The organism is Kluyvera sp. 142486 (genome assembly GCF_046569695.1).
Lineage (GTDB): Bacteria > Pseudomonadota > Gammaproteobacteria > Enterobacterales > Enterobacteriaceae > Kluyvera.
In genome coordinates, this window is the sequence record NZ_JBKHUI010000010.1 from 114,893 (window position 1) to 171,331 (window position 56,439).

Here is a 56,439-nt window from a genome sequence, read left to right on the forward strand (position 1 = left end):
AAAAGGTGTCGTCGGAGCCGATTGGTCAACGCTACAAGGCCACCGAGGCGCTGTTTATCTACGTCGCGGTTGACCCACAAGGCAAACCGCGCGCTATTCCAGCGGCATAAAACAACAAGCCCGGCGATTGCCGGGCTTGTTGTTTTATGCCGGATAAGCAAAGCGCCATCCGGCAGTATGTGGCAGATTGCCGGATGGCGGCGTAAACGCCTTATCCAGCCGACCTTAAAGAAAACCCAGCACCTTCAAAACAAAGTAGCCAATCACGATGATGATAATCGGCAAAATATAGAGTGGGAAAAACTGCACCAGAATCGTGTGACGCGGCACTTCGACTCGTGCTTCCAGCGCTTCACGGCTCAGCCCTTCCGCCCCTTTCGCCTTCTCCAGAATCAGCTGATCGTTCACCCCTTCACGCAGAAACTTTGCCTGGCGCGACATTCGCGCTCCGGAGTCCTGCAGCGCCAGCGCGACAAAAATCAGCGCATAGATAACCCAGAACATAATGTTCAGCCCGTTGTGAAAATCCGGCTGCGGCGAGTTGTACCAGAAGATATTTAAGAATGGCGTATTGAAACGCATCATTTCGACCATCACATGCACGAAATCCATCATGACGGCATCGATTCCCGGCTGTTTCGCGCTGTGCTCGTACATAAATTTGAGTACGGAAATCAGCGTTGAGATCACCGCGGGTATAAAGATAACCCACCCGGCAATCCGCTTCAGAATGGCAATGCGTCCAGCTTGTTGATACGTCATGGGTTCCCCTTGTTAAGACGCCTGTTCTCGGGCTAAGTGCTTATTTAGTCTACCCGCAGAAGGTGACTTTCGCCCGACTTTACGCGCGATATGATATACCATTGCTGAACTCGTTACCCTAAAGGAGAGGAAGTTATGTCCACCGAGCGTCAAATACGTGCCGCGATTTTCGATATGGATGGCTTGTTGATTGATTCAGAACCGTTGTGGGAACAGAGCGAACACGAAATTCTCGGCGCGCTAGGCGTGGATTTCACCCGCCGTCATGAGCTTCCTGACACCCGCGGTCTGCGCATCGATCTGGTGGTGGAGCTCTGGTTTGGGCAACAACCGTGGACGGGGCCAGACTGCGCCACCGTCGTAGAACGTATTATTTCGCGCGTGATTTCCCTGGTGGAAGAAAATCGTCCGCTGCTGCCGGGCGTCCGCGAAGCCGTCGCGCTGTGCAAAGCGCAGGGGCTGAAAGTGGGCCTCGCGTCGGCCTCCCCGCTGTATATGCTGGAAAAAGTACTGACCATGTTCGACCTGCGCCATCAGTTTGACGCGCTGGCCTCCGCTGACAAACTCGATTACAGCAAACCGCACCCGCTGGTTTACCTCAACTGCGCGGCCGAGCTCGGCGTTAGCCCACTGCAGTGCGTGGCGCTGGAAGACTCCGTCAACGGCATGATTGCCAGCAAAGCGGCGCGTATGCGCTCTATCGTCGTGCCCGCTGCTGAAAGCCAGCTCGACCCGCGTTTCAGCCTGGCGGACGTCAAGCTACCGACGCTGGAATTTCTGACCCGCGAAAATCTGCTCGGATAATCATTTGCGGGCATTCATCATGCCCGCAAATGATACCTTCATCATAAAAAATGAAACGCTGTTTTATTTTTATTTGAATATTCGATTCCACCCTTCTATGCTTTAGCTCTGTAGGTCATCTCATAACGATAAAAACCGCATACAGGGGTCGACATGATTCTTCACGCTTTTAATCTGCAAGGTAAAGTGGCGCTCGTGACCGGGTGCGATAAAGGTTTGGGCCAGGGCATGGCGCTGGGACTGGCGGAAGCCGGATGCGATATTGTCAGCGTTAGTCGCCGGGTACCGCAGGAGACTGCGGAAAAAGTCGCGGCGCTGGGCCGACGCCTTTTCAGTATTCAGGCGGATCTCAGCCAACCTGAAAGCATCGCCGATATTGTGCCTGCCGCCATAGCTGCTGCCGGACGTATCGATATTCTGGTCAACAATGCCGGAACCATTCGCCGGGAAGATGCCCTCTCCTTTAGCGAAAAAGATTGGGATGAGGTGATGAACCTCAATATCAAGTCTGTGTTCTTTCTCTCGCAGGCCGTCGCGAAGCAGTTTCTGAAACAGGGCGATGGCGGAAAAATTATTAATATTGCCTCAATGCTCTCTTTCCAGGGCGGCATTCGTGTGCCATCCTACACCGCCTCAAAAAGCGGCGTGCTCGGCATTACTCGCCTGTTGGCTAACGAATGGGCGCAGCACCAGATTAATGTCAACGCCATTGCGCCTGGGTATATGGCGACCAACAATACCCAGCAGTTGCGCGAAGATGCCGAACGCAGCAAAGAAATCCTCGATCGCATCCCTGCAGGACGCTGGGGTTCGCCGGACGATCTGAAAGGCCCAGTGGTCTTCCTTGCCTCATCCGCCTCTGATTACATCAATGGCTACACCATTGCCGTCGACGGTGGCTGGTTGGCGCGTTAATTTTTTGACAAAGAGTTACACTGTAACCTCTTCCGCCTACTGTATAAAAACCCTATACTGTATGAATTTACAGAATAACGGGTTTTATCATGACGGCGGAAGGTCATCTGCTCTTTTCCATCGCCTGCGCGGTGTTTGCTAAAAATGCCGAGCTCACACCAGTTCTCGCTCAGGGGGACTGGTGGCATATTGTGCCGTCGGCGATATTGACCTGTCTGCTCCCGGATATCGATCACCCGCGCTCGCTGCTTGGCCAGCGGCTTAGCTGGCTCTCCAAACCCATCGCACGACTCTGCGGCCATCGCGGCTTCACCCACAGCCTACTCGCCGTCTTTGGTGCGCTGACGCTGTTCTATCTGAAAGTGCCCGACAGTTGGATTGTTCCGGCCGATGCGGTTCAAGGCATGGTGCTGGGTTATCTCAGCCATATTCTTGCCGATATGCTTACCCCTGCCGGTGTGCCGCTGCTCTGGCCATGCCGCTGGCGTTTTCGTTTGCCAATTCTCGCTCCGCGCAAAGGCAACCAGCTGGAGCGCGTGCTGTGCATGGCACTGTTCGCCTACGCCGTCTTTATGCCCCAGTCGCTGCCGGACAACGGTGCGGTGCGCTGGTCATCGTCAATGATCAATATGCTGCAGACGGACTTCAATCGCTTTATTGGTCGCCACGTTGAACAATAATCCAGCGGAAATCACACTTTTGGCATAATCCATTCCATTTGGATATAAGCGGAATAATACACTTCTGTTAACCTTCTCACATCCAGACAAATCTTTACGGATTTGATCTAAAAAAACACGCGTCGCGGCGAGCTCTCTTGCCGCTGAACGCCGTGGATAATACTTCAGGAGAACGGGGATGAATTTTCCATTAATCGCGAACGTTATCGTGTTCGCAGTACTGCTAATTGCGCTGGCACAGACGCGCCATAAGCAGTGGAGTCTGGCTAAAAAAGTACTGGTCGGCCTGGTCATTGGTGTGGTCTTCGGCCTCGCCTTACAGCTGATCTACGGTTCCGATAACCCGGTGCTGAAAGATTCCATCCAGTGGTTCAACATTGTCGGTAACGGCTATGTACAGCTGCTGCAAATGATTGTTATGCCGCTGGTCTTCGCCTCGATTCTGAGCGCCGTTGCCCGTCTGCATAACGCCTCTCAGCTCGGTAAAATCAGCTTCCTGACCATCGGTACGCTGCTGTTCACCACGCTGATCGCGGCGCTGGTCGGCGTGCTGGTCACCAACCTGTTCGGTCTGACCGCTGAAGGCCTGGTGCAGGGTTCTGCGGAAACCGCGCGTCTGAACGCCATTCAGAGCAACTACGTCGGTAAGCTCGCAGACCTGACCGTACCGCAGCTGCTGCTCTCCTTCGTGCCGAAAAACCCGTTTGCCGATCTGACGGGCGCTAACCCGACCTCCATCATCAGCATCGTTATCTTCTCCGCCTTCCTCGGCGTGGCCGCGCTGAAGCTGCTGAAAGATGACGAGCCAAAAGGCAAACGCGTACTGACCGCTATCGATACCCTGCAGGGCTGGGTGATGAAGCTGGTGCGCCTGGTCATGCAGCTGACGCCATACGGCGTGCTGGCGCTGATGACTAAAGTGGTTGCCGGTTCTAACCTGCAGGACATCATCAAGCTGGGCAGCTTTGTTATCGCCTCTTACCTCGGTCTGCTGATTATGTTCGTGGTCCACGGCCTTCTGCTGGGCGCCAACGGCGTTAGCCCGCTGAAGTACTTCCGCAAAGTGTGGCCAGTGCTGACCTTCGCCTTCACCAGCCGTTCCAGCGCCGCGTCCATTCCACTGAACGTGGAAGCGCAGACCCGTCGTCTGGGCGTACCGGAGTCTATTGCCAGCTTCTCTGCTTCCTTTGGTGCCACCATTGGTCAGAACGGTTGTGCAGGCCTCTACCCGGCAATGCTGGCGGTGATGGTTGCGCCAACCGTAGGCATTAACCCGCTGGATCCGGTCTGGATCGCTACGCTCGTCGGCATCGTTACCGTCAGCTCCGCCGGTGTCGCAGGCGTGGGCGGTGGTGCCACCTTCGCTGCGCTTATCGTGCTGCCAGCGATGGGTCTGCCGGTGACGCTGGTTGCGTTGCTGATTTCCGTTGAGCCGCTGATCGATATGGGCCGTACCGCGTTGAACGTAAGCGGCTCCATGACTGCCGGTACTCTGACCAGCCAGTGGCTGCGCCAGACAGATAAAGACGTGCTGAATAGCGAAGAAGACGCCGAGTTAGCTCACCGCTAACAGGTAGGCCGGATAAGGCAACGCCGCCATCCGGCAATCTGCAACGTTCAGCCTGATGGCGCTTCGCTTATCAGGCCTACAATGTTCCGTCGTCACATCGTTTCATCGGGCAACAAAAAAACCGCTGGTTTTCACCAGCGTTTTTTTTATATCTGTATCGCGCCGTTACGCGTCGATATCCCCTTCCTGCCGCATCTGCACTGCCCAACGCTGGGCCGACTCCGGAATAGAGAACGCCTGCGAGCGACAAAACGCGCTGCCCATCAGCACAAACGCCACGTACTTGCCGCGCAAAAGCCAGACGTCGCGAAAGCCTTCGACTTTAACGGCGTGGTCGGGCGGTGCGGGTTCGGTACGAGGTACATAGCTGATAATCTGCCGTTTTTGTTGGCGAAGCGGTTTCATAAGCAGTTAAATTCACAATCATTAATGGCAAAAGCAGTAAAGTCTTATGATAGCAGGAATCGCCCGAGCGCGTCATACACAAAAAAGCCCGGCAGGAATGCTGCCGGGCAAGGGTTGAGGGGGTAACACAAGACACGTCTTACACGTCGCGGTAGGTTCCGAGACGATAACCTCGTTCAGCAATCGCGTACTTTAGCGATTCAGAGGTCAGCACATCCAACTCATCCAGACGCGGGTAGCAATACGCGCTGCCCATAATCGTCCGGTCAACAAATGCCGGATGGCACATCACTTCCAGAGACTGCTCCTGGCGTGCCATAGAGGCGTCCAGTACCTGCAGAAACAGCGCTTCAGTCACGGCATCGCCGTAGAACTCGCTGCTGAATGCCGCAGTGCTTCGAATCCCTTCCGGGATCGCAAACGGATACGGAATGGTGCGATCAATACGCAGCGCAATGCCTTTCGATTTCGCAAATTCGGCCACCAGCGGGAAAATTTGCGGGATCATATGCACATGGTGGTGGCTGTCAAAATGCGTCGGCTCGGCATCGAACAGGTCGATAAAGCGACGATACTGGCACTCCAGCTCATGGGCAATTTCATCCATCGGCAGCGAGCCCTCTTCCGCCATCTGCCAGATCCACTTGCCGAGTTTGCCCTCGCGGGTCAGCCCCGGCATGGATGACAGCGGTTCGCCCAGGGTCAGCACAAAGTGCATCCCCACGGCGAGCTCCGGCGTACGGCGGCTGATGCGCGCCGCGTGGTCGATAGCCGCGCCGTTCACCAGCGCGGTTGTCGACGTGACGAGGCCATGCTTACAGGCATCAAGGATGCCGTAGTTCTGACCTTTGCTCAGACCGAAATCGTCGGCATTGACGATTAACAGACGTTCCATCATGCCTCCTGTCACTGTTTCAGTTTCTCCACGGTGGCAGCAAAGTTCGGCAGCCACTCTTCATGGGCCAGAATCAATTCGCGTGCCAGCACCTCTGCATCTTTATCAGAGTGGATGAGCGGGCTTAAGTTCAGCGCCAGCAGCACGTCGTTAAACTCACCGCTCAGCGCCGCCTGGCTTGCCGCCACTTCGAAACCTTTGATGGTGTGGATAAGACCCAGCACTTTCTCATCAAAATGGGTCACGCGCGGGTGCGGTTTTGCACCATCACGGCCCAGAATGGAGGTCACTTCGATAGACCAGTCTGCCGGGATGTTATCAATGTGGCCGTGGTGTGGAATATTGACGTAGTGTTCGGTCTGCTTATCGTTGTAGATAGCGTTGATCACCTCGCACGCTGCATCGGAGTAATATGCCCCGCCGCGCAGTTCCAGCTCTTTTGGCTTCACGTTCAGATCCGGTTTTTTGTACAGTTCGAAGAGCTGTTTCTCAACTTTCTGTACTACCTGGGCGCGCGCGCCGCCTTTGTAGTATTCGCCCATTTCGATAGCCAGCATCTCTTTTTGCTTGAAATAGTACAGCAGGTAAGAGCATGGCAGCAGGTTCAGAGAGCGCAGCAGCCCTTCGCTGAACGGCATATCGAAGATGTTTTTCACGGTATTCGCCGACAGCGTACCGGAAGCGACGCCGTCCAGCAGTTCAGCAAAGCGAGACTCGCCGTTGACCAGCACGTCGCGCACAAACACCATATGGTTCAGGCCGAACAGGTCGATGGAGAGGTCGTCTTTCTCGGTCAGACGCAGCACGTCGGTGAAGAACATCTTCATGCCAATTGGAATGTTGCACACGCCGATAAAGCGTTTGAAGTCAGTGTGGCGATAAACCGCTTCTGTCACCATCCCGGCCGGGTTGGTGAAGTTGATAACCCACGCGTCCGGGCAGACTTCCTGAACATCTTTAATGATGTCAAAAATCACCGGAATGGTGCGCAGACCTTTAAACAGGCCGCCCGCGCCGTTGGTTTCCTGACCCAGGTAACCGTGGCTCAGCGGAATACGTTCGTCTTTTTCACGGGCTTTCAGCTGGCCTACGCGCAGTTGGGTGGTGACAAAATTGGCGTCTTTCAGCGCTTCACGACGGTTCAGCGTCTTATAGACCTTCATCGGCACGCCGGCTTTTTCCACCATGCGCTCGCACAGTGCGTGGATAATATCCAGCTTCTCCTGGCCGCCTTCAACGTCAACCAGCCACAGTTCCGTTACCGGCAGCTCATGATAGCGTTTAAGAAAACCTTCCAGTAATTCCGGCGTATAGCTGCTACCACCACCAATAGTAACGACTTTCAATTTCTGGCTCATACTTTTCTCCCTCGAGATCCACAAGCTAAACGTGGCTTACCCGCCGCATAATATGCGGTGAGCTAAATACTTTGTTTCAGAACTACGAAATTATTTCGTAGCGCGTTATTTGATAACTGTCAGTTTCTTCCGATAATTACTTGGCGTGAATGAGGTCAGCTTCTTGAATGTTTTAATAAACAGACTTGGACTGCTGTAACCTGACTCATACGCAATATCGGTTACCGAGTAGTTAGTTATTTCCAGTTGTTTCTTGGCAAAGTTAATGCGAATGTCATTAATAATCTGCATCGGCGTTTTGCCATAATAGCGTTGGGTGGCTCGGGTTAAGTATTCCTGGGTTTTCCCGGATAACGCGACCATATTTTCCAACGCACCTTCACCAAATTTTAATTTATCGTGCATGGCTTCTACGGTGGTTTTTAACCACGGCGGCGTCACATCCTGCGCCTGCTCTTCCCGGTGATGGCGTAAGCGATTAATCACGTAGAAAGAAACCAGTTCAATAAATTCGTCGAATTCCGTTTCGCGAAAGTGTAGTGAGGCAATAACCGACTCGATGTAACTCAGAAACGTGCTTTTGATCGAATAGACTTGCGAAGCAACCAGCGCAAACGGAATCAGCGACTGATAGTGCGTATCGAAGAAATCTTTGCTGATCCCCACGTTGAGAATGCGCGTGGCACCGAACTCATAGAAGCTCTGGTGATGCGACCCCATCGGGATGAAAACAAAGTCTCCTCGCTCCAGCATGACCCGCTTACCGTTTATCACCTGATAATAGCGGCCGGTCAGTACGATAGTGAACTCGTAGTAGTCGTGCTGGTGTAACCCACTGATACTTTCCGTTTTGTTGTAGATGAAGACATGAAAATTTTTACCGTTAAAGAGCTGTTGTTCTCGGGCGGTGTTGATTTCCATGGTGATCATCTTTGGTTGCCTCATAGGGAAAAGCCTATTGTACCTTCTCGTGAAGTTCGATCAATTCAGCAACCAGCTCGCGAGCTAACATTGACGTCATAAGATGATCTTGCGCATGGACCAGCACCAGGCTGACCTTCATTTTGCCTTCGCCTTCGTCGCTCTCAATCAGCTGAGTCTGTACGCGGTGCGCTTCGCTCAGCGCAATACGGGACTGGTCCATCGTGGCTTTCGCGGTTTCAAAGTCGCCCTGCTTAGCCAGTTTCAGCGCGGCATATGCCAGGCTGCGTGCCTGCCCTGAGTTGATAATCAGGCCCATCACCACTTCTTCGAGATCGTTTTCCTGCACGTCCTCAGCAACAACATTATCCAGATCAAACATAACTATTCCCTTTTGTGAGGGCGGTATGGAGACTCGCTCCATACCGCATTGGCATTAGAATTTCAGAGAGGCAGCGATGTCTTCTTCGCTTTCTTCTTCTTCAATGGTGGCCTGCGCCTTGTTCGAAATCATTACGAATGGCAGGTAGACCAGCGTCGAGACACCAAGGTTGAACAGCGCAACAATCAGGGCGGCAACGCTACCGTTACTGTTGAAGAATGCGCCCAGGCCGGTAGGCATGGTCCACGGTGCCAGGTTAGTCACCGGCGGGATGATGCCCATCGAGTAGGCCGCCAGGGTGATAGCTGCCAGAATCGGCTGTACCAGTACGAACGGGATGAACATCACCGGGTTCATGATGATCGGCAGACCAAACAGAATCGGTTCGTTAATCTGGAAGATACCGGATGGCAGAGCCAGTTTCGCCACCTGACGATGGTCAGCGCGACGGGATGCAATGAAGATAGCGATAATCAGACCCAACGTCGCACCGGAACCACCCAGCAGGATGTAGGAGTCGAGCATTGGTTTCGCCCAGAAGTGGAACTGCTGGCCAGCGGCAATCGCGGCGTCAACGGAACCATACTGGTTGTACAGCGCGATATTTTCCAGCGCCCATGGGGTCATGATGCCGTTATCCAGCGCGGTCAGTGCAAGTGAACCGTGTACACCGAAGAACCACAGCAGGCTGTTGAATACCACATATGCCCAACCTACCACGCCACCCATCGCCGCCAGCGGCTTGGAGATGGAGTCCATGATAATCTGGTGGAAGTTGCTGCCGTACGAGGTCAGGATCCAGGAGATGATCCCGAAGATGGACAGAATCAGGAAGCCCGGGATTAACGCCGAGAAGGAGCGCGCAACTGAAGACGGTACGCTCGATGGCAGGGTAATCACCCAGTTACGACGGATAACGAAGGTAAACAGCTCCGCCACAACCAGACCGATGATCATGCCGGAAATAATGTTTTGACCGCCCAGCCAGTTTGCACCGACGGCGTAGGCATCGCCGACGCTGTAAGGGGTGACGGTCATAAATGCCGCAACCGCCAGCAGGCCTGCTGCCATTGGGTCAACTTTACGTTCTTCTGCTAATGCAGAGCCGATAAAGAAAGGCGCCATCAGCGACATAATGCCTAAGGTACCGTTATAAACGTTACCGCCGATGGCTTTAAAGCTGTCTAAGGTCGCAATGGTTGATGGATCCAGGCGGACCCCCATTGAATAAAAGAATGACCCCTCACCAAAGCTCAGGAAAACGTTATTAATTAAGACGAACATGGCCCCCGCAAGGGTCAGCGGCATTAATTTAATAAAACCGTTTTTAATAGCATTAATGTGAGGCTGCTTTCCTATTTTAACAGCAAAAGGAAGGAGTACCTTTTCAAGCGAATCGATCACTTTACTCATAGAAAAATACCCTTAAAAGGCCGCAATCAATATTGCGGCGATTAATTATGAAATAACTCTTTGACGGGGAAAGTAAATCTAAAATTACTGCGCAGCTGACTTCTTAATTGCAGCAACAGCTGCTTTTAACACACCTAAACCATCGACTTTGCCGTAGAGGGTTGAATCAATAACTTCAACCGGTTTGTTTGGCAGAATCTTTTTAATATCGTTCAGCATATAGCCGATTTGTGGGCCAAGTAATACGACATCAGCCTCTGGACCTTTTTCCGCAGCGAATGCTTCGGAGAATGCTTCAATAATAACCGGCACTTCGTATTTCTCAGCCTGAGCTCGCATTTTGGAGACCAGTAATGAAGTGGACATGCCTGCAGAACAAAATAGATAGATATGTTTCTTTTCCATTCACGCTTCCTCAACTTGTGAAATCTGTCATCACCGGGCGATGTTCCATGTGCCCACTACCCTCGTATGTAACAGATGAGTTTCTTCTGTTTATGGGATGAGTATACGGCAACAATTTGTGTACGGATAATTCTCAAGACCCAAAAATTGTCTCTCATTGACCTCTCGTTTTGACTACCCTCACACTTTGCTCAAAATAATTCGCGACAAGAAATAAGCATCATTTCTCATAAAAAAGCCCGACACACGGGTCGGGCTTTCGTACGAATCCTATCAATGCACGAGGATCACTTCTTGGCGGCAGGGTCCGTGTCGTACTCGGCACAGGTCTGGTAGCCAGAGTTGATGACGTGGCCGGTGTCATCCAGCGCCACAAAGTAGGTTTCTGTTTTACCATCTCTTTGACCCAGAATGTAGGTCTGACAGGTTCCACGAGCATGAATCATCTTAATTTCAGTGGATGGCTTACCGGCAATCTGCATCACCTGAGAGCGGCTCATCCCTTTTTTCACATCTTTGACCACCGGTTGCGTGAATTGATCGGCGGTACGGTCGTAGGCGGTACAACCTGCCAGCATGGTCATTACCGCTGCTGCACCCAGAAACCCTGCTATATTCTTGTTCATCTTCCCTCTCCTTTTTTGTTGGTGTCCATTAAGCCTGGAATAAATATTGCTATTTATCAAATTACAAGACGCATTGATTACCGTAACCCATGGTAAATCGGACTATTATCCATCAGTCAAAACGGTGATCCTTGTCGTTTCACCGTCAAAGAGGTAGTTTTAACACCTTGTTCTGATGGGCCAACGACACGCGATTTTCAGGCTGGCACACACATTCCGGAGGGGTAAATGGCATTACAACAAGACATTATTCAGGCACTCGGCGCAAAACCACAGATTGACGCGCAACAAGAGATCCGCCGCAGCGTAGACTTTCTCAAGGCGTATCTGAAAACCTATCCATTTATCAAATCGTTAGTTCTTGGCATCAGCGGCGGTCAGGACTCTACCCTTACCGGCAAACTGTGCCAGCAGGCGATTAACGAACTGCGCGCCGAAACCGGCGACAGCGCACTGCAGTTTATCGCCGTGCGTCTGCCTTACGGCGTGCAGGCCGACGAGCAGGACTGCCAGGACGCGATTACCTTTATCCAACCCGATCGCGTGCTGACCGTGAATATTAAAGGTGCCGTGCTGGCCAGCGAGCAGGCGCTGCGCGAAGCCGGTATTGAACTGAGCGACTTTGTTCGCGGCAATGAAAAAGCCCGTGAACGTATGAAGGCCCAGTACAGCATCGCCGGTATGACGCACGGCGTCGTCGTGGGTACCGACCATGCGGCCGAAGCCATCACCGGTTTCTTCACCAAGTACGGCGATGGCGGCACCGATATCAACCCGATTTTCCGTCTTAACAAACGCCAGGGGAAACTGCTACTGGCCGAGCTTGGCTGCCCGGAGCACCTTTATAAGAAAGCGCCAACCGCCGACCTTGAAGACGACCGACCTTCTCTGCCAGATGAAGCCGCGCTCGGCGTCAGCTACGACAATATTGATGACTATCTGGAAGGCAAAACGCTGCCGGCGGAAATCGCCAAAACGATCGAAGGCTGGTATCTGAAGACCGAGCACAAGCGCCGCACGCCGATTACCGTGTTCGACGATTTCTGGAAGAAATAACTTCTTGATTTACCGGCAATAAAAAACCGCCGGAGCTGCCCATAGCCTGATGGCGTTTATGGGCAACTCCGGCGGTCTTAAGACAGTGCGCTGAATGTATTATTCAGCAGGCGCAGGCGGCATTTTACCTTCATGCGTTTTGTGTTCTGTCAGACGCTTCTCAAAATTGGCATTAAATTGCTTTTTCTGATCCGGCGTTAAGATGTTGTAAATCTTGTTCTGGGTTTCCAGACGAGACAGCATCATCTCTTTATGCTGTGCTTCCATCTTGTTGATTTGCGCTTCAGCTTTCGCTTTGTCGAAGCTGTCGCTGGCAATCAGGTTGTGCATCTCGCGCATCTCTTCCTGCGGCGGACGCTTCATATGCTGGCGACTCTCTTTCATGATGTCGCGAACCTGCTGTTTCTGCGCATCGGTCAGGTTCAGCCCCTGGAACATCATGTCATGACGTGGGCCCATTTTACCTTTGTGATGATGCATCATCGTACCGTTCGGCTGCGCCGCGTCGGTGGTGGTCGTTGAGGTGGTGTCCGCAGCGTGAGCCAGGTTAGCCGCGCCCAGAGCCAGCGTAGAGGCAACAAACAGAGCAGTTAATTTTTTCATCATCGAATCCTTACTTTTCAGTTATTCTGACGGCGCATCGCCGTGTTGACGAGATTAACTTTACGGGGTTTATCGTCAATTAATCAGAGCGTGCGTAAAACAATGAAAGTGTAAAAAACGATTTCGTGCCAATTATGAGGAAATTAAGGAAGAAATGTGGAGAGTTGCAACAAAAATAGTCAACACCATGATTAAGAAGAGAATTTGAAGAAGTATAAAACAACCTTGATTAATAATAAACCGCAAACTTAAGAATAATCCGCAATAATTCCCCGCACAAATAATCAAAGCCGCAGCGAACCCGCCTGCGGCCTTTATTTAATTATTCTGCAGGTGGACAACGCTCCAGCATCAATCCCGCTCGCAGCCCCAGCGCCACGTCGGGATTAGGAAAAAGCACATATTCGCAGGCCGAGTCCACAACGTAACGGGTATCACCGTCTTCCGCCAATAACGTGCCCCTGGCGAAAGGGGTAAAGTTCAGCGTCTGCGCCGACATATAAAGCCGAAAATCGGCGCTGCGGCGGGTGATCTGCTGAACTACCCGGTAATAAAGCGGCACCGTGTCGGCGCCGCCGCCCAACTCCCCCGCCAGCAAATGCCTGAGCTGCCGCGTCACCAGCGCAAACTGGCCTAAATCATTTTGCCCAAACGGTTTAGCCTTCCCCAGCTCAAGGGTGCAGGCCAATGCGCCAAAATATTCGCAGCTAAAGTGAGTAAAGGTACCGCCGGGCGACTGGTGAAACACCAACGCCTGCAGACCTGCGGAGCCCAACCAGCGTAGAAACGGCGGGTCCCACGGTGATTCTCGCGCGGGTAGCACGCCAAAGCGCATGTGGTGCGAGCCGCGAATGGCGGTATGCAGATCTAAATGCCAGCGTACATCCGCCGGGCAGCGCTGGTAAAACGCCGTCACCGTCTGCTCAAGGCTGGCGGCGCGGATAGTCTCGTCGCTGACGGGAAAATGCCGCCAGCGCGCACCGAACATGCGGTTCATATCGCTATGCAGATAGCGTTTGTTATCGCGCAGGGCTGGCGGGTTACCCAGCACCACCAGCAGATGCCAGCGCAGCTTAAGCTCGCCGTTTACAAGCGCCTTCAGCAAATAATCGACAAGCTCCACAGGAGCGGTTTCATTGCCATGAATGCCTGCAGACAGCACCAGCGCCTGCGAACAGGGTTCGTGCGGCGTCAGTTGCAGGACGCCGGCTTCGCGCCATTCCCAGTGGAAGTACGCTGTGTCTCCCTCAGGCTGCTCCGGCAACCTCCCCGCCAGCGTCAAGGCCAGAAACTGTTTCATACCGCCTCCTTAGCGCTGGAACGGATAGATCGAGCCCAGACGCAGTATCTGGGTTAAGCGGTCAAGCGCCTCTCGCCCTTCTTGCAATAGCTGCGGGTCGGCAAGATCGGCCTGAGTTAGCCGGTCCCGGTAGTAGCAATCGACCCAATCATTCAGCGTGGCGAACAGCGTGTCGTTCATCATTACCGCCGGATTCACCGCACGCCTTTCAGCGTCGGTCAGCACGACGCGCAGACGCAGGCAGGCTGGGCCGCCGCCATTCGCCATGCTCTCACGCAGGTCGAACACTCGCAGTTCGTCTATCGGGTTATCCTGCGCCAGCAGATCGTTAAGGTATCGCCACACCCGCGGGTGCTCCTGTGCTTCACCCGGCAGTACCAGCATCATGCTGCCGTCAGGTTTGCTTAGCAGTTGGCTGTTGAACAGATAAGTCGACACCGCATCGTCCACCGTTACCCTGGAGGACGGAACTTCTATCGGCATAAACCCCGGCACTTTCTGCGCCAGTTCGCCCATCAGCGCGGACTGGTTCACAAAAGCTTCAGCATGACAGAACAGCACCTGGCGATTGCTTACCGCGATAACGTCATTATGGAACACGCCACGGTCGATGACCTGCGGATTTTGCTGCGCGAAGATCGCCTGATGGGGGTTGAGCTGGTTCAGACGGGCCACCGCTTCGCTTGCTGCCCGCGTTTGCCGAGCCGGATAGCGTTGTGGCTGGGAACCCTGCGCACCGTCACGGCCATAAACAAACAGCTGCGCACCCGGCTGGCCGTAGTCGCGCCCCAGACGGTTGTGGTTTGCCGCCCCCTCATCACCAAACGCCGCCACCGACGGCAGCGCGCGGTGCACGGCGAAATGGTCAGGGTTGGCAAAAATCCCCTCCAGAATGGCCTGAGTGGTCGGCGCTTCACTGGCGCGGTGCAGCAGGCTGCTTAGGTTTGCTACCGTCAGGTGCACCTTGCCGTCCAGTGCATCCGCCGATGGGCAGACCGTCGCGGCATTCGCTACCCACATTGCTGAGGCCGAACTGGCGGCACTCAGCAGGTCAGGTGCCTGCGCGGCCGCTTTGGCGATAACCTGCTCATCGCGCCCATTAAAGCCAAGCTGGCGCAGCAGCGATACGTTCGGTCGCTCCTGCGGTGGGATCACCCCTTGCGGGAATCCCACGTCCGCCAGCGCTTTCATTTTTAATAGCCCCTGCTTCGCCGCGCGCTGCGGGTTAGAGACCTGATATTGATGCTTCGTCGAGGCTTCGTTGCCAAACGACAGCCCGGCATAATGATGAGTTAACCCCGGCAGGCCGTCAAAGTTCACTTCCCAGGCGTTCATGATGGCACCTCGTGCTGAAAATCAAGCCCAGGGTTGAGGGTTGCGGGCAGCGTCAGCAGCGGTGATTCAAGGCTAGCCATTGGCCACGCACAGTAATCTGCGGCGTACCATGCGCCGGGACGATGGTTGCCGGAAGCACCGGTGCCGCCAAACGGCGCTGTGCTCGCTGCGCCAGTCAGCGGTTTGTTCCAGTTGACGATCCCGGCGCGCGCCTCCAGCAGCAGGCGCTCAAATTTTTCGCGCACCGGCGAGATAAGCCCGCAGGAGAGGCCATAGCGGGTGGCATTTGCCAGCCGAATCGCCTCGTCAAAATCATCGTAGCGCCACACCCCAAGCAGCGGCCCAAACACCTCTTCATCGGCAATATCGTGCGCTTCGCTGAGTTCAACAATACCCGGCGTCAGCAGCGATGTTTCCGGCTTGAGTAATCGTGGTGCCAGCAGCGTTTTGCCGCCCTTTTCTACCTGCATCTGCCAGGCCTGATAAACCCGCTCCGCGGCCAGCGGCGAGATAAGCCCGCCGATAAACGGCTGCGGGTCGGCGTTCCACGCCCCCGGAATGATGCGTTCCGTCACCTCAACCAACCGCTGAAGAAACGCATCGCCCGACGCGCCACGTTTGACCAGCAGGCGACGCGCGCAGGTGCAGCGCTGCCCGGCAGTGACAAACGCCGACTGAATGGTCAGGTGCACCGCGGCATCCAGATCGTCAAGCTCGTCGACAATCAGCGGGTTGTTGCCGCCCATTTCCAGGGCGAGCATTTTTTGTGGCTGCCCGGCAAGCTGACGATGCAGATGGAACCCCGTTGCCGAACTGCCGGTAAATAGCACACCATCAAGTCCTGGCTGGCCGCTAAGTGCTTCACCAGTTTCCCGGCCTCCCTGTAACAGATTCAGCACGCCCGCCGGTAAGCCAGCCTGCTCCCACAGCTTAACCACCGCCTCGCCGCACGCAGGCGTCAGTTCGCTCGGCTTAAACACCAGCGTATTGCCCGCCAGCAGCGCCGGCACGATATGGCCGTTTGGCAGATGCCCCGGGAAGTTATAGGGGCCAAACACCGCCAGCACGCCGTGTGGGCGATGGCGTAAGGTGGCCGCACCGTCGGCCATCTCGGTATGACTCTCTCCGGTTCGGCTGTGGTAGGCCTTAATAGAGATGGCAATTTTGTTGATCATCGCCGTCACTTCCGTAGTCGCTTCCCAGCGCGGCTTTCCGGTTTCGCGGGCGATGGTGTCAGTTAGCGCGGTCTTATAAGCCTCCAACAGCGCGGCAAAGCCTTCGACGATTGCCTGACGCTCGCTAAACGGCCGACGCGCCCAGGCGGGAAACGCCGCACGCGCGGCGGCAACCGCCTGCTCTACCTGAGCAGAATCAGCATCGTTGCCCTGCCATACCGCTTCTGCCGTCACCGGGTTTGCGCTGCGACGCGCCTCGCCGTTACCGGACAGCCAGCGACCATTTATCCATAGGCTCATTATTTTTTCTCCTCAGGGCATAAGCGCACCAGGCGAACGGCGTCGCCCGGGTGACAGTTCAGGGCATCGGACTGCTCGGCGTTCAGAGTCAGTACATCTGCCTGCGGGTCGGCATGAACCAGCATGGCGCGGTAGTGCTGATACTGTTCGTTGGCGACCACGCACAGCGGTAAATCGGCCCCGGCAGGTTCACCTGCCGCCACCGTCACCAGACGGCTTTTACGTACTGCCCGCACGCGGTCGATATCGCACTCCAGCGTCGGGCCGCCGTCAAAAATGTCAACATAATCGCGGTAGCGAAAGCCCTCTTTTTCCAGCACGGCGCGCGCAGGCGCCGTTTGCGGATGCACCTGCCCAATCACCGCCCGCGCCTCTTCGCTGAGAAAATCGGTGTAGATCGGGTGTTTTGGCATCAGCTCGGCGATAAACGCCTTCTGGCCGGTGCCGCAGAGATAATCCGCTCGAGCAAACTCCATGGAGAAAAAACGCTTGCCGAGGCTTTCCCAGAAGGGTGAATAGCCGAGATCGTCAATCACCCCGCGCATCTCTGCCACTACCTTGTGGTTAAAGCAGTCGCGGAACGCCGCCATAAACAGAAAACGTGAGGATGACAGCAGGTGTCCGTTGCTCTCTTTACGCCATTCCGGGTCGAGAAACAGCGAGCACAGTTCGCTGCTGCCGGTGTGATCGTTAGTCAGAAACAGCGTTGGCAGCGCGTTGTAGACGTTCAGCTCTTTTGACGCATGCACCAGCGTCCCTACCCGATAGTTATACCAGGGGTCATTGATGCCGACGGCCACTTCGATGGCGCATACACCCACCACATCGCCGCTGCGGGTATCTTCCATCACAAACACATAGCCCTGGTCGCCGCGCGGCAGCGTGCCCTGCCAGGTCGCCTGTGAGCGAGCAATACGCGCCGCCAGCGTGTGTTCATCCTGCGGCAGTGAGGTCAGCCCGCCGCCGGTTTTTCCAGCCAGTTTTAGCAGGCCGGGCAGATCGCCGGAGGCGATGGGACGGATAATCATCATGATGATTCTCCCGCGACAAAACGTTCACAGGCCGCGGCAAAACGGTTGAGACCGAGCGTCACATCCTCTTCTTTGACGATGAGCGCCGGGGCAAAACGCACCACGTTCGCCCCGGCAATCAGCACCATCAGCCCTTCTTCCGCAGCCAGCAGGCTTATCTGCTTGGCTTTCCCGGCATATTCGTCACGCAGCGCGCAGCCAATTAACAGGCCGATGCCGCGAATCTCTTTAAATAACCCAAACTGGGTGTTGATGGCCTGCAGCCGTTCTTTAAACCACTGCTCGCGCTGTTTGACGCCGCTCAGCACCGCTGGCGTGTTAATGATGGAAAGCACTTCACCTGCCACTGCACATGCCAGCGGGTTACCGCCGTAAGTTGTGCCGTGGGTACCGACGGTCATGACGCTCGCCATCTCTTCGCGCGCCAGCATCGCACCTATCGGGAAGCCGCCGCCCAGCGCTTTCGCGGTGGTCAGCAGATCCGGCGTGATGCCGTAGTGCATATAGGCGTACAGTTCGCCGGTACGGCCCACGCCGGTCTGCACTTCATCAAAAATGAGCACCGCATGGTGACGATCGCACAGCTCGCGCAGCTCACGTAAAAACTCAAGCGTTGCCGGGATCACCCCACCTTCGCCCTGAATTGGCTCAACGATCACTGCACAGGTGCTGTCATCAATCAGCATACGCGCAGATTCCAGATCGTTATAAATCCCGTGACGGACATCCGGCGGCAGCGGCGCAAAGTCCTGCGAATAGGCGGGCTGTCCCCCTGCGGTAACGGTAAATAGCGTGCGGCCGTGGAACGCATTCTTGAAAGCGACAATCCCGCTTTTATGCGCACCAAAGCGATCGTGGGCGAATTTACGCGCCGTTTTCAGCGCCGCTTCGTTAGCCTCAGCCCCGGAGTTACAGAAGAAAATGCGGTCAGCAAAGGTGGCGTCAATCAACTGCTTTGCCAGTTTCAACGCCGGCTCATTGGTATAGCCGTTGCCGGTATGCCAGAACTTCGTCGCCTGCTCGGTCAGGGCGCGGACCATCGCTGGATGCGCATGTCCCAGGGCATTTACCGCAATACCGCCAGCAAAATCGATATACCCTTTGCCTTCTTGATCCCACAGCCAGGCCCCCTCACCGCGAACAGGAATAAACGCTGCCGGGGCGTAAACCGGCATCATCCACTGATCAAAATTTTGACGGCTGATTGACTGAGACATAGCGACCTCGATAAGTAAATAAATGGTTTATTTTATGTTAATGAATTGGTGTTTTTCCCTTTAAATGTAGATTGCACGGTTCGTGCCAGCGAGAGGTAAAAATGCATAAACTCGGTTTGATAACGGAATATCAATAAGTTACAAAAGCCACTTATTCATCTTTATTGCATAAAAAGTGAATATTGGTGACATCAGGCGATGTTTGCAGGGTGAAATTAAGAAATATTATGCATCCGCAAAATATCATTCTGGATTTGTGATCAACTGCGAAATTTATCGTAGATTTACGCCTTATTACGGCGCAGATTGCCTCAACCTGGTGCAGATTTTGCTCTGCAACATGGCAACGGCAATAAAAGAAATTGGCGATACCGCCGGGCGAACGCAGCGAGGTACGTTAAATTCTGCTACTATCCCGTCACAATTCACCAGGTAAAGTGACGACCACTATGAAATTTGTCTCTTTTAATATCAACGGCCTGCGCGCCCGTCCTCATCAACTGCAAGCCATCGTTGAAAAACATCAGCCTGATGTGATTGGCCTGCAGGAGACTAAGGTTCACGACGACATGTTCCCTCTGGAAGAGGTGGCAAAACTCGGTTACCACGTCTTCTACCACGGACAAAAAGGCCACTACGGCGTGGCGCTGCTGACCAAAGCCGAGCCGATTGCGGTGCACCGCGGTTTCCCGACCGATGATCCAGAGGCGCAGCGTCGCCTGATCATCGCCGAAGTGCCCTCACCATTCGGTAACGTGACGGTGATGAACGGCTATTTCCCGCAGGGAGAGAGCCGCGACCACGAAACCAAATTCCCGGCCAAAACCAAGTTTTATCAGGATTTGCAGGACTATCTGGAAACCCGCTTGAGTAAAGAAAACCCGGTGCTGATTATGGGCGATATGAACATCAGCCCGACCGATCTTGATATCGGGATTGGTGAAGATAGCCGTAAGCGCTGGCTGCGCACCGGTAAGTGTTCATTCCTGCCGGAAGAGCGTGAGTGGATGCAGCGTCTGCTGGGTTGGGGTCTGGTGGATACGTTCCGTAATGCCAATCCTGAAACCAACGATCGTTTCTCGTGGTTTGATTACCGTTCCAAAGGATTTGACGATAACCGTGGGCTGCGCATTGATTTGCTGCTGGCAAGCCAGGCATTGGCCGCGCACTGCGTGGAGACGGGGATTGATTATGAGATCCGTGGGATGGAGAAGCCGTCGGATCATGCGCCGGTGTGGGCGACGTTTAAATAAGCTCGTATTTGCTAGTTTAGTACCCCGGCCTACAGGGAACGCTTCGGCGATTTAGACGCCACCAAAAACCGTGCGGTTTTTTAGCTAACAGCAAAAACCAAAGTCACTGAAACCGATGAGTCCCCGCTGGAAATCGGCGAGCCGTAGCACGGAAGGCAAGGTCAGGACGCCATGGATGGCGGACTGAGGCGAACCGAGACAGGGACGTCGAGTTTCGCCGTGCCGCAGGCTGGAGTCGTAGGCGAGCGCAGTGCGAAGCACCGATTTCCCTGCGGGGCCGCAGGGATTGTTAAGGGGGATGCGGTTATCCCCCTTAACCCGTTCACAGATGAAGAAGCGCCATGTTCTACCCAACATAAAGTGAACGGAACCCCGCACCCAACCCGAAAACCACTTCACCAACCAAAAATTCTGAGCAAAATCAATAAACCAACGCTAAGATCTTGCAGTGACCACTAATCTATAATACCGTCGCGCGCACTTTTTCTTCCCGGTAGGAGGACCCCATGCAAAAGAAGTCACTACCACACAGCCGCTAAGCTCCTGCTCATTGTCGCTGTCATCAGCCTGCTCGCTATCCTGATCCATACCTTCGACCTCACCGATCTGGTCACCAACTTCCGCCACCTGCAGGAATTGGTACGCCAAAGCGGCGCGCTCGGCTACGTCATCTACGTCGCCCTGTTTATCCTCGCCACGGTATGCCTATTGCCCGGCAGCGTACTGGTGCTCGTTGGCGGTATTGTCTTTGGCCCATGGTTCGGCACGCTGCTGTCGCTGGTTGCTGCCACCGCCGCCTCGGCGCTCTCCTTTCTGCTCGCCCGCTGGCTCGGGCGCGCACTGCTGCTCAAATACGTCGGGCACACCGCCACCTTTCAGGCGATCGAGCGCGGCATCGCCCGCAGCGGCATCGACTTTTTGATTCTCACCCGGCTCATTCCGCTCTTTCCGTACAACATTCAAAACTACGCTTACGGACTGACCGCCATCCCCTTCTGGCCCTATACCCTAATTTCTGCGCTAACCACATTGCCGGGGATTTTTATCTATACCTTGATGGCAAGCGAGCTGGCAGCGCATGGCCTGACGCTGGCGTTTATCCTCAAGCTGAGCCTCGCCGGGCTAGCGCTGTTTGCGCTGGTACAGGCGGCCAAACGCTATGCCCAGCATAAACGCGTGGATCTTTTTGAGGAGGAACGCTGATGGCATCGCGCCGCACCACGGTGTTTTTCCGTCTGCTGCTGATTGTCGCATTTATCACGCTGCTGCTGGCCTGGTGGTATGTGCCGAGCGTGAATGCGTTTATCGATCACAGCCTGACCGCGTTTCTCGCCGTCGACCAGCAGGGCATTGAGCGCTTCATCCACTCCTATGGCTCACAGGCCGCCGCCGTCTCCTTTGTGCTGATGATTTTTCAGGCCATTGCCGCCCCGCTGCCCGCTTTTCTTATCACCTTCGCCAACGCCTCGCTGTTCGGCGCGTTCTGGGGCGCGGTGCTCTCGTGGACCAGTTCGATGGCCGGTGCCGCGCTATGCTTCTACATTGCTCGGCTGATGGGGCGCGGCGTGGTCGAGAAGCTGACAGGAAAAATGGTGCTTAAAAGCATCGACGGTTTCTTTGAACGTTACGGCAAGCACACGATTTTAGTCTGCCGCCTGCTGCCTTTCGTCCCCTTCGACCCGGTGAGCTACGCCGCCGGGCTGACGTCGCTGCGCTTTCGCCACTTTTTTATCGCCACCGGCATAGGCCAGCTTCCCGCCACCATCGTCTATTCGTGGGTCGGCAGCCTGCTCACCGGCGGCACCTTCTGGTTTGTCACCGGGCTGTTTATTTTGTTCGCACTGACTATCGTTATCGTTGTCGCTAAGACGTTCTATCACGAACGACAAAAGAGGAATTCCTGATGCGTTATCACGGAGAAATTGGTCACCTACGCGCTGGCTTGCTGGGCCTTAGTTTGTTGGCCCTGGCCCCATTTGCGGCTCACGCCCAAAGCTGGCAACAGGTGGAAAACGAAGCCAAAGGGCAAACCGTCTGGTTTAACGCCTGGGGCGGTGATGAGGCGGTGAACCACTATCTTGACTGGGTGAGCGGTGAGGTGAAGCGTGATTACGCCATTAACCTGCGTATCGTGCACATTGCTGATGCGGCAGATACCGTGAAGCGCATTCAAACCGAGGCGCAGGCCGGGCGCAAAACCAACGGTTCGGTCGATTTGCTGTGGGTTAACGGCGAAAACTTCCGCACGCTGAAAGAGGCCAACCTGCTGAAAACCGGCTGGGCAGAACAACTGCCGAACTGGCGCTATGTTGATGTGACCAAGCCAGTGCAGGAAGATTTCTCGGTACCGGTGGAAGGCGCAGAATCGCCATGGGGCAGCGCCCAGTTAACCTTTATCGCCCGTCAGCAGCAAACGCCGCAGCCGCCGGACTCAGCGCAGGCGCTGCTTGAATTTGCCAAAGCCCATCCCGGTACGGTGACCTACCCGCGTCCGCCGGATTTCACCGGCACGGCGCTATTAGAACAGTTATTGATTAATCTCACGGCTCAACCCGATGCACTAAAACAGCCGCCGGATGCGAAAACGTTCGCCGCCGTCACCGCGCCGCTGTGGGCCTATCTTGATACGCTGCATCCGTTCCTGTGGCGTAACGGCAAAGATTTCCCTCCCTCTCCGGCGCGGATCGACGCGATGTTGAGCAACGGCACGCTGCGCCTCTCCCTCACCTTCAACCCGATGCACGCGAAACAGAAGGTGGCAAAAGGCGAACTGCCGAAAGACAGCTACAGCTTTGGTTTCCAGAGCGGCATGCTGGGCAACGTGCACTTTGTTACCATCCCGGCGAACGCTTCCGCCAGCGCCGGGGCGCAGGTGGTGGCTAACTTTCTGCTGTCTCCCGAAGCACAACTGCGCAAGGCCGACCCGGCAGTATGGGGCGACCCCAGCGTGCTGGATCCGGCAAAGCTGAACGCTGAGCAGCAAAAGATGCTGCAATCGCTTATCCCGGAACACGCGCCGAAAGTGCTGGCTGAACCGCATGCCGCGTGGGTGAACGCGCTGGAGCAGGAATGGCTGCGCCGTTACGGTACGCACTGATTCTACTGTGCAGGGGCATGATGCTGGTTATCTATCTGCCCCTGCTTCCTGCCGCCGGTCTGCTGTTGAGGTCGGCGTTTTCACTCGCCTACTGGCAATCGCTGTTTTCAGACCCACAGCTCACCCAGGCGCTCACTGCGACGGTCGTCTCCACGCTGCTTGCCGTCGGCGGTGCGCTGGCGCTGGCGCTGCTGGTGATTGCCACCCTCTGGCCCTCGGCGGGCTGGCAGCGGTTGTCCTCCCGCCTCCCCTGGCTGCTGGCGCTGCCGCACGTGGCCTTCGCCACCTGCGCGCTGCTGTTGTTTGCCGAAGGCGGCGCACTCTACCGTTTGCTGCCAATGCTCAGCCCATTTCAGGATCGTTACGGCATCGGGCTGGGTCTGGTGCTGGCGGTCAAAGAGAGCGGCTTTTTACTGTGGGTGTGCTGGGCGCTGCTCGGCGAGCGCCGGCTCGCGGAACAGGTGGTGGTGTTTAAAAGCCTTGGGTACGGGCGCGGGCAGTGCCTGACCCGGGTTATTCTTCCGGCATTGATGCCCTCGCTCAAGGTGGCGCTGCTGGCCACCGCGGCCTGGACGCTGTCGGTGGTGGATGTGGCGACAATTATCGGCCCCGGCAACCCGCCAACGCTAGCGGTGCTGGCCTGGCAGTGGCTGAACTCGGCGGACCCGGAGGATCGGGTCAAAGGCGAACTGGCCTGCCTGCTGTTACTGGCGTTGCTGGTGCTGCTTGCCGGTGTCGCCGCAGGCTTCTGGTCGCTCTGGCAACGACAGCTGCCCACGTTGAGCAACGTACGACACCCCACCTTCCCGCGACTCCCTGGGCGTGCGGTCGGCATCCTGCTACCGTTCAGCGGGCTATTCTGCACGCTATTTCTGATCTCACAGGCGCATGCCACTCTGCCCGACGCCGATACCTTCAACAATAGCCTATGGCTGGCACTGCTGTCCGCGCCGATCGGCGCGGTAGTCTGCCTACTGTGGCTGGAATGGGGGCCACGCCGGGTACAGGGTTGGCTCAATCTGCCGCTTCTGTTACCCGCACTGCCGCTGGCCGCAGGACAATATCAACTGGCACTGTATGGCTGGCTCGACGGCCAGTTCGCCACCGTGGTGTGGGGGCATCTGCTGTGGGTGGTGCCGTGGATGCTGTTTGTGCTTCGCCCGGCATGGCAGAAAATTGACCCGCGCCAGATACTGCTGGCGAAAACGCTCGGCTGGCAGCGTGGGGCGATTTTCCTACGGTTGAAGTGCCCGTTGATCGTTCGCCCGCTGCTGTCGGCGCTGGCGGTCGGCTTTTCCGTCAGTATCGCCCAGTATCTGCCCACCCAATGGCTTGGCGGCGGACGCGTGCCAACGCTGACCACCGAAGCCGTGGCGCTGAGTAGCGGCGGAGTGACCGCGACGCTTGCCGCCCAGGCACTATGGCAGCTATTGCTGCCGATGGGCTTCTTTTTACTTACCGCGCTGCTGGCGCGCCGTATCGGCCATTTACGCCGGGGATTACGCTAATGTTGCAGGTCAACAATCTGACGCTCACGCTCGGCGGTCAGCCGCTGTTGCGCGAGGTTAACTTTACCGTCGCGGCAGGCGAAATTGTGACGCTGATGGGGCCGTCAGGCTGCGGAAAGTCGACACTGTTTTCGTGGATGGTCGGCGCGCTCGATAGCGCCTTTCGCGCACACGGTGAGCTGTGGCTTAACGGCCGCCGCTGCGACCCCCTGCCTACAGAGAAACGGCGCATCGGCGTGCTGTTCCAGGACGCACTGCTGTTCGACAATATGAGCGTTGGGCGGAACCTGCAGCTAGCGCTGCCCGCGACCGTTGCCCGTCACGCCCGTCAACCTCGCGTTGAGCAGGCGCTGACGCAGGCGGGACTGGACGGTTTTTATCGTCGCGACCCGGCCACCCTCTCCGGCGGTCAGCGCGCTCGCGTGGCGCTGCTGCGCGCGCTGCTGGCAGAGCCCGACGCGCTGCTGCTGGATGAGCCATTTAGCCGCCTCGACGGACCGCTACGCGGCAGTTTTCGCCAATGGGTGTTTGACGAACTCCGCCAGTTGCACATTCCCGTGGTGCAGGTTACTCATGACCCGGATGATGTCCCCGCCGCTGCCGTCTGTTTGCAGTTAGCAAACTGGCATTGACGCGGGAAATACTGCGTTAACGCAAGGTATTTCCCCCTTTAGAGGTTCAGAATGATGCTCCTTTTTTCCTCGTCGGATGATTTGATGAAACGTGTTTCTCAACTGACCGCGCTGGCCGTTGCCCTTGGCCTCGCTTCCTCTGTCTTTGCTGCCGAAACGGCAAAAACCTTAACCTTGACCCACCTGCTGCAGCAAAATGGCACCGCCATTGATACGCGCATGAGCGCGTTTTACAACGGTTGGCCTCAGCATGCCAACGGCACGCAGGGCCACGAACCGGGCGCATTAAACCTCTCCGCCAGCTGGCTCTCCGCGATGAACGACGAGCAGCTTAGCGCGTGGGCGCAGCAGCATCAGCTGAGTAAAACCACCGACATCGCCCTTTACGGCGACAGTAAAGACAACGAGGCGGTCGCCAAACGCCTGAAACAAGCGGGCTTCAGCAATATCGCCACCCTGAGTGATGCGCTGCAGCAGCCAGATCGTCTGCAAAAGTTGCCGCACTTCGAGCAACTGGTATACCCGCAGTGGCTGCATGATTTACAGCAGGGGAAAAATGTTCCGGCAAAACCGGCGGGCGACGTTAAAGTGATCGAAGCCGCCTGGGGCGCGCCGAAACTTTACCTGGTCAGTCATATTCCGAACGCAGGCTATATCGACACCAACGAGGTGGAAAGCGAGCCGCTGTGGAATAAGGTTTCTGACGATAAGCTCAAAGCGATGCTGGCGAAACACGGTATCCGCCATGACACCACCGTTATTCTTTACGGTCGCGACGTTTATGCTGCGGCGCGTGTCGCACAAATTATGCTGTATGCGGGCGTGAAAGATGTGCGCCTGCTGGACGGCGGCTGGAAAACCTGGTCCGATGCAGGTCTGCCGGTGGAACGCGGCCTGCCTAAAGACGTGACCCCGGCACCGGACTTCGGCGCAACTATCCCGGGCCAGCCGCAGCTGATGCTGGATATGGAACAGGCGCGTGGCCTGCTGCATCGCCAGGATGCGTCACTGGTCAGCATCCGCTCGTGGCCGGAATTTATCGGCACCACCAGCGGCTACAGCTACATTAAGCCAAAAGGTGAGATTGCCGGCGCTCGCTGGGGCCATGCGGGCAGCGACTCCACCCATATGGAGGATTTCCATAACCCGGACGGCACCATGCGCAGCGCAGACGATATCGCAGCGATGTGGAAGTCCTGGAACATTCTGCCAACCCAGCAGGTCTCCTTCTACTGCGGCACCGGCTGGCGCGCGTCTGAGACCTTTATGTACGCCCGTGCGATGGGCTGGCAGAACGTCAGCGTCTACGACGGCGGCTGGTACGAGTGGAGCAGCAACCCGAAAAACCCGGTTTCCACCGGCGACCGCGGCCCGAACAGTTCTCACTAATCCGTCTCTTCATGACGCTGGAGGCTCTTCAGCGTCATGTACCCTCCCCATACCCGATTAAACGTCGTCAGCCAGCACAGCGCACCAAAGATCCACGCCATCCACGGGAACCACGCCGGAAACAAGCAACCCAACACAAACAGTAAAATCGTCTCGCTGCCTTCCGTTAAACCGCCAAGGTAGTAAAACGATTTATGCGCGTAGCCAGGGTTATCAATCTGATGCTTCGCCGCCAGCGCCGCAAACGCCAGAAAGCTGCTGCCGGTGCCCATAAACGCAAACAGCAGCCAGCCCCCCGCCAGGGCGTTCGCCGCCGGGTTTGCCAGCATAAAACCGAACGGCACCAGCGCGTAGAACAGAAAATCGAGGGCGATATCAAGAAAGCCGCCGGCATCCGTCAGCCCACGCCGCCGGGCCAACGCGCCATCAAGCCCGTCCAGCATTCGATTTGCCACAATAGCTACCAGCGCCGCGCCGTACCAGCCCAGCGCCAGAAACGGCAGCGCCAGCACGCCGATCGCAAAGCCCAGCAGCGTAATGCCATCGGCGGAAATGCCGGGTTTATCCAGCACCTGGGCCGCACGATTCAACAGCGGCTTCAGGCGCGGGTGAAGATGTTTATCCAGCATCGTGCTCTCCCGTCGTGCGACACAGCCCCTGTGAAGGGATCTCCAGCGCGGCATTAAAGCGCGCCGACAAATTCTGGAATGCCACCAGCGCGGTCATCTCCGTTATTTGCTCATCATTAAAGTGACAGTGTAACGATTTTTTCTGCTCTGCGGATATGGATGGCGGCGTCGCGGTCATTGCATCAGCGTAGTCCAGCGCCGCCCGTTCAGCAGGAGAAAACAGCGTAGAGGTTTGCCAATCGCCCAGCGCCAGCACTTTATCCATCGCCCCGCTGCGCTGCGCCAGACGCAGGCTGTTGGCATCAATGCAAAATGCGCAGTCGCACTGCTGGGAAACGCGGGTCATCAACAGCGCCCGCAGCGTGGGGTCCAGACGCGCTTTTTTACGCTCCAGATAGCCCACGAACAATGCCACTAACCAGAAGAGCCGGGGCATCCGCCCCCACCAGCGGGTGGGATTCAATACGCTGCCGTAGTGTTTCTGCTGCATGGCAACAATGGGTTTCAAGCTGAGGGGTAACTGACTGAGCGGTTGCACCCAGGGTTGTTTATTTTTCACCCGGAGACTCCTGCAAGGCTTTAGCTAACAACAAAGCAGCGATAATATGGCATTCCTTTTATCAAGTCTTTGACCGCTATGCTGAAAACCATTGATGTTGTTGCTGCCATTATCGAACAAAACGGCAAAATTCTGCTGGCCCAACGCCCTGCGCATGCCGATCAGGCCGGGCTTTGGGAGTTCGCAGGGGGAAAAGTTGAGGCAGGCGAAAGCCAGCCGGAAGCGCTGGTACGTGAACTACAGGAAGAGTTGGCGATCCGCGCCTGGCCTGGCCGTTACGTTGCCAGCCACCAGCGTGAAGTCTCCGGGCGGATCATTCATCTTCACGCCTGGCACGTTCCGCGCTTTGACGGCGACATCATCGCCCGCGAACACAGTGCGCTGGTGTGGTGCTCGCCAGAAGAGGCCTTAAGCTATGCGCTGGCCCCCGCCGACGTGCCGCTGCTTGAAGCGTTTATGGCTTTACCCGACGCCAGACCAGCGGATTCGTGCTGATGGTTCGCTCATCGCGCTGACACTGTAATAGCACGCCCTCGGCCTTAATCACCGCCCCTTCCGAGTAGTTCTGGTTCTCATAAATACAGCACTGGGTGCACGGCTGCGCCCGCTGAGTGGTGTTGCTGTTGCTGAACACCTCTGGCGGGACGTTCACCTCAAGCTGCGGCCGCGCCTGCGCCGCGTGACAAAACAGCGCCAGAGCGCCCACTATCCAGAACGTTTTCATCCCTTAATCTCCTGAAAAATCTTCTCTTAATACTATCGACCAAATTCAGGGCGAGCTTAAGTTTTTTACATCATCGTTTTTAGTTATGACCCCATCCCGAGTATTAATTTTATTTTGGTCCTGGAATTTACTTGTCATACGTTAGCCGGGTAATGATATAGTCGAAAAACGACACTTTATTAAACACAACCATAACAACTACATACATCTACAATCATAAGAGGTACTTATACTTATGGATAAGGTTTGCTCCCTGGATTCCTTCCTGGCTCATGTTCAACAACGCGACCCACACCAGACCGAGTTTGCTCAGGCTGTCCGTGAAGTCATGACAACGCTCTGGCCGTTTCTGGAACAGAACCCGCGCTATCGCCAGCTCTCTCTGCTGGAGCGATTAGTTGAGCCTGAGCGTGTTATTCAGTTCCGCGTCGTGTGGGTAGACGACCGCAATCAGGTACAGGTTAACCGCGCATGGCGCGTGCAGTTCAGTTCGGCGATTGGGCCGTACAAGGGGGGAATGCGCTTCCACCCGTCAGTAAACCTCTCTATTCTCAAATTCCTCGGCTTCGAACAGACCTTCAAAAACGCCCTGACTACCCTGCCTATGGGCGGCGGTAAAGGCGGTTCTGACTTCGATCCGAAAGGTAAAAGCGAAGGCGAAGTCATGCGCTTCTGCCAGTCGCTGATGACCGAACTCTATCGTCATCTGGGCTCAGACACCGACGTGCCGGCTGGCGACATCGGCGTGGGCGGGCGTGAAGTCGGCTTTATGGCCGGGATGATGAAAAAACTTTCCAACGACACCGCCTGCGTGTTTACCGGCAAAGGCCTCTCGTTTGGCGGCAGCCTGATTCGCCCGGAAGCGACCGGCTACGGCCTGGTGTACTTCACTGAAGCGATGCTTAAGCGTCACGGCCTGGGCTTTGAAGGGATGCGCGTAGCGGTTTCCGGTTCCGGCAACGTTGCACAGTACGCTATCGAAAAAGCGATGGAGCTTGGCGCACGCGTGGTGACCGCCTCCGACTCCAGCGGTACCGTGGTTGATGAAGCAGGCTTCACCAAAGAGAAGCTGGCGCGTCTGTGCGAAATTAAAGCCAGCCGCGACGGTCGCGTAGCTGATTATGCGCGCGAGTTTGGCCTGGTGTATCTGGAAGGTCAGCAGCCGTGGAGCGTGCCGGTCGATATCGCGCTGCCGTGCGCCACCCAGAACGAGCTGGACGTTGATGCGGCACGCGTGCTGATTGCCAACGGCGTGAAGGCCGTGGCGGAAGGCGCCAACATGCCAACCACCATCGAAGCAACCGACCTGTTCCTCGAAGCAGGCGTGCTGTTCGCACCGGGTAAAGCGGCGAACGCCGGCGGTGTTGCCACCTCTGGCCTGGAAATGGCGCAGAACGCAGCGCGTATGAGCTGGAAAGCGGAGAAAGTGGATGCGCGTCTGCACCACATCATGCTGGATATCCACCACGCCTGCGTTGAGCACGGTGGTGAATCCGCACAGACCAACTACGTTCGCGGTGCGAACATTGCAGGCTTCGTAAAAGTCGCCGATGCGATGCTGGCTCAGGGCGTGATTTAATCTTGCCGGTAGCCCGGACGCGGCGCGTTAGCGCCAACTCCGGGTTTTCCCCGGCGTCGCTTCGCTCGGCCGGGCTACGTTGTGTTAATCTCCGCAATCGACCGCATTTGTAGGCCTGATAAGCGCAGCGCCATCAGGCAGCCGGATGGTGTTGCACCCGCCCTATCCGGCCTGCAAAAAACTATGCGTCTTGCTCTGAACTTGCCGCTGGCTTCTTACTTTTTCCTTTGCCTTTACTGAATGACTTCTTCGCCCCGCCTGGCGCCGCTAACCCACGGAACTGCCTCACCGGCGTACTGCGCGCCTGATCGATTAACTGGAACAACGTCCCCACCAGCGGCTGCATAAAGTCCTGATAGCGGCACTGCTTTTCGCTGATTTGCGTCAGCGTGGACTCCCAGTGTGCCGTCATATCCGGGCGCGTCGCCATCTCTGGCAATGAGTGGAACAGCGCTTTCCCCGCGTCGGTCGAGTGAATATAGCGCCCTTTCTTGGTCAGAAAACCGCGCTTAAACAGCAACTCGATAATCCCGGCACGGGTCGCTTCGGTACCTAACCCATCGGTGGCGCGGAGGATCTTTTTCAGATCTTTATCCTGCACAAAACGGGCAATCCCGGTCATCGCCGACAGCAGCGTAGCGTCAGTGAAATGGCGCGGAGGCTGCGTTTGTCGCTCCACCACTTCGCCGTTTTCACACAATAGCTCATCCGCTTTGGCTACTACCGGCAACGGTGTACCGTCGTTCTCTTCGTCGCGCTCTTTCGCCCCCAGCAACGTGCGCCAGCCGGCTTCTGCCAGGAAACGCGCCTTCGCCACAAACTTGCCGTTGGCAATATCAAGATCGATCTGACACTTGCGATACACCGCATCCGGGCAGAACTGCATCAGATACTGACGGGCGACGAGGTTATAAACCTTCGCTTCGTTATCGGTGAGATTAACCTTGCTGGCTCGCGCTGTAGGAATAATGGCGTGGTGCGCGTCGACCTTTTTATCATCCCAGCAACGGTTGCGGGTATCGGTGTTCACTACCGGCTGCGGCAGTAAATCCGCTGCATGTACGCCAATAGCGTTAATCACCGCGTGTCGACCGGCGAAATGTTCTTCCGGCAGATAGCGGCTATCGGAACGCGGATAGGTGATGAGTTTATGGGTTTCGTATAGCTTCTGGCAGATATCCAGCACGTTCTGCGCGCTTAAACCAAAACGTTTGGCCGCTTCAATCTGTAAAGCCGACAGCGAAAACGGCAGCGGAGCCGGTTCAGAGTCGCGCTTATCGTTATAGGCGGTGACCAGTGCGGGCTGCCCGCCAATGCGCTTCACCACGTGCTCGGCCAGCGCGCGGTTCAGCAGACGGCCCTCTTCATCCTGATGCGGCTCGCAGGCTTCGCTCGGCTGCCAGGTAGCGGTAAAGCGTTCGTCTTTTGGTGTGACGATGTGCGCTTTCACTTCGAAGAAATCCTTCGACACGAAGTGCTCGATCTCTTCATCGCGGCGCACCACCAGCCCCAGCACCGGGGTCTGCACGCGCCCAACGGAGAGCACGCCCTGATAGCCCGCATTGCGCCCAAGAATGGTATAGGCGCGGGTCATATTGATACCGTACAACCAGTCAGCGCGAGCGCGGGCCAGCGCCGACACGCACAGCGGGATAAACTCGCTGTTGGCGCGCAGGCGGGAAATCGCCCGCTCAACCGCCTGCGGGTTCAGGTCGTTGATTAAACAGCGCTGCACCTGATGACGTTTTTCCGCCGGCAGTTGCAAGTAGTCCAGCACTTCATCCACCAGCAGCTGCCCCTCTCTATCAGGGTCACCCGCGTGAATGACTTCACTGGCTTCATGCAGAAAGCGCTTAATGACGTTGAGCTGTTTGGTGACCGATGGCCGGGGCTGAAGCTGCCACTTTTCCGGCACTATCGGCAGGTCCTGCAGATTCCAGCGCGCATAGCGGCTGTCATAGACATCAGGCTGCGCCTGCTCCAGAAGGTGGCCGATACACCAGGTCACGACCTGACCGTTACCGCATTCGATAAAGCCGTCGCCCTTACGGTGGGGCTTCGGCAGCACGTCAGCAATGGCGCGAGCCAGGCTCGGTTTTTCCGCTATGAACAACCGCATCGGTTCAGCGCAGCTCGATCATCGGACGGCCACCGCGCGCGGTCACCAGTTCGCCGATGGCGGTCAGGTTGATACCAAATTCCGCAGCGGCAGCGTGCACCGCATCTTCTGCATCCGGGGTGACAGCCAGCAGCAAGCCGCCCGAGGTTTGCGGGTCGCAGAGCAGCGCGCGCTGTGAGTCAGTCATGGCACCCATCAGGTGACCATAGCTGGCGAAGTTACGTTCGGTACCACCCGGTACGGCACCCAGTTCAATATACTCTGCCACGCCCGGCAGCTTCGGCACCGCGTCAAAATCAATTTGCGCCTGTACGCCCGCGCCCTGGCACATTTCGCTCAGGTGGCCGAGCAGGCCAAAACCGGTCACGTCGGTCATCGCTTTGACGCCTTCGATATTGGCAAACGCCGAACCGACCAGGTTCATCTGGCACATCACTTCCGTCGCCAGCCCCTGGTGCTCTGGTTTCAGCAGCGATTTTTTCTCAGCGGTGGTCAGAACGCCAATCCCCAACGGTTTGGTCAGGAACAGCTTGCAGCCCGCCTGCGCGGTACTGTTTTTCTTCACCCGTTCGGTCGGCACGATCCCGGTGACCGCCAGGCCGAAAATCGGTTCCGGCGCGTCGATGGAGTGGCCGCCCGCCAGCGCAATACCGGCCTGTTTGCAGGCAAATCGCCCGCCTTCGGTCACTTCACGGGCAATTTCCGGTGCGAGGGTATTGATTGGCCAGCCGAGGATCGCAATCGCCATAATCGGCTTACCGCCCATCGCGAAGATATCGCTGATGGCGTTGGTCGCCGCAATGCGGCCAAAGTCGAACGGGTTATCGACAATCGGCATAAAGAAATCGGTGGTGCTGATGACCGAGGTCCCGTTACCCAGGTCGTAAACGGCGGCATCGTCGCGAGTTTCGTTACCGACAAGCAGGTTCGGATCGATAAACTTCGTCTGCTCGCTGTGCAGGATGGTCTCCAGCACCTTCGGTGAAATTTTACAACCGCAACCCGCTCCGTGGCTGTACTGCGTTAAACGAATGGCCTGCTCGCTCATGGACAACTCCTGTCATTGCTCTGGCATTTGCATAGGGGCTGTATGTTAACGCCAGAACAGAGCCGTGATAAGTACGACTGTCTGAATTCGCGGGCAGTTGCCTATATTCCAGACAATCGTAACGGTTTTTCTAAAGATAACGCACGAACGGTGCCGTATCCGGGAAGGTAATAGTAGTAGACGCTTTGAGCTGCGGCGTGCCGAGATAGAGGAAGCCGACGATTTTATCCTGCTCGCCGCACTGTAATCCTTCGCGCACCACCGGGCTCTCGGTCAGGGCACCGCTGCGCCAAATACCGTTAAAGCCCTGTGCGACGGCGGCCATCTGCATCGCCATCACCGCGCAGCCTGCCGACATCTCCTGCTCCCACTTAGGCACTTTCGGATGATCCTGGCATTTAGCAATCACGGTGATGATCATCGGCGCGCGGAACGGCGCATTACGCGCTTTTTCGATAGCCTTCTCATCGCTTTGCGCTGCTACCGCGCCCTGCTCCAGCAGTTGGCTGAAACGTTCGCGACCTTCGCCTTCAATCACCACAAACTGCCACGGTTGCAAGGTGCCGTGATCCGGAGCGCGCATCCCGGCACGGAGGATGTTTTCAAGCGCCTCGCCTGCTGGTGCGGGCTCTGCCAGGCGGGAAGCGCTGCGGCGATTAACGAGTAGTTCAAGTGCGTCCATTGAGTAACCCTCTCATGTTATTTTTCATAAAATTAACATGCGCGAGGATTTTGTTACAGCGTCGAAGGCGATTCCTGCTGACAAGCGGCGGCGGTCTATTTAGGATAGCCACACGTTTTGCCGTTTCGGTAAACCTTTTATTTCTTGCAGGGAGAATACATGCGAACCCTATGGCGCTTTATTGCCGGATTCTTTAAATGGACGTGGCGGCTGCTCAACTTCGTACGCGAGCTGGTGCTGAACCTGTTCTTTATTCTGTTGGTGCTGGTTGGCGTCGGCATCTGGTTACAGGTAAGTAGCAGCACCTCGAGCGAGCACAGCGCCCGCGGCGCGCTGCTGCTAGACATCAGCGGCGTGGTAGTTGATAAGCCTTCCGCCAGCAGCAAGCTTAGCGTGATTGGCCGTCAGATTTTCGGTGCCAGCAGCGATCGCCTGCAGGAAAACTCGCTGTTTGATATCGTGCAGACCATTCGCCAGGCGAAAGACGACCGCAATATCACCGGCATCGTGCTGGATCTGAAAAACTTCGCCGGTGGCGATCAACCATCGATGCAGTATATCGGCAAGGCGCTGCGCGAATTCCGCGATGCCGGTAAGCCGGTGTATGCCGTCGGCGATAGCTACAGCCAGGGGCAGTACTATCTGGCGAGCTTCGCCAATAAGATCTGGCTGTCACCGCAGGGCGTGGTTGACCTGCACGGTTTCGCCACCAACGGCCTGTACTACAAGTCGCTGCTCGATAAGCTGAAGGTCTCGACCCACGTGTTCCGCGTCGGCACCTATAAATCCGCCGTTGAACCGTTTATTCGTGACGATATGTCCCCTGCCGCGCGCGAAGCGGACAGCCGCTGGATTGGCGAGCTGTGGCAGAACTACCTGAATACTATCGCTGCTAACCGTCAGATTACCGCGCAGCAGGTCTTCCCTGGCGCACAGGGTCTGCTCGACGGGCTGCGTAAAGCGGACGGCGACACGGCAAAATACGCGCTCGACAACAAACTGGTTGATGCACTGGGTTCAAGCGCAGATATCGAAAAAGCGATGACCAAAGCATTTGGCTGGAGCAAGGCCGATAACAACTATCGCGCCATCAGCATGTATGACTACGCGGTGAAAACCCCGGCGGATACCGGCTCAAGCATCGCCGTTATCTTCGCCAACGGTGCCATTATGGACGGTGAAGAAACCCCAGGTAACGTCGGTGGCGACACCACCGCATCGCAGATTCGCGATGCGCGTCTGGATCCGAAAGTGAAAGCCATCGTACTGCGTGTGAACAGTCCTGGCGGCAGCGTTAGCGCCTCTGAGGTGATCCGCGAAGAGCTGGCTGCGGCCAAAGCGGCTGGCAAACCGGTAGTCGTTTCGATGGGCGGTATGGCCGCTTCCGGCGGCTACTGGATCTCTACGCCAGCGGATTACATCGTCGCCAGCCCGAGCACGCTGACCGGCTCGATTGGCATCTTCGGGGTGATCAACACCGTTGAAAACACGCTGGACTCCATCGGCGTACACACCGACGGTGTAGCGACATCACCGCTGGCCGATATGGCGGTGACCAAAGCGCTGCCACCTGAAGTGCAGCAGATGATGCAGCTCAGTATCGAAAACGGCTATAAGCGCTTTATCACCCTCGTGGCGCAGGCGCGTAAGAGCACGCCAGAAGCTATCGACAAGATTGCGCAGGGCCACGTGTGGACCGGTGAAGATGCCAAAGCCAACGGGCTGGTCGACAGCCTCGGCGACTTCGACGATGCGGTGGCAAAAGCGGCTGAACTGGCGAAAGTGAAAACCTGGCATGTTGACTACTATCAGAGTGAACCGACGTTCTTTGATATGGTGATGGACAGCGTGTCCGGTTCGGTGCGCGCCTCGCTGCCTCAGGCCGTGCAGGCCTACCTGCCTGCCCCGCTCGCCGCTGCCGCCAATACGGTAAAAGCCGAGAGCGACAAGCTGGCGGTGTTTAACGATCCGCAAAATCGCTATGCATTTTGCCTGACCTGCGCCAATATTCGCTAATCGCAATCCCCTCCGAATGGAGGGGATTTTCTTTCGATTAATCAATAGACGACCCCCATGCAAAAAAAATCCATTTACGTCGCCTACACCGGCGGGACCATCGGGATGCAGCGCTCCGACCACGGCTACATTCCGGTTTCCGGTCATCTCCAGCGCCAGCTGGCGCTGATGCCTGAATTCCACCGCCCCGAAATGCCGGACTTTACCATCCACGAATACGACCCGCTGATGGACTCTTCCGACATGACGCCGGAAGACTGGCAGCACATCGCCGACGATATTAAAGCGCACTACGACGAGTACGACGGCTTTGTTATTCTGCACGGCACCGACACCATGGCGTTTACCGCTTCGGCGCTCTCGTTCATGCTGGAGAACCTCGGCAAGCCGGTTATTGTCACCGGTTCACAGATCCCGCTGGCTGAACTGCGCTCAGATGGGCAGATAAACCTGCTGAACTCGCTATACGTCGCTGCGAACTACCCGATTAACGAAGTGACGCTGTTCTTCAATAATCGCCTCTATCGCGGCAACCGAACCACCAAAGCGCACGCCGACGGCTTTGATGCGTTCGCTTCACCTAACCTGACGCCGCTGCTGGAAGCGGGTATCCATATCCGCAAATTGGGCACCCCGCCAGCCCCACACGGTGAAGGTGAGTTGATTGTGCATCCGATTACCCCACAGCCGATTGGCGTGGTGACGATCTATCCCGGCATCTCCGCCGATGTGGTGCGTAACTTCCTGCTTCAGCCGGTAAAAGCGTTGATTCTGCGTTCTTACGGCGTGGGCAACGCTCCACAGAACGGCGTTTTCGTTAATGAACTGGCCGAAGCAAGCAAGCGCGGCATCGTGGTGGTGAACCTTACCCAGTGCATGTCCGGTAAGGTGAATATGGGCGGCTACGCTACAGGTAACGCGCTGGCGCAGGCTGGCGTGATTAGCGGCTCAGACATGACGGTAGAAGCCACGCTGACCAAACTGCACTACCTGTTAAGCCAGGGGCTGGATGCCGACGCAATCCGCAGCGCCATGCAACAAAACCTGCGCGGCGAACTGACCCCGGACGAGTAAGGAGAGCGAGATGACGCAACGCGCACTGTTATTGGTCGATTTACAGAATGATTTTTGCGCCGGTGGGGCTCTTGCCGTCGCCGACGGTGACAGCACCATCGACGTGGCAAACCTGCTCATTCGCGCCGCGAAGATTCGCGGTGATGTGGTGGTCGCAAGCCAGGACTGGCACCCCGCCAATCACGGCAGCTTTGCCAGCCAGCACGCGGTAGACGTCTACAGCCAGGGCACGCTCGATGGCCTTCCGCAGACCTTCTGGCCGGATCACTGCGTGCAGCACAGCGACGGCGCGGCGCTGCATCCGCTGCTGACGGCTCAGGAGATCGATGCCGTGTTCCACAAAGGTGAAAGCGTCAATATCGACAGCTACAGCGCCTTTTTCGATAATGGGCATCGTCAGAAAACCGGCCTCGACGCGTGGCTGCGTGAGCGCGGTATTGACGAACTTGTGGTGTTGGGGCTGGCAACCGACTACTGCGTGAAGTTCACCGTGCTGGATGCATTACAGCTTGGCTATACCGTCAACGTGATCACCGACGGTTGCCGCGGCGTCAATATTCAGCCGCAGGACAGCGCTAACGCGTTTATGGAGATGGCGGTCGAAGGGGCTACGCTTTATACGCTCGATGACTGGCTGGAAATTCAGGGCTGAAGAGCAGCACTATTTTTGCTCAAACAACGCCTCAATAGATTTGGTGGGATAGAACAAAGAATTTGCGTTGTCGCCCACCAACTCTATAAACCCCAATGTCAGATAAAATGATTTCGCGTTGTCGTTCAACGCATCGACGAACAGACCATGTACACCCACAGCTTGCGAAGCGCTATGCACAACCCTCATAGCATGTGCGACCATCATCGTTCCCCACGCGTTTCCCTGTAACGTTTTATGCACCGCCAGGCGGCCTAATGTCACGCTAGGTACATAGGTATAAGGTACTTTCCGCCGCTGATTTTTAGAAGGCAGCGTCTCTTTCTCAACGCTGCTACCGGATAGCGTGTAGTACCCCAGGACCCTTGGGATTGGATCGCGCGTGATGAGTAAATAACCCCGAAGAATACGCCCACGATGCTGACGAGCAAGATGTTCTACAAGAAAGAGATTAAGCGACTCTTCTCCGCAATCAAATCCAGAGTAGTCATATTCCCTGCCTTCAGAAAACATCTCGATGGCCAGATTATCCATAATCCCATCCTCTATTCCATATTGCGCAGACGTTTAGCCGCTCGTTGCAGCCTCTCATCAGGGATCACCGGTTGTGCAATGGCATCCATAACGCGGTTCCAGGATGCTTCGTTCAGCACTTGACGTCGATGCTGCTCAATAATCTCTGCCGCTCGTCCTGAAGCGCTCTCCACGACAAACTGCGTGATAGTCTGATTACTCATGGCAGCTGCCTCTTCAATGATCCTTTTATCGTCATCTCCCCCTCGTGAACCATCTCGCAGATTTAACCCAGCGGCAGTGATATGTTCGAACGGTTGTTTTTTCGCCACGCCATTTCCGTGGCGTGTTTGCTTTTTTAATGTCAAAGAGGACCGTTTATGAAACTTTTGCCTTTGCTGGCAGCATTACCCCTGCTCTGCGCCTCGGTTGTTTCCGCGAATTCCTTGATGTCCGTCGGCTACTTTAACGGTGGCGGTGACGTGACGGCTGGGCCAGGTGGCGACATCGATAAGCTCGACGTTCGTCAGATTACCCACCTGAACTACTCGTTTGGCCTTATCTACAACGATGAGAAAGACGAAACCAACGACGCGTTAAAAGACCCAACCAAACTGCACCAAATCTGGCTCTCGCCGAAAGTGCAGGCTGATTTAGAAAAAATCCCTACGTTGCGCAAACAGAACCCCGATCTGAAAGTGCTGCTGTCCGTCGGCGGCTGGGGTGCTCGTGGCTTCTCTGGTGCGGCGGCCACGCCAGAATCTCGGGCGGTATTTGTCCGCTCGGTGCAGGATGTGGTGGCAAAATATGGTTTAGATGGTATCGACCTTGACTGGGAGTACCCGGTCAACGGCGCGTGGGGGCTGGTCGCCAGCCAACCGGCGGACCGGGATAACTTCACGACGCTGCTTAAAGAGTTGCGCGACGCGTTTGGTCATAAAAAGCTGGTGACCATTGCCGTAGGCGCCAATGCGGAAAGCCCGAAAAGCTGGGTAGACGTGAAAGCCATTGCACCGCTGCTCGATTACATCAACCTGATGACCTACGACATGGCGTACGGCACCCAGTACTTCAACTCTAACCTCTATGATTCGACCCAGTGGCCAACGGTGGCCGCGGCGGATAAGTACAGCGCCGACTTCGTGGTGAATAACTATCTGGCTGCCGGGCTGAAGCCAAGCCAGATGAACCTCGGCATCGGTTTCTATGGCCGGGTGCCAAAACGTACCGTTGAGCCGGGCATCGACTGGAGCAAACCGGATGCACAGAAAAACCCGGTGACCGAGCCTTACTTTGGGCCGCACGAGGTGGATTTGTTTAAATCACTGGGCGTAGACCTCAGCAAAGATACCTACGTGAAGTACAACGATATTGTCAGCAAATTGCTGAACGACCCGCAGAAACGCTTTACCGAGCACTGGGATGACCAGGCGAAGGTGCCGTGGCTGTCGGTGCAGTCAACTGAGGGCAAACCGCTGTTTGCCCTCTCCTATGAGAACCCGCGTTCGGTGAGCATCAAGGCCGAGTACATTAAGAGCAAAGGGCTGGCTGGCGCGATGTTCTGGGAGTACGGCGCGGATGACAACAACCAGTTGGCGAAGCAGCTAGCCGAGTCGCTGGGGATCAAACACAAAACAAGTAGCCCGGACGAGGCGTTCCGCCGGCTCCGGGGTGGCTCAGTGCCAGATGAAACATCGAGCCATCCCGGCGGCGCTTCGCTTGGCCGGGCTACCGGTTTCAGGTATCACACCGGCGTTAAAATCCCGCTTTGTTCATGAATACGGTAACCGGCTCCCGGATGCGGGGCCTGCAACCTGGCGCTGCCGCCGAACAGCTTCTCGCGCAATGTGCCCTGGCTATACTCCTGCTTGTATACTCCGCGTTTTTGCAGCTCAGGAATTAAGAGATCCACAACGTCGGTGAACGTTTCATGGGTCACCGCGTAGGCCAGATTAAAACCGTCCACGTCCGTCTCTTCCACCCAAGATTGCAGTTCGTCCGCCACCGTCTGGGCGCTACCCACCATCAGCGGGCCAAAGCCGCCAATGCCCACCCAATCTGCCATCGCTTTCACTGACCACTGGCGTTCCGGGTCGGCGGTTGAGAAGGTATCGACTACCGATTGAATCGCATTGGTTTTCGCATAGGTAAAGACCTCATCCGGCTGATACTGGCCAAAATCAATCCCCGTCCAGCCGGAAATCAGCGCCAGTGCGCCTTCGTAGCTAGTCCAGTTTTTATACTCCTGCCACTTCGCCTGCGCCGCTTTGTCGGTTTCGCCAACGATAACCGTCTGCATATTGAAGATCAGGATGCTGTGCGGGTCGCGCCCGGCCTCTTCAGCACGATGGCGAATATCCGCCACCGTCCGCTTCAGCGCACTTTTCGACGGCGAGGCAACAAAAACGCACTCGGCGTGGCTGGCGGCAAACTGCTTGCCGCGACTGGAAGCCCCCGCCTGATAGAGCACCGGCGTACGCTGCGGCGAAGGTTCGCACAGGTGGTAGCCCGGTACGTCGAAAAATTTCCCGTGGTGGTTAATCGCATGAATCTTTTTCGGGTCGCTGAAGATGCGTCGTTCGCGGTCTCGCAAAATCGCCCCCTCTTCCCAGCTGCCTTCCAGCAGCTTGTAGATAACCTCCAGATACTCATCGGCATAGTCGTAACGGGCATCATGTGCCGTCTGCGCCTGCTGGCCGATATTGCGCGCCCCGCTCTCCAGATAAGAGGTGACGATATTCCAGCCTACGCGCCCTTTGGTCAGATGATCCAGCGTCGATAGACGACGGGCAAACGGATACGGGTGCTCAAACGACAGCGATGCCGTCAGGCCAAAGCCCAGATGTTCGGTGACCAGCGCCATCGGTGTCACCAGCGCCAGCGGGTCGTTCACCGGTACCTGCGCAGCCTGGCGAATGGCCGCATCACCGTTGCCGTTGTAGACGTCGTAGACCCCCAGAACGTCGGCAATAAACAGGCCGTCGAACTTGCCGCGCTCCAGCAGACGCGCCAGATCGACCCAATAATCCAGATCCTTATACTGCCAGGAGCGGTCGCGCGGATGGGCCCACAGCCCCGGAGATTGGTGGCCGACGCAGTTCATATCAAAAGCGTTCAGACGAATTTCACGTTGTGATGGCATAGCATTTTCCCCTTACGCCCGGTCATGCCCCGGCGCAAAAATAGTGTTGGTAAAGTTACGATAACGCGAGCTGGCGACAGTCGAGCCGCTCCAGCACCGACTGCGCGACCCGCTGGGCGTGATCCGCTACCTGCGGTAACCCCATCAGTTCGCCAAAGCGCCCGCGCGCCGCTGGACCGGCGACCCAGATGGGTAATGTGCTGCCCGCGGGCTGTGACTGCGCATCCACCTCAATGCCCATACCCAGCGCGTCGGCGCGGATAATCCCGGCCTGTTCAAGTGCCCGGAAAAAGGGCTGACGGCTAATCAACTGGCTATGCGCAGGCCCGGTGGTCAACACCAGATAGTCCACCGTTTCGCACTGAGGCTGGCCGCCGCGCGACTGCAACTGCAGACGTAGCGCGTCGCCTTGCATCACAACAGCGGTTAGCCGTGCAGCCTGTACGCGCAGCAGCCCCGCACGTTGGCGTTCGGCAATCACCTGCGATACCTGCGGCGCAATGCGGTAGCGATGCACGTCCCAGAAGCGCCGCAGATGACGTAAAAACTGCCGCTTCTCCGCCTCGCTCATCTGCTGCCAGATGCGCTGCCCCTGGCTACGTACCGCGTCCAGCACCACCTGCCAGGGCAGCCCTTGCTCTGCCGCGCGGCGAATATCCCGGCGGATGTGCGCCAGGCGCTGGCGCAGCGTGCCTGCCAGATATTCCGCCGTCCACTTGGGCAAATTGATGGGCGCATTGGGCCGCGAGAGCAGCCCGTGACGCGAAAAGGCCATCATCTCGCCCTTATGTCCAAGCCGTTCCAGCGAGGCCACTACGTCCCCCATGCTGAGCGCCGTACCCATAATGGCGACGCGTGCGCTGGCGGGGATCGCCGTCAGCGCGCCGCTCTGCCATGGGTTGGCGATCAGTCGAGGGTGAGTCGCCAGTTCGCGGACGGCTCCCGGTAGCTGCGGCGGCGGATGGCTAATCGCCAGCACCAGGCTATCGGGACGAAGCCGCTCGCCTTTTTCCGTCACAACCAGACCGTCCTGCCAGCCAACGGCGCGGTCCTGCAGATGTGCCACGCGGCCGCGACGCGCACGGGTTTCAGCCGCCAGCATGGCCTGAAGATAACGGCCAAACGCACCGCGTTGTGGGTAGACGCTGCCGTCTGCAAGCTGCGCCTGCGGATCTTGTGGAAAGTCGCCGTGACGGCGATACCAGCGGTCAAAGGCGCCGTCGTCATCCCCGGCGAGCTGCATTCGCGCGGCGGGGACGTTAATGCGATGTGCGGGGTCGGTAGCAGAATAGGCCACGCCCATTCCCAGACCGTCCCGCGGTTCGATGATGCTGATCCGCAGCGGCCGTGCCGCTTCACGCAGCAGGTGAATGGCGACTGCCGTACCGCTAAACCCGCCCCCGACGATCACTACGTGGGGTTCACTCATCCGTTGCTGCATAGCATCACCCCTTCAGCTTGCGCTGACCTGTTTGACCGGACGTTTCGCCCCACCGATGGTTTCACCAAACGGCCCGGTATTGAGCTGCCCCTTCGCTGAGCGCGGCTGGGTGCTGGTTGGGAGCAGCGGCATCACCAGTTCGGCAAAGCGGTGCGCTTCCTCCAGATGCGGATAGCCTGAGAAAATAAAGTTAGTGATGCCCAACGCCTGATACTCGCGAATACGTTCCGCCACCTGCTGTGGGTTGCCCACCAGTGCGGTTCCGGCACCGCCGCGCACCAGCCCGACGCCCGCCCAGAGGTTCGGCGCAATACGCAGGTTGTCGCGGTTGCCGTTATGCAACGCGCTCATTCGCGCCTGGCCGGTGGAGTCCATACGGGAGAAAATCTGCTGCGCCTGCGCGATAGTCTCATCATCCAGGTGCGCAATCAGTTTGTCGGCGGCGGCCCACGCTTCCTCTTCCGTTTCCCGTACAATCACGTGCAGGCGGATGCCGTACTCCAGCGTGCGTCCTTTCTCTTCGGCGCGTGCTTTCACCACCGCCAGCTTTTCCGCCACCTGCGCGGGTGGCTCGCCCCAGGTGAGATAGGCGTCGATATGGTCGGCCGCCACGTCGATAGCCTGTGGCGATGAGCCGCCAAAGTAGAGCGGCGGCCCGTTGCGCTGCACCGTCGGGAACAGCACTTCCGCCCCCTCTACCTGAATATGTTCACCGTGATAGTCCACTTTTTCCCCGGCCAGCAGGCGACGGTAGACTTCCAGAAATTCGTGGGTCACTTCATAGCGCTCGCTGTGGCTCAAGAAGATGCCATCTCCTTTGTTTTCCACCGGGTCACCGCCGGTCACGACGTTTATCAGCAAACGCCCTTCGGAAAGGCGGTCGAGGGTGGCCGCCATCCTCGCTGCCAACGTCGGCGGCTGCAATCCTGGGCGAACAGCGACCAGATAGCGTAAATTTCGGGTGATGGGCGCCAGCGCCGCCGCCACCAGCCAGGAGTCTTCGCAGCTTTTACCTGTCGGGATCAGCACGCCGTAGTAGCCGAGGCTGTCGGCGGCCAGCGCCACCTGCTGCAGATAGGGAAGATCCACCGGGCGCCCCCCTTCGGTGGTGCCCAGATAGCGCCCATCGCCGTGGGTCGGCAGGAACCAGAAGATATTGATGCTCTCAGCGGCTTGTACGGTCATTATCCATTTCCTTTATAACTATATTTGGTATTTATAGAAGCGGTTATTTAAGTCAGTTATAAAGAGATTAGCGAAATGCATGCCAGTTTTATAAAGGGGAAATAGTGTTTAAATTCATAATGTTATAAAAACCACTTTCACGACAAGGCTGTTGCAAATGCAACACCGCGTCGGCAAAAATTGCTGCAATGGCGACAGCACCCATCTTTCCCCCTCTGGCAAATTCAGCGCGCAAAAGATACCGTCCAGACAGGAATTAGCTGGAGACTCACCATGCTCAACGCAGAACTCACGTCATCAGGCCCGGAGCTGGTCGACCCAGCCTCTCAAGCCTTTCAGAAGGTGCTCAATCGGCTTGCCCCAACCGACGCCACGGTGCTTATCATCGGCGAAACCGGCACCGGTAAAGAGGTGGCGGCGCGCTATCTGCATCGTCATAGCCCGCGCGCCAACGCGCCGTTTCTGGCGGTGAACTGCGGGGCGTTAACCGAGTCACTGGCGGAATCAGAGCTGTTTGGTCATGAGAAAGGCGCGTTCAGCGGCGCAACGCACCGCCATCAGGGCTGGTTTGAAGCGGCAGAGGGCGGCACTCTGCTGCTCGATGAAATTGGCGAACTGAGTCCGGCGCTACAGGTCAAGCTGCTGCGCGTGCTTCAGGAACGGGAAATTACCCGCGTCGGCTCGCATAAGCCCGTTCGTATCAACGTCCGAGTGATTGCCGCAACGCACGTCGACCTTCAGCGCGCCATTCAGGAGCGTCGCTTCCGCGAGGATCTCTTTTATCGCCTGAACATCGCCGCCGTTAACCTGCCGCCGCTGCGCCAGCGAAAGCAGGATATCCCGGTTCTGGCCGCTCACTTTATCCAGCTCTATGCCCGTCGACTCGGGCACACCGAGCAGAAAATTGCCCCGGAAACGCTGGCAATGATGCTGGCCTATCCCTGGCCGGGTAATATCCGCGAGCTGGAAAACACCCTGCATAATGCGGTATTGCTGAACCCCGATTTATGGCTACTGCCAGAACATCTGCGGCTTACGTCAGCCGCGTCATCCACCCAGCCTGCGCAGGAAGAGAGCGATGAGCTGACGGCCTTTATGCGCCGTCAGCTTCAGACGCACAGCGGCGCGCTGTACGATCGTCTGCTGCGGGCAATGATCCACACCGCCATGAGTCAAAGTGATAACAACCAAAGCCAGGCAGCCTCGCTGCTCGGCATGAGCCGTCACACGCTGCGTACACAGCTGGCACATCTGGGGGTGATTAAGCAGCGGCGTAAACCCGGAGAGCGACTGCCGCCAGCACCGCGCGAACGCGAGCTGCGCATTGGCTACCAGCGCTTTGGCAACCTTGGCGTGCTGAAGGCGCGTCAGCTGCTTGAACAGTCGTTCGCTGATTTGGGGGTGAATGTGCTGTGGAGCGAATATCCTGCGGGCCCGCAATTACTCCAGGCGCTGGGTAATGATGAGATAGATTTTGGCACCACTGGCGAAGCGCCGCCGATTTTCGCCCAGGCGAAGGACAACACGCTGCTGTATGTCGCCTGGGAGCCTCCTGCCCCACGCAGCGTCGCGATGGTGGTGCCGCATGACAGCGATATCCGCTCGCCGGAGCATCTCAAAGGCAAACGCATTGCGCTGAACAAAGGTTCCAATGTGCACTGGCTGCTGGTACAGATTCTGGAAGAGGCTGGGCTGGGACTGGACGATGTGAAGGTGGTCTACGCGCCGCCAAAGTATCCGTTAACCGCCAGCGACTACCTGGCGGCAGACGCGTGGATGATGTGGGACCCGGTGCTTAGCGCGGCGGAACGCAGCGGCACGCTACGGGTGCTGGCGACCGGCGAAGGACGAGTCAATAACCATCAGTTTTATATCACCCGTCGTCAATACGCGCAGGATAACGAAGAGATCATCACCGGGATCGTGGCAGCGCTGGTGAAAACCGGCAAGTTTATAGACCGCCATCGTCATGAAGCGGCACAGTTGTTGGCAAGTGAGCTGGGGCTGGATAGCGGATCGCTGGCCTGCGCGCTGGCGCGTCGCAGCCATCAAACCCGTGAGATGGATATGCAGGCAATACGCGCACAGCAGACTATCGCTGACCGCTTCTACGCACTGGGCCTGCTAAACAGGCCCGTGGCGGTCAGAGAGGCGCTCTGGTACGCCAAAGCGCAGCTGATTGAACCGTGGGCGGCGGCTTAGTGCTGTTTGAAGGTAGCGATGGGCTTCGGTGCAATGCCGAAGTCCTCTTTCAACTGCTGCTTACTCTTCATCACCATCTGGCCCTGGGTATCGATGGTCATGTGCTGAGCATCGTCATTGTTGCGCGACTGCCAGAGCATCACCAGCTGTAAACAGTTCTCTTTCTGTTCCGCGGTTAACGCCACGCCGTCAGGCCATTTTCCCAGTTCCACTGCGGTAGCAAGACGCTGGTAAATTTCCGGCGTCATCGTCTCGATCATCTGCTCAATACTCATGCCCAGCTCCTTGTCTCAGGAATAATTTGCTGAATCGTTTCTTCAACCCTTAGTGGCATCACCGTTTTCATCATCCGTGAAGCTCAGCGACGCCGAGTTGACGCAAAAACGTTCGCCAGTCGGCTGCGGACCGTCAGGGAAAACGTGCCCAAGGTGCGCGTCGCAATTTCCACAACGGATTTCAGTACGTTGCATGCCGTGGGAGTAATCATTGAGATAACGGATGGCCGTATCGCTCACCGGCTCATAAAAACTCGGCCAGCCGCATCCAGAATCAAACTTGCTTTGGGAATGAAATAACGGCGCGTCACACACCAGGCAGTGGTAAATCCCATCGCGCTTATTGTGCAGTAAACGCCCGGTAAACGGCGGTTCTGTGCCATGTTTCTGGGTGACATAGAACTGCATTTCACTGAGGGTATTTTTCAGTTCTTCTGGGGTGGGTTTCTTCACCATTTTGCTCACATCTCACTATGAAAAATACATTCGCCAGACGATTCTAACAAAACATTAACAATGAAGCCTGAACTTTTGTTCTAAACTTAATCGGCGTGAAAAGGCAGCCGGGTAATTGTGACCTGAATCACATTTTTATCTTCTGCGCCCTTTAAAATCCCCGGCGCCGCCCTCATGTGGTTTCAAGCTCATAGGAAGAGTGAGACACGTCAGTCGACCAAAGCTTAGGCAGAGGATTGATTTGTCGCAATGATTGACACGATTCCGCTTGACGCTGCGTAAGGTTTTTGTAATTTTACAGGCAACCTTTTATTCACTAACAAATAGCTGGTGGAATATATGACTATCAAAGTAGGTATCAACGGTTTTGGCCGTATCGGTCGCATTGTTTTCCGTGCTGCTCAGGAACGTTCTGACATCGAGATCGTTGCAATCAACGATCTGTTAGACGCAGACTACATGGCTTACATGCTGAAATATGACTCCACTCACGGCCGTTTCAACGGTACCGTTGAAGTGAAAGACGGTCATCTGATCGTTAACGGTAAAAAAATCCGTGTTACCGCTGAGCGTGATCCGGCTAACCTGAAGTGGAACGAAGCAGGCGTTGACGTTGTTGCTGAAGCAACTGGTCTGTTCCTGACTGACGAAACCGCTCGTAAGCACATTGCTGCTGGCGCGAAAAAAGTTGTTCTGACTGGTCCTTCCAAAGACAACACCCCTATGTTTGTTAAAGGCGCTAACTTTGACAAATACGAAGGCCAGGACATCGTTTCTAACGCATCCTGCACCACCAACTGCCTGGCACCGCTGGCTAAAGTTATCAACGACAACTTCGGCATCATCGAAGGTCTGATGACTACTGTTCACGCGACCACCGCTACTCAGAAAACCGTTGATGGCCCGTCTCACAAAGACTGGCGCGGCGGCCGCGGCGCAGCTCAGAACATCATCCCATCCTCTACCGGTGCTGCTAAAGCAGTAGGTAAAGTACTGCCAGAACTGAATGGCAAACTGACTGGTATGGCGTTCCGCGTTCCAACCCCTAACGTATCCGTAGTTGACCTGACCGTTCGTCTGGAAAAAGCTGCTTCTTATGAAGAAATTAAGAAAGCAATCAAAGCTGCTTCCGAAGGCGCAATGAAAGGCGTTCTGGGCTACACCGAAGACGACGTTGTATCTACCGATTTCAACGGTGAAGTTTGCACTTCCGTATTCGATGCTAAAGCTGGTATCGCTCTGAACGACAACTTCGTTAAACTGGTTTCCTGGTACGACAACGAAACTGGTTACTCTAACAAAGTACTGGACCTGATCGCTCACATCTCCAAATAAGTTGAGATGAGAATCTGATCCAAAAAGGCGACTTCGGTCGCCTTTTTTTATGGTCAAAAAACTTAAAACACCAAGGATTGCATCATGATTAACACAATTTTCGCTCTCCCGGTCATTGAACAGCTTACCCCTGTCCTCTCTCGCCGTCAGCTTGATGAGCTGGAGCTTATCGTTGTCGACCACCCAAAAGTGAAAGCCTCCCTTGCCTTCCAGGGCGCGCACCTGCTCTCCTGGAAACCAGCGGGCGAAGAAGAAGTACTGTGGCTGAGCAACAACACTCCGTTCAAAGACGGCGTGGCGCTGCGCGGCGGCGTACCGATCTGCTGGCCGTGGTTCGGCCCAGCGGCACAGCAAGGTTTCCCGGCGCACGGCTTTGCCCGTAACCTGCCGTGGGAGCTGAAAGCCCATAACGAAGACGACAACGGCGTAGTGCTGACCTTCGAACTGAAAAGCAGCGATGCAACCCGTCAATACTGGCCGCACGAGTTCTCTCTGCTCGCTCGCTTCAAGCTGGGTAAAACCTGCGAGATGGAGCTGGAAGCGCACGGTGAGTTCGAAACTACCACCGCGCTGCACACTTATTTCAACGTTGGTGATATTCACGCGGTGAAAGTCAGCGGCCTCGGCGACCGTTATATCGACAAAGTGCAGAACGCTGAAATTGGCGAACTGAGCGACGGCGTTCAGACCTTCCCGGATCGTACCGACCGCGTGTACCTGAACCCGGAAGCATGTAGCGTGATCAGCGATACTTCTCTGAACCGCACCATCGACGTCATCCATCATCACCACGTCAACGTTGTTGGCTGGAACCCAGGCCCAGCGCTGTCCGTCAGCATGGCCGATATGCCGGATGATGGTTACAAAACCTTCGTCTGCGTCGAAACCGCCTGCGCCAGCGCAACGCAGAAAGCCACCGAAGAAAAACCGGCTCGCCTGAGCCAGACCATCCGCGTCGTTAAACGCTAATCCCCTCCCCCTCTCTCTTGCCGGGCAATAGCACATTGCCCGGCGCTTTTCTTCTACCGCACATCAACGAACTTATTTAATCCAGTAAAGTTACCGGTAACACCGCCTGGATCAAGTAGCCTGAAACATCCTGAAATAGGATTATTATTAGGTGATATTCTTACATCACAACAAAAATACACTAGTAATTTTTAAATAGTCACAACATTCATCTAGATAAACCTCACTCTAACTCCCTTATCTACTGCGCGGAATTTCGATGCTTGAATGCCTGATTCACCGTCAGCCCCGCAGCGCTTAACAACATTATTTTTGTTTTTTGTCGAGGATAATCATGCCTGTTTTTCACACGCTTCCCTTTCGGCGTAGCACCCTGGCTCTCACCATGGGACTTGCGCTATATGCCCTGGCGCCAGTCGGGGCGAATGCTGCCGATGGCGCTGACGGCAGTGCCGCAACCCCTGATGCCAGCGCTCAGGGCGGCCGAGGTGGTGATATGGATTTAGTGACCGGTGCCGGTGGCCACGGCGGCGCAGGCGGCGCTGGGGGGCGTGGACAGGCGAGCAGTGATGGGCAAAGCGGTGAAGCCGGTAACCTGAGCGGCAGTCAGATCGCCGCCGGTAACGGCGGGATTCACCAGGAGCCTGACCGCGTCGCCAACAGCGGTGCCGGTGCTGCCGGCGGTGGCGGTGGCGGCGGTGCTGCTGGAGCCGTAATGGACGGTACTGGACCGACACAAAACGACGGCACCATTCAGGGTGGCAACGGTGGGCGCGGCGGTAACGGCGGCTCCAACACCACGGACGTCGCCGATGCGGGCAACGGCGGCAACGGCGGTGATGGCGGCGGCGGAGGGAGCGGCGTGCTGCTCACCACCAGCGGCAGCTACGACAATAGCGGGACAATAAACGGCGGTAATGGCGGCACCGGGGGGAATACCGGTAGCGCCAGCGCGAGCGACAAAACCAGCAACGGCATCACTATCCATGCCGGCAGCGGCGGCGCAGGCGGTGAAGGCGGTGACGGCGTTACTGCAACTCAGGGCGGCAACATTACGAATAGCGGCACCATCAGCGGCGGTAACGGCGCTACCGGTGGTCTGGCGGCCAATGCTAACAGCCAGCAGAACACCACGGTCACCGGCGTTGGCGGTACGGGCGGTAAAGCCGCCAACGGCGGTAATGGCGTATGGCTCAGTGATACCAGTTCCATCACCAATAACGGCAAAATTACGGGCGGTATCGGTGGCAATGGCGGCAACGGCGGCGCGGTTGAGGCCGGTCAGGGTACCGGCGTTGTCGGCTATGGCGCCATCGGCGGCAACGGCGGCAGCGGGATCACCGTGGTTAACAGCGGCACCATCACCAACCAGGTGGGTGGCGAGGTCATCGGCGGCTATGCCGGGACCGGCGGCGGCGGTAACTCCAACAGCAGCGGCCTGAATCTCAGCGGCGGCGATGGCGGTGACGGCGGTAACGGCGGCATCGGTATCGCGCTGGAAAACGGCGGTACGGTCTCTAACTTCGGTAACGTGATAGGCGGCGCGGGCAACCGTGGCGGCGGCAGCGGTAACTTGACAACCTCCCGCGGCGGCGACTCCGGCGTTGGCGGCACCGGGATTGATATCACCCAGCAGGGTAATGTGACCAACGAAACGTCTGGGAAAGTCCTGGGCGGTAAAGGCGGCGATGACTCTGCGGGGGGCGGTGGTGTCGGCGGCGTTGGCGGTACCGCCGTGAACATTACCGGCGCGGGCGATGTGATTAACAAGGGTGAGTTTACCGGCGGCGACGGCGGCGCGGGGGCCAACGCTAACGGGACTAACGCCGACGGCGGGACCGGCGGCCAGGGCGGTAACGGGCTGGCTATTAACGGTAAAGGTACCGTTACCAACGCTGCCAGCGCCACGATTCACGGCGGCATGGGCGGCACCGGCGGTGGCGGCAACGCCGGTAACGGTGGCGTCGGCGGTCAAGGGGGCAATGGCGTGCTGATTGGCGCGGGCGGAACGGTGACTAACGACGGTACGATTGTCGGCGGAACTGGGAATCGCGGCGGCGGCGGTGGCCAGGCTGACGGCGGCAGCGGCGGTGACGGCGTACATATCGAGGCTGGCGGCGGCACGCTTGATAACACCGGTATCATTTCTGGCGGTAGCGGCGGTAATGCGGGTACTGCCACCGGCAGTGCGGGTGCGGGCGGTATCGGCGTGTACGGTAGCGATATGACCATCATCAACAGCGGGACGCTTCAGGGCGGGATGAGCCAGGACGGCACCACCCGCTCCCAGGCCGTGATGTTTACCTCCGGCACCAACTCGCTGGCCCTGCATGCCGGCTATAACGTGGTGGGCGACGTGAGCGCGGGTGACGGTGATGATACGCTGATCCTTGGCGGTGACCGTAACGCGGAGTTTGATGCCGCGAATATTGGTGACAGCGCCCAGTATCAGGGCTTCGACCACTTCAGCAAAGAGGACGGCAGCACCTGGCTTTTGAAAAACAGTACCGATTCGGTTACGCCCTGGACACTGAAAGGCGGCGTTTTACAGGTTGCCAAAGCCGATAGCCTCGGCCAGGCCGGAAGCGCACTGACCTTCGACGGCGGTACGCTCCAGTTGCTCGACAACGTCTCACTGGACGCGTCACGCCCGGTCGCTATCGGCAGCGCTGGTGGTACGCTGGATACCCAGGGTTACCACTCCACCATAGATCAGGGTATCACCGGCAGCGGGAACTTCACCAAACAAGGTTCTGGGGCGCTGACGCTTACCGGCGACAGCACCTTTAACGGTGAAACCACGCTTGCCGAAGGCAGTATGGATGTGACGGGTTCACTCCAAAGTACGGTAACGGCGCAAAGCGCCACCGCCCTCTCTGGTACTGGCAGTGTCGGCAGCACAACCCTTGAAGATGGCAGTTCACTGACCGTGGGTTCACCCACCGAGAGCGATGACACCGACGCAACCTTTACGGTTAACGGTGACCTTAACAACAGCGGCAGCGCAACGCTATCACGCAGCCTGCTGCATGCGGGCAATAAGCTGGATGTCAGCGGTAACTATCGCGGCGGCAGCGATAGCACGCTGAATCTCAATACCGTGCTAGGCGATGATGCTTCGCAAACCGATCATCTCAGCATCGCGGGCGATACCTCCGGTACCACGCGCGTCACGGTCAATAACGTGGGCGGCCTCGGCGCTCAGACGAATCAGGGGATTGAGGTTATCAGCGTAGGCGGGCAATCCGCTGCCGGCGCTTTCGTCCAGGCGAACCGTGTGGTTGCAGGCCCATGGGATTACAGCCTGGTGCAAAAAGGGCAGAACTGGTATCTGACCTCAATCAACACCACCCCGGTGACGCCACAGTATCGCCCGGAAGCCGGGAGTTATCTGGTCAACCTGGCCGCCGCCAATACCCTCTTCAGCCTGGCGCTGGACGATCGTGAAGGGGCCACTGAGTATACGGCACAGGGCGCGCAACGCTCTGCCCTGGCAAGCACCTTCTGGCTGCGTCAGGAAGGCGGACAAAACCGTTCACGCGCGGCAGGCGGGCAGATTCGCTCTCGTGCCAACCGCTATGTGGCTCAGATGGGTAATGAGTTCTGGCACGCCAGCCGCAACGGCGACGACCGCTGGGGCGCGGGGCTGATGGCAGGCTACGGGAATGTCTCAGGATTATCGTCATCATCACTGACCGGCTACCGTTCGCGCAGCCATATGGCAGGCTATAGCGTAGGTGCATACAGCACCTGGTATCAGAACGCGGTCAGCCGACAAGGCCTGTACCTCGACAGTTGGGTGAACTACAACTGGTTTACTAACCGGGTCATCGGCGATGAATTGCAGCGTGAAACCTATAACAGCCGCGGCTTCACCGCCTCGGTGGAAACGGGCTATAACATGCTGCTGCGGGAGCAGCCACGTCAGGCTATCTATCTTGAACCGCAGGCTCAGCTCACGTGGATGGGGGTAAAAAGTCCGAACCATACCGAAGCAAACGGTACGCAGGTGAAAGACAATAGCAAAGGCAACCTGCAGTCTCGTCTGGGGATGCGCCTCTATTTACGCGGTCATCGTACCGAGGACGACGGCAAAGGGCGTGAGTTCAAGCCATACGTTGAAGCCGACTGGCTGCACAACACCCATTTTGCCGAAATCCGCATGGGCAATACGTCGATTCGTCAGGAAGGCGCGACCAACATTGCGCAACTGAAGCTCGGCGTGCAGGGTCAAATTTCCCCGTCGCTGAATCTATGGGGCGGTACCGCCGTGCAGGTGGGCGACCACAGCTATAGCGATGCGTCGATTATGATGGGGGTGAAATACGCCTTTAAATAAAAAAGCCCCACCACGGTGCAGTGCACCACGATAAGGCTCTTGAGTAGTGCAACCCCGACGCGCGATGCGTTGGGGTTCATCATCCTGAAATTCAGGATAATTTAGAAGGTGTAGGTCACACCAGTAGAAAGTAACCCGGTCCAGCTCTTGTCCACCATCGGGCTGTCGGTAACTTCATCAGACAGACGGGTATAGCGCGCGGTACCGTAAACACTCCAGCTACCGGCGAAGCGATAGTTCGCAGTCAGCTCGAGATATGGGCTCCAGCTGTTGCTTGGGTCGTAGCTTCTCAGGCCGCTTTTCGCCGCTTCATGATGAGAAACGCCGTAGTAGTACTGGTTCTGATTTTCGCTGTTCCACTCAACACCGATGCCCGGCGTTAAGGTCAGGCCGCCGTTGGTGTAACGATAGACCCATGCTGTATCCCACACCATGCCGTTACTGTTATCCAGAATATCACCAGAAAGCGCGGTACGCAGCGAACCATACTGCGTGTGGTGCATCCAGGAAACGCCCGCCATCACGGTAGATTTACGCTTATCCAGTCGACGCAGTTGGCTGTTATCACTGTCACCCGGCTTGAAGTACATCGGAGACCAGTAGCCCATTACCGAGAGTTGGTCAGTGCCGTCGTTCCACAGATAGTAGCCGCCGCCGAGACCGTGGAACCAGAAGTTATCCCCTTCATAGCTGATAACTGGTACAGGGTACACATCATGGTCGTACTGCTTATATGGATGCTCAACAATCCCGACACCCGCACCCAGAGTCAGCTTACTTTCCGCCTGTACTGCGGTAGCAGAAGTGGCAATCAGGACCCCTAAAGCTAGAAGTTTGATTCGATTCACAATCTGTCATTCCTTTTTTCAACATTTCAGCGGGCTGAAGTTTACCTTTCACACTGTCTTACGACAAATTTTTTACCTGTGATATCAGAATATGACTGGTCATTATCTCGCGTAAAGATGGCAGCACGCTTGCAAATACGTGACAGCACTATGAAAGCGTAAAAAATATTAAAAGAATTAATGCCCGTATTTTTTGATGAGTTATTGATATGTCATTGAAAATCGTTTTTCTCGCCATGCAAGTTTTGCAAATGCCATCTACGCTTAATTTTAGAAGGTGTAATCGCAGCGCACGTTACCGTTAATCGTCCGACAACCTGGCACACGGGTTGCTGGATAAGGAGTGAGCGTCGTTCGGCTTACCTCTTCCGGGAGCCCCCATTATTCATACCAACGGCTCTTAACCTGTGCTAAAAAAACGAAAGGACGGCATGCCATGAATATATTCGATCACTATCGCCAGCGCTATGAAGCTGCCAAGGACGAAGAGTTCACACTGCAGGAGTTTCTTACCATTTGTCGGCAAGATCGCAGTGCCTATGCTAACGCAGCAGAACGGCTATTAACCGCTATCGGCGAGCCTGTAATGGTTGATACTGCCCAGGAACCGCGGCTTTCCCGTCTCTTTTCGAACCGAGTCATCGGGCGCTATCCGGCGTTCGAAGAATTCTACGGCATGGAAGAAGCGATTGAACAGATCGTCTCCTATTTGAAACATGCCGCCCAGGGGCTGGAAGAAAAGAAACAAATCCTCTACTTATTGGGCCCGGTCGGCGGCGGTAAATCCTCGCTGGCAGAGCGTCTTAAAGCGCTGATGCAGCGCGTGCCTATTTACGTGCTGAGCGCCAACGGCGAGCGCAGCCCGGTTAACGATCACCCGCTGTGCCTGTTTAATCCGCAGGAAGACGCGCAGATTCTGGAAAAAGAGTATGGCGTGCCAACCCGCTATTTGGGCACCATTATGTCGCCATGGGCCGCAAAACGTCTGCACGAATTCGGCGGCGATATCACCAAATTCCGCGTGGTAAAAGTCTGGCCGTCGATCCTTGAACAGATTGCGATAGCCAAAACCGAACCGGGCGATGAAAACAACCAGGATATCTCCGCGCTGGTCGGTAAAGTTGATATCCGTAAACTGGAACACTTCGCGCAGAACGACCCGGATGCCTATGGCTACTCCGGTGCGCTGTGCCGCGCCAACCAGGGGGTTATGGAGTTCGTCGAGATGTTTAAAGCGCCTATCAAGGTGCTGCATCCATTGCTGACGGCCACCCAGGAAGGTAACTACAACGGGACCGAAGGGATCTCCGCCCTGCCCTTTAACGGCATTATCCTGGCGCACTCGAACGAATCCGAGTGGGTCACCTTCCGTAATAACAAAAACAACGAGGCGTTTCTCGACCGTGTGTACATCGTCAAGGTGCCTTACTGCTTACGCATCTCCGAAGAGATCAAAATTTACGAAAAACTGCTTAACAACAGTGAACTGACCCATGCGCCTTGCGCACCGGGCACGCTGGAAACCCTGTCACGCTTCTCGATTCTTTCGCGTCTGAAAGAACCGGAAAACTCCAGTATTTACTCGAAAATGCGCGTGTACGACGGGGAGAGCCTGAAAGA

General features: G+C 56.5%; 52 protein-coding genes and 1 pseudogene (2 of these 53 only partly in view). 24 read left to right on the forward strand and 29 right to left on the reverse strand.

The window, feature by feature from the left end; all coding sequences use genetic code 11:
- Positions 1-110, forward strand: partial view of an acyl-CoA thioester hydrolase YciA gene (gene yciA / locus ACLGE8_RS12825; protein ID WP_333496359.1) — the 3' end only. 289 nt of this gene lie to the left of the window's left edge; only the last 110 of its 399 coding nucleotides appear in the window; its start codon lies off the left edge, out of view; the stop codon is at positions 108-110.
- A gap of 115 nt (positions 111-225) precedes the next feature.
- On the opposite strand, the gene ACLGE8_RS12830 is transcribed toward yciA, so the two are convergent.
- Entirely contained in the window at positions 226-762 is a 537-nt protein-coding gene (locus tag ACLGE8_RS12830) for a YniB family protein (RefSeq protein WP_185666006.1), read from the reverse strand.
- Positions 763-897: 135 nt separating this feature from the next.
- Between ACLGE8_RS12830 and hxpB the strand changes: the two genes are divergently transcribed.
- The 4 genes from hxpB (at position 898) to ACLGE8_RS12850 (ending at position 4,731) form a co-directional block, all read left to right on the forward strand.
- Positions 898-1,566 carry a hexitol phosphatase HxpB gene (gene hxpB / locus ACLGE8_RS12835; protein WP_410998962.1) on the forward strand — a complete coding sequence of 223 codons (669 nt, stop codon included), beginning with the start codon at positions 898-900 and terminating at the stop codon, positions 1,564-1,566.
- A gap of 153 nt (positions 1,567-1,719) precedes the next feature.
- Complete coding sequence (gene kduD, locus ACLGE8_RS12840; protein ID WP_410998964.1) at positions 1,720-2,481, forward strand: 2-dehydro-3-deoxy-D-gluconate 5-dehydrogenase KduD; 762 nt, start codon at positions 1,720-1,722, stop codon at positions 2,479-2,481.
- A gap of 89 nt (positions 2,482-2,570) precedes the next feature.
- Positions 2,571-3,161, forward strand: a complete 591-nt coding sequence (locus tag ACLGE8_RS12845; protein WP_185666003.1) for a metal-dependent hydrolase — start codon at positions 2,571-2,573, stop codon at positions 3,159-3,161.
- Between the two features lie 178 nt (positions 3,162-3,339).
- Positions 3,340-4,731, forward strand: coding sequence for an L-cystine transporter (locus ACLGE8_RS12850; protein WP_410998966.1), 1,392 nt, complete (start codon positions 3,340-3,342; stop codon positions 4,729-4,731).
- 165 nt (positions 4,732-4,896) lie between these two features.
- Here the strand turns inward: ACLGE8_RS12850 and cedA are convergent, their stop codons facing one another.
- The 8 genes from cedA to osmE form a co-directional block, all read right to left on the reverse strand.
- Complete coding sequence (cedA, locus tag ACLGE8_RS12855; RefSeq protein WP_185666001.1) at positions 4,897-5,136, reverse strand: cell division activator CedA; 240 nt, start codon at positions 5,134-5,136, stop codon at positions 4,897-4,899.
- 139 nt (positions 5,137-5,275) lie between these two features.
- Entirely contained in the window at positions 5,276-6,031 is a 756-nt protein-coding gene (chbG, locus tag ACLGE8_RS12860) for a chitin disaccharide deacetylase (protein ID WP_410999077.1), read from the reverse strand.
- Positions 6,032-6,042: 11 nt separating this feature from the next.
- The gene (locus ACLGE8_RS12865; protein ID WP_410998968.1) at positions 6,043-7,389 is read right to left on the reverse strand and encodes a 6-phospho-beta-glucosidase; all 1,347 of its coding nucleotides are present in this window, start codon (positions 7,387-7,389) and stop codon (positions 6,043-6,045) included.
- Positions 7,390-7,494: 105 nt separating this feature from the next.
- Positions 7,495-8,319: a transcriptional regulator ChbR gene (gene chbR, locus ACLGE8_RS12870; RefSeq protein WP_185665998.1), complete on the reverse strand. Its 825-nt coding sequence runs from the start codon at positions 8,317-8,319 to the stop codon at positions 7,495-7,497.
- 25 nt (positions 8,320-8,344) lie between these two features.
- Entirely contained in the window at positions 8,345-8,692 is a 348-nt protein-coding gene (gene chbA / locus ACLGE8_RS12875) for a PTS N,N'-diacetylchitobiose transporter subunit IIA (RefSeq protein WP_333498426.1), read from the reverse strand.
- Between the two features lie 54 nt (positions 8,693-8,746).
- A complete protein-coding gene (gene chbC, locus ACLGE8_RS12880) occupies positions 8,747-10,105 on the reverse strand; it encodes a PTS N,N'-diacetylchitobiose transporter subunit IIC (RefSeq protein WP_185665997.1) in 1,359 nt (452 codons plus the stop codon).
- An 84-nt stretch (positions 10,106-10,189) separates the two neighbouring features.
- The gene (locus ACLGE8_RS12885) at positions 10,190-10,510 is read right to left on the reverse strand and encodes a PTS sugar transporter subunit IIB (protein ID WP_035897020.1); all 321 of its coding nucleotides are present in this window, start codon (positions 10,508-10,510) and stop codon (positions 10,190-10,192) included.
- Between the two features lie 287 nt (positions 10,511-10,797).
- Complete coding sequence (gene osmE / locus ACLGE8_RS12890) at positions 10,798-11,136, reverse strand: osmotically-inducible lipoprotein OsmE (RefSeq protein ID WP_410998971.1); 339 nt, start codon at positions 11,134-11,136, stop codon at positions 10,798-10,800.
- 228 nt (positions 11,137-11,364) lie between these two features.
- Here osmE and nadE point away from each other — a divergent pair, with 228 nt between their 5' ends.
- Positions 11,365-12,192: an ammonia-dependent NAD(+) synthetase gene (nadE, locus tag ACLGE8_RS12895; RefSeq protein WP_410998973.1), complete on the forward strand. Its 828-nt coding sequence runs from the start codon at positions 11,365-11,367 to the stop codon at positions 12,190-12,192.
- Between the two features lie 99 nt (positions 12,193-12,291).
- On the opposite strand, the gene spy is transcribed toward nadE, so the two are convergent.
- From spy to ACLGE8_RS12925, 6 genes are all read right to left on the reverse strand, one after another.
- The gene (spy, locus tag ACLGE8_RS12900; protein WP_410998975.1) at positions 12,292-12,798 is read right to left on the reverse strand and encodes an ATP-independent periplasmic protein-refolding chaperone Spy; all 507 of its coding nucleotides are present in this window, start codon (positions 12,796-12,798) and stop codon (positions 12,292-12,294) included.
- Positions 12,799-13,117: 319 nt separating this feature from the next.
- The gene (astE, locus tag ACLGE8_RS12905; RefSeq protein WP_410998977.1) at positions 13,118-14,095 is read right to left on the reverse strand and encodes a succinylglutamate desuccinylase; all 978 of its coding nucleotides are present in this window, start codon (positions 14,093-14,095) and stop codon (positions 13,118-13,120) included.
- A gap of 9 nt (positions 14,096-14,104) precedes the next feature.
- The gene (astB, locus tag ACLGE8_RS12910) at positions 14,105-15,430 is read right to left on the reverse strand and encodes an N-succinylarginine dihydrolase (RefSeq protein WP_410998979.1); all 1,326 of its coding nucleotides are present in this window, start codon (positions 15,428-15,430) and stop codon (positions 14,105-14,107) included.
- Positions 15,427-16,905 carry a succinylglutamate-semialdehyde dehydrogenase gene (gene astD / locus ACLGE8_RS12915; RefSeq protein WP_410998981.1) on the reverse strand — a complete coding sequence of 493 codons (1,479 nt, stop codon included), beginning with the start codon at positions 16,903-16,905 and terminating at the stop codon, positions 15,427-15,429. Before astD ends, astB begins: the two co-directional genes overlap by 4 nt.
- Positions 16,905-17,936, reverse strand: a complete 1,032-nt coding sequence (astA, locus tag ACLGE8_RS12920; RefSeq protein WP_410998983.1) for an arginine N-succinyltransferase — start codon at positions 17,934-17,936, stop codon at positions 16,905-16,907. Before astA ends, astD begins: the two co-directional genes overlap by 1 nt.
- Complete coding sequence (locus tag ACLGE8_RS12925; protein ID WP_410998985.1) at positions 17,933-19,153, reverse strand: aspartate aminotransferase family protein; 1,221 nt, start codon at positions 19,151-19,153, stop codon at positions 17,933-17,935. Before ACLGE8_RS12925 ends, astA begins: the two co-directional genes overlap by 4 nt.
- Before the next feature lie 449 nt (positions 19,154-19,602).
- Between ACLGE8_RS12925 and xthA the strand changes: the two genes are divergently transcribed.
- From xthA to ACLGE8_RS12960, 7 genes are all read left to right on the forward strand, one after another.
- The gene (gene xthA / locus ACLGE8_RS12930; protein WP_410998987.1) at positions 19,603-20,406 is read left to right on the forward strand and encodes an exodeoxyribonuclease III; all 804 of its coding nucleotides are present in this window, start codon (positions 19,603-19,605) and stop codon (positions 20,404-20,406) included.
- Between the two features lie 543 nt (positions 20,407-20,949).
- Positions 20,950-21,609, forward strand: coding sequence for a TVP38/TMEM64 family protein (locus tag ACLGE8_RS12935; RefSeq protein ID WP_410999079.1), 660 nt, complete (start codon positions 20,950-20,952; stop codon positions 21,607-21,609).
- Complete coding sequence (locus ACLGE8_RS12940; protein WP_410998989.1) at positions 21,609-22,310, forward strand: TVP38/TMEM64 family protein; 702 nt, start codon at positions 21,609-21,611, stop codon at positions 22,308-22,310. The genes ACLGE8_RS12935 and ACLGE8_RS12940 overlap by 1 nt, the downstream gene beginning before the upstream one ends.
- Positions 22,310-23,503, forward strand: a complete 1,194-nt coding sequence (locus ACLGE8_RS12945) for an ABC transporter substrate-binding protein (protein ID WP_410998991.1) — start codon at positions 22,310-22,312, stop codon at positions 23,501-23,503. The genes ACLGE8_RS12940 and ACLGE8_RS12945 overlap by 1 nt, the downstream gene beginning before the upstream one ends.
- Positions 23,476-25,011, forward strand: coding sequence for a thiamine ABC transporter permease (locus ACLGE8_RS12950; protein WP_410998993.1), 1,536 nt, complete (start codon positions 23,476-23,478; stop codon positions 25,009-25,011). The genes ACLGE8_RS12945 and ACLGE8_RS12950 overlap by 28 nt, the downstream gene beginning before the upstream one ends.
- Complete coding sequence (locus ACLGE8_RS12955; RefSeq protein ID WP_410998995.1) at positions 25,011-25,643, forward strand: ATP-binding cassette domain-containing protein; 633 nt, start codon at positions 25,011-25,013, stop codon at positions 25,641-25,643. Before ACLGE8_RS12950 ends, ACLGE8_RS12955 begins: the two co-directional genes overlap by 1 nt.
- Positions 25,644-25,727: 84 nt before the next feature.
- Positions 25,728-27,032 carry a sulfurtransferase gene (locus ACLGE8_RS12960; RefSeq protein ID WP_410998997.1) on the forward strand — a complete coding sequence of 435 codons (1,305 nt, stop codon included), beginning with the start codon at positions 25,728-25,730 and terminating at the stop codon, positions 27,030-27,032.
- Here ACLGE8_RS12960 and ACLGE8_RS12965 read toward each other — a convergent pair.
- Positions 27,029-27,661 carry a CDP-alcohol phosphatidyltransferase family protein gene (locus ACLGE8_RS12965; RefSeq protein ID WP_410998999.1) on the reverse strand — a complete coding sequence of 211 codons (633 nt, stop codon included), beginning with the start codon at positions 27,659-27,661 and terminating at the stop codon, positions 27,029-27,031. The genes ACLGE8_RS12960 and ACLGE8_RS12965 overlap by 4 nt on opposite strands.
- A complete protein-coding gene (locus ACLGE8_RS12970) occupies positions 27,651-28,220 on the reverse strand; it encodes a carboxymuconolactone decarboxylase family protein (protein WP_410999001.1) in 570 nt (189 codons plus the stop codon). The genes ACLGE8_RS12965 and ACLGE8_RS12970 overlap by 11 nt, the downstream gene beginning before the upstream one ends.
- Before the next feature lie 78 nt (positions 28,221-28,298).
- Between ACLGE8_RS12970 and ACLGE8_RS12975 the strand changes: the two genes are divergently transcribed.
- Positions 28,299-28,715 carry a pyrimidine (deoxy)nucleoside triphosphate diphosphatase gene (locus ACLGE8_RS12975; RefSeq protein WP_410999003.1) on the forward strand — a complete coding sequence of 139 codons (417 nt, stop codon included), beginning with the start codon at positions 28,299-28,301 and terminating at the stop codon, positions 28,713-28,715.
- Here the strand turns inward: ACLGE8_RS12975 and ACLGE8_RS12980 are convergent.
- Positions 28,675-28,944 carry a YnjH family protein gene (locus tag ACLGE8_RS12980; protein ID WP_410999005.1) on the reverse strand — a complete coding sequence of 90 codons (270 nt, stop codon included), beginning with the start codon at positions 28,942-28,944 and terminating at the stop codon, positions 28,675-28,677. The genes ACLGE8_RS12975 and ACLGE8_RS12980 overlap by 41 nt on opposite strands.
- 235 nt (positions 28,945-29,179) lie before the next feature.
- Here ACLGE8_RS12980 and gdhA point away from each other — a divergent pair, with 235 nt between their 5' ends.
- Positions 29,180-30,523 (forward strand): NADP-specific glutamate dehydrogenase, encoded by a 1,344-nt coding sequence (gene gdhA, locus ACLGE8_RS12985; protein WP_410999007.1) that lies wholly within the window; start codon positions 29,180-29,182, stop codon positions 30,521-30,523.
- Between the two features lie 181 nt (positions 30,524-30,704).
- Here the strand turns inward: gdhA and ACLGE8_RS12990 are convergent, their stop codons facing one another.
- From ACLGE8_RS12990 to ACLGE8_RS13000, 3 genes are all read right to left on the reverse strand, one after another.
- On the reverse strand, positions 30,705-32,642 hold the full coding sequence (locus tag ACLGE8_RS12990; RefSeq protein ID WP_410999009.1) for a DNA topoisomerase III: 1,938 nt from the start codon (positions 32,640-32,642) through the stop codon (positions 30,705-30,707).
- A 4-nt stretch (positions 32,643-32,646) separates the two neighbouring features.
- Complete coding sequence (gene selD, locus ACLGE8_RS12995) at positions 32,647-33,690, reverse strand: selenide, water dikinase SelD (RefSeq protein WP_410999011.1); 1,044 nt, start codon at positions 33,688-33,690, stop codon at positions 32,647-32,649.
- Positions 33,691-33,820: 130 nt separating this feature from the next.
- Positions 33,821-34,372: an NAD(P)H nitroreductase gene (locus ACLGE8_RS13000; RefSeq protein ID WP_410999013.1), complete on the reverse strand. Its 552-nt coding sequence runs from the start codon at positions 34,370-34,372 to the stop codon at positions 33,821-33,823.
- A 159-nt stretch (positions 34,373-34,531) separates the two neighbouring features.
- On the opposite strand from ACLGE8_RS13000, the gene sppA reads away from it, so the two are divergent.
- From sppA to pncA, 3 genes are read left to right on the forward strand one after another with little or no spacing between them, the layout of a single operon-like run.
- Positions 34,532-36,388, forward strand: a complete 1,857-nt coding sequence (gene sppA, locus ACLGE8_RS13005) for a signal peptide peptidase SppA (RefSeq protein WP_410999015.1) — start codon at positions 34,532-34,534, stop codon at positions 36,386-36,388.
- Between the two features lie 57 nt (positions 36,389-36,445).
- On the forward strand, positions 36,446-37,462 hold the full coding sequence (ansA, locus tag ACLGE8_RS13010; RefSeq protein ID WP_410999017.1) for an asparaginase: 1,017 nt from the start codon (positions 36,446-36,448) through the stop codon (positions 37,460-37,462).
- 10 nt (positions 37,463-37,472) lie between these two features.
- Positions 37,473-38,114 (forward strand): bifunctional nicotinamidase/pyrazinamidase, encoded by a 642-nt coding sequence (gene pncA, locus ACLGE8_RS13015; RefSeq protein WP_410999019.1) that lies wholly within the window; start codon positions 37,473-37,475, stop codon positions 38,112-38,114.
- Between the two features lie 9 nt (positions 38,115-38,123).
- Here pncA and ACLGE8_RS13020 read toward each other — a convergent pair whose 3' ends face one another.
- Positions 38,124-38,648 (reverse strand): N-acetyltransferase, encoded by a 525-nt coding sequence (locus tag ACLGE8_RS13020; protein ID WP_410999021.1) that lies wholly within the window; start codon positions 38,646-38,648, stop codon positions 38,124-38,126.
- A gap of 11 nt (positions 38,649-38,659) precedes the next feature.
- Positions 38,660-38,911 (reverse strand): DUF1778 domain-containing protein, encoded by a 252-nt coding sequence (locus ACLGE8_RS13025; protein WP_410999081.1) that lies wholly within the window; start codon positions 38,909-38,911, stop codon positions 38,660-38,662.
- A gap of 96 nt (positions 38,912-39,007) precedes the next feature.
- Between ACLGE8_RS13025 and ACLGE8_RS13030 the strand changes: the two are divergent.
- Positions 39,008-40,258: pseudogene (locus ACLGE8_RS13030) on the forward strand (glycoside hydrolase family 18 protein); the annotation flags it as partial.
- A 113-nt stretch (positions 40,259-40,371) separates the two neighbouring features.
- Here the strand turns inward: ACLGE8_RS13030 and ACLGE8_RS13035 are convergent.
- Genes ACLGE8_RS13035 through ssuD form a run of 3 tightly spaced genes read right to left on the reverse strand, consistent with a single transcriptional unit; the run spans position 40,372 to position 44,395 of the window.
- Positions 40,372-41,769, reverse strand: coding sequence for an LLM class flavin-dependent oxidoreductase (locus tag ACLGE8_RS13035; RefSeq protein ID WP_410999023.1), 1,398 nt, complete (start codon positions 41,767-41,769; stop codon positions 40,372-40,374).
- Positions 41,770-41,824: 55 nt separating this feature from the next.
- Positions 41,825-43,210, reverse strand: a complete 1,386-nt coding sequence (locus ACLGE8_RS13040) for an FAD/NAD(P)-binding protein (protein WP_410999025.1) — start codon at positions 43,208-43,210, stop codon at positions 41,825-41,827.
- 12 nt (positions 43,211-43,222) lie between these two features.
- Positions 43,223-44,395 carry an FMNH2-dependent alkanesulfonate monooxygenase gene (ssuD, locus tag ACLGE8_RS13045; protein WP_410999027.1) on the reverse strand — a complete coding sequence of 391 codons (1,173 nt, stop codon included), beginning with the start codon at positions 44,393-44,395 and terminating at the stop codon, positions 43,223-43,225.
- A 273-nt stretch (positions 44,396-44,668) separates the two neighbouring features.
- Here ssuD and ACLGE8_RS13050 point away from each other — a divergent pair, with 273 nt between their 5' ends.
- On the forward strand, positions 44,669-46,597 hold the full coding sequence (locus tag ACLGE8_RS13050; RefSeq protein WP_410999029.1) for an aliphatic sulfonate ABC transporter substrate-binding protein: 1,929 nt from the start codon (positions 44,669-44,671) through the stop codon (positions 46,595-46,597).
- On the opposite strand, the gene ACLGE8_RS13055 is transcribed toward ACLGE8_RS13050, so the two are convergent.
- Together ACLGE8_RS13055 and msrB are read right to left on the reverse strand one after the other, a co-directional pair.
- A complete protein-coding gene (locus ACLGE8_RS13055) occupies positions 46,594-46,872 on the reverse strand; it encodes a YeaC family protein (protein WP_410999031.1) in 279 nt (92 codons plus the stop codon). The two genes, ACLGE8_RS13050 and ACLGE8_RS13055, sit on opposite strands and share 4 nt — an antisense overlap.
- A 42-nt stretch (positions 46,873-46,914) precedes the next feature.
- Positions 46,915-47,328 carry a peptide-methionine (R)-S-oxide reductase MsrB gene (gene msrB, locus ACLGE8_RS13060; protein WP_220440604.1) on the reverse strand — a complete coding sequence of 138 codons (414 nt, stop codon included), beginning with the start codon at positions 47,326-47,328 and terminating at the stop codon, positions 46,915-46,917.
- 339 nt (positions 47,329-47,667) lie between these two features.
- Here msrB and gapA point away from each other — a divergent pair, with 339 nt between their 5' ends.
- The 3 genes from gapA (at position 47,668) to ACLGE8_RS13075 (ending at position 53,971) form a co-directional block, all read left to right on the forward strand.
- A complete protein-coding gene (gene gapA / locus ACLGE8_RS13065) occupies positions 47,668-48,663 on the forward strand; it encodes a glyceraldehyde-3-phosphate dehydrogenase (RefSeq protein ID WP_035894601.1) in 996 nt (331 codons plus the stop codon).
- 84 nt (positions 48,664-48,747) lie between these two features.
- On the forward strand, positions 48,748-49,632 hold the full coding sequence (locus ACLGE8_RS13070; protein WP_410999033.1) for a D-hexose-6-phosphate mutarotase: 885 nt from the start codon (positions 48,748-48,750) through the stop codon (positions 49,630-49,632).
- Positions 49,633-50,017: 385 nt separating this feature from the next.
- Positions 50,018-53,971, forward strand: a complete 3,954-nt coding sequence (locus ACLGE8_RS13075; RefSeq protein ID WP_410999035.1) for an autotransporter outer membrane beta-barrel domain-containing protein — start codon at positions 50,018-50,020, stop codon at positions 53,969-53,971.
- Positions 53,972-54,072: 101 nt separating this feature from the next.
- On the opposite strand, the gene ACLGE8_RS13080 is transcribed toward ACLGE8_RS13075, so the two are convergent.
- Positions 54,073-54,819, reverse strand: a complete 747-nt coding sequence (locus tag ACLGE8_RS13080; RefSeq protein ID WP_410999037.1) for a MipA/OmpV family protein — start codon at positions 54,817-54,819, stop codon at positions 54,073-54,075.
- Positions 54,820-55,255: 436 nt separating this feature from the next.
- Here ACLGE8_RS13080 and yeaG point away from each other — a divergent pair, with 436 nt between their 5' ends.
- On the forward strand, positions 55,256-56,439 hold the 5' portion of the coding sequence (gene yeaG / locus ACLGE8_RS13085) for a protein kinase YeaG (protein WP_410999039.1). The gene runs 751 nt beyond the window's last position; only the first 1,184 of its 1,935 coding nucleotides appear in the window; the start codon lies at positions 55,256-55,258; its stop codon lies off the right edge, out of view.

What these genes read in the sequence shown, in the direction of transcription:
- ACLGE8_RS12990 (WP_410999009.1), bottom strand. Translation starts at nt 32,642, where the DNA reads ATGCGGTTGTTCATAGCGGAAAAACCGAGCCTGGCTCGCGCCATTGCT.
- ACLGE8_RS13055 (WP_410999031.1), bottom strand. Translation starts at nt 46,872, where the DNA reads ATGAGTATTGAGCAGATGATCGAGACGATGACGCCGGAAATTTACCAG.
- ACLGE8_RS12940 (WP_410998989.1), top strand. Translation starts at nt 21,609, where the DNA reads ATGGCATCGCGCCGCACCACGGTGTTTTTCCGTCTGCTGCTGATTGTC.
- ACLGE8_RS12960 (WP_410998997.1), top strand. Translation starts at nt 25,728, where the DNA reads ATGAAACGTGTTTCTCAACTGACCGCGCTGGCCGTTGCCCTTGGCCTC.
- ACLGE8_RS12885 (WP_035897020.1), bottom strand. Translation starts at nt 10,510, where the DNA reads ATGGAAAAGAAACATATCTATCTATTTTGTTCTGCAGGCATGTCCACT.
- ssuD (WP_410999027.1), bottom strand. Translation starts at nt 44,395, where the DNA reads ATGACCGTACAAGCCGCTGAGAGCATCAATATCTTCTGGTTCCTGCCG.
- ACLGE8_RS13000 (WP_410999013.1), bottom strand. Translation starts at nt 34,372, where the DNA reads ATGGACGCACTTGAACTACTCGTTAATCGCCGCAGCGCTTCCCGCCTG.
- ACLGE8_RS12980 (WP_410999005.1), bottom strand. Translation starts at nt 28,944, where the DNA reads ATGAAAACGTTCTGGATAGTGGGCGCTCTGGCGCTGTTTTGTCACGCG.
- ACLGE8_RS13070 (WP_410999033.1), top strand. Translation starts at nt 48,748, where the DNA reads ATGATTAACACAATTTTCGCTCTCCCGGTCATTGAACAGCTTACCCCT.
- spy (WP_410998975.1), bottom strand. Translation starts at nt 12,798, where the DNA reads ATGATGAAAAAATTAACTGCTCTGTTTGTTGCCTCTACGCTGGCTCTG.
- msrB (WP_220440604.1), bottom strand. Translation starts at nt 47,328, where the DNA reads ATGGTGAAGAAACCCACCCCAGAAGAACTGAAAAATACCCTCAGTGAA.
- astB (WP_410998979.1), bottom strand. Translation starts at nt 15,430, where the DNA reads ATGAACGCCTGGGAAGTGAACTTTGACGGCCTGCCGGGGTTAACTCAT.
- ACLGE8_RS12845 (WP_185666003.1), top strand. Translation starts at nt 2,571, where the DNA reads ATGACGGCGGAAGGTCATCTGCTCTTTTCCATCGCCTGCGCGGTGTTT.
- sppA (WP_410999015.1), top strand. Translation starts at nt 34,532, where the DNA reads ATGCGAACCCTATGGCGCTTTATTGCCGGATTCTTTAAATGGACGTGG.
- chbA (WP_333498426.1), bottom strand. Translation starts at nt 8,692, where the DNA reads ATGTTTGATCTGGATAATGTTGTTGCTGAGGACGTGCAGGAAAACGAT.
- osmE (WP_410998971.1), bottom strand. Translation starts at nt 11,136, where the DNA reads ATGAACAAGAATATAGCAGGGTTTCTGGGTGCAGCAGCGGTAATGACC.
- ACLGE8_RS13040 (WP_410999025.1), bottom strand. Translation starts at nt 43,210, where the DNA reads ATGCAGCAACGGATGAGTGAACCCCACGTAGTGATCGTCGGGGGCGGG.
- ACLGE8_RS12945 (WP_410998991.1), top strand. Translation starts at nt 22,310, where the DNA reads ATGCGTTATCACGGAGAAATTGGTCACCTACGCGCTGGCTTGCTGGGC.
- astD (WP_410998981.1), bottom strand. Translation starts at nt 16,905, where the DNA reads ATGAGCCTATGGATAAATGGTCGCTGGCTGTCCGGTAACGGCGAGGCG.
- cedA (WP_185666001.1), bottom strand. Translation starts at nt 5,136, where the DNA reads ATGAAACCGCTTCGCCAACAAAAACGGCAGATTATCAGCTATGTACCT.
- ACLGE8_RS13050 (WP_410999029.1), top strand. Translation starts at nt 44,669, where the DNA reads ATGCTCAACGCAGAACTCACGTCATCAGGCCCGGAGCTGGTCGACCCA.
- hxpB (WP_410998962.1), top strand. Translation starts at nt 898, where the DNA reads ATGTCCACCGAGCGTCAAATACGTGCCGCGATTTTCGATATGGATGGC.
- nadE (WP_410998973.1), top strand. Translation starts at nt 11,365, where the DNA reads ATGGCATTACAACAAGACATTATTCAGGCACTCGGCGCAAAACCACAG.
- gdhA (WP_410999007.1), top strand. Translation starts at nt 29,180, where the DNA reads ATGGATAAGGTTTGCTCCCTGGATTCCTTCCTGGCTCATGTTCAACAA.
- ACLGE8_RS12965 (WP_410998999.1), bottom strand. Translation starts at nt 27,661, where the DNA reads ATGCTGGATAAACATCTTCACCCGCGCCTGAAGCCGCTGTTGAATCGT.
- selD (WP_410999011.1), bottom strand. Translation starts at nt 33,690, where the DNA reads ATGAGCGAGCAGGCCATTCGTTTAACGCAGTACAGCCACGGAGCGGGT.
- xthA (WP_410998987.1), top strand. Translation starts at nt 19,603, where the DNA reads ATGAAATTTGTCTCTTTTAATATCAACGGCCTGCGCGCCCGTCCTCAT.
- ACLGE8_RS12975 (WP_410999003.1), top strand. Translation starts at nt 28,299, where the DNA reads ATGCTGAAAACCATTGATGTTGTTGCTGCCATTATCGAACAAAACGGC.
- ACLGE8_RS13020 (WP_410999021.1), bottom strand. Translation starts at nt 38,648, where the DNA reads ATGGATAATCTGGCCATCGAGATGTTTTCTGAAGGCAGGGAATATGAC.
- chbC (WP_185665997.1), bottom strand. Translation starts at nt 10,105, where the DNA reads ATGAGTAAAGTGATCGATTCGCTTGAAAAGGTACTCCTTCCTTTTGCT.
- ACLGE8_RS13035 (WP_410999023.1), bottom strand. Translation starts at nt 41,769, where the DNA reads ATGCCATCACAACGTGAAATTCGTCTGAACGCTTTTGATATGAACTGC.
- ACLGE8_RS12950 (WP_410998993.1), top strand. Translation starts at nt 23,476, where the DNA reads ATGGCTGCGCCGTTACGGTACGCACTGATTCTACTGTGCAGGGGCATG.
- gapA (WP_035894601.1), top strand. Translation starts at nt 47,668, where the DNA reads ATGACTATCAAAGTAGGTATCAACGGTTTTGGCCGTATCGGTCGCATT.
- chbG (WP_410999077.1), bottom strand. Translation starts at nt 6,031, where the DNA reads ATGGAACGTCTGTTAATCGTCAATGCCGACGATTTCGGTCTGAGCAAA.
- astE (WP_410998977.1), bottom strand. Translation starts at nt 14,095, where the DNA reads ATGAAACAGTTTCTGGCCTTGACGCTGGCGGGGAGGTTGCCGGAGCAG.
- pncA (WP_410999019.1), top strand. Translation starts at nt 37,473, where the DNA reads ATGACGCAACGCGCACTGTTATTGGTCGATTTACAGAATGATTTTTGC.
- ACLGE8_RS12850 (WP_410998966.1), top strand. Translation starts at nt 3,340, where the DNA reads ATGAATTTTCCATTAATCGCGAACGTTATCGTGTTCGCAGTACTGCTA.
- ACLGE8_RS12830 (WP_185666006.1), bottom strand. Translation starts at nt 762, where the DNA reads ATGACGTATCAACAAGCTGGACGCATTGCCATTCTGAAGCGGATTGCC.
- kduD (WP_410998964.1), top strand. Translation starts at nt 1,720, where the DNA reads ATGATTCTTCACGCTTTTAATCTGCAAGGTAAAGTGGCGCTCGTGACC.
- chbR (WP_185665998.1), bottom strand. Translation starts at nt 8,319, where the DNA reads ATGATCACCATGGAAATCAACACCGCCCGAGAACAACAGCTCTTTAAC.
- ACLGE8_RS12955 (WP_410998995.1), top strand. Translation starts at nt 25,011, where the DNA reads ATGTTGCAGGTCAACAATCTGACGCTCACGCTCGGCGGTCAGCCGCTG.
- astA (WP_410998983.1), bottom strand. Translation starts at nt 17,936, where the DNA reads ATGATGATTATCCGTCCCATCGCCTCCGGCGATCTGCCCGGCCTGCTA.
- ACLGE8_RS12925 (WP_410998985.1), bottom strand. Translation starts at nt 19,153, where the DNA reads ATGTCTCAGTCAATCAGCCGTCAAAATTTTGATCAGTGGATGATGCCG.
- ACLGE8_RS12865 (WP_410998968.1), bottom strand. Translation starts at nt 7,389, where the DNA reads ATGAGCCAGAAATTGAAAGTCGTTACTATTGGTGGTGGTAGCAGCTAT.
- ACLGE8_RS13075 (WP_410999035.1), top strand. Translation starts at nt 50,018, where the DNA reads ATGGGACTTGCGCTATATGCCCTGGCGCCAGTCGGGGCGAATGCTGCC.
- ansA (WP_410999017.1), top strand. Translation starts at nt 36,446, where the DNA reads ATGCAAAAAAAATCCATTTACGTCGCCTACACCGGCGGGACCATCGGG.